Below are 55119 nucleotides of genomic sequence, written 5' to 3' on the forward strand. Positions count from 1 at the left end.
GAAGCCCGAAGCCCGAAGCCGCGGTTGCGCCGGCATCGCTCCGGCGCGTCAGGCCGCCAGCATCTCCTTCGCGTGCTTGCGGGTCGTTGCGGTGATTTCGAGGCCGCCCAGCATCCGCGCGACTTCCTCGATGCGGCTCGCCCTGTCGAGCGGAACGACCGTCGACACGGTGCCGCCGTCGCCATCCCCGCTCTTCGCGACCTGGAAGTGCTGGTCGCCGCGCGCGGCCACCTGCGGCAGGTGGGTCACGCACAGCACCTGCCGGTCGCGTCCCAGCTGGTGCAGCAGGCGGCCGACCACTTCGGCGACGCCGCCGCCGATGCCGGTGTCGACTTCGTCGAAGATCAGCGTCGGCGTCGGGCTCGCGGCGCTCGCGATTACCGCGAGCGCGAGGCTGATCCGCGCCAGCTCGCCGCCGGACGCGACCTTCGCGAGCGGCCGCAGCGGCACGCCGGCGTGCCCGGCGACGCGGAATTCGATCTGCTCGAGCCCGTGCGGGCCGCCGTCGGCGAGCGGCACCAGCGCGACCTCGAAGCGGCCGCCGGCCATCGACAGCTCCTGCATGCCCGTGGTGACGGCCGCGCCGAGCGCGTCGGCGGCCTGCGCGCGGGCCGCCGACAGCCGTTTCGCGTCGGCGACGTAGGCTTCCCGCGCGGTGGCCTGCGCGGCCTCGAGCGCGCCGAGATCGGCGGCCGCGTCGAGCGCGGCCAGCTGCGCGCGCCGCGCCGCATGCTCGTCGTGCAGCGTCTCGGGCGGCAGGCGGAACTTGCGGGCGGTCGAGTGCAGCGCGTCGAGGCGGGATTCGACCTGCGCGAGACGCTCCGGATCGAGGTCGAGGCGCTGCGCGTAATGCGACAGCGAGTAGACGGTTTCCTGAAGCTGGATTTCCGCCGGCTCCAGCGATGCGAGCGCGTCGTTCAGCGCGGGATCGTAGTCGGCGAGGCTGCGCAGCTTCGAGACAATCGCGCCGAGTTGCGCGAGCATCGCGTCGTCGGCCTCGGACAGCGCGTTGAGCGCGCCGCGCACACCGTCGATCAGGTTCGCCGAATGCGACAGGCGCTTGTGCTCGCCGCTGATCTCGTCCCATTCGCCGGGCTGCGGCGCGAGCTTGTCCAGCTCCGCGAGCTGCCACGCGAGCTTTTCCCGCTCGAGCTGCAGCTCGCGCTCGTGCGCGCGCGCGGCCTCGATCGCCTGCGTCGCGTCGCGCCAGACGCGCCATGCGCGCCCGACGTTCGCGGCGTCGGCCGACAGCCCGGCATGGGTGTCGAACAGCTCGCGCTGCGCGTCGGGCCGCATCAGCAGCTGGTGCGCGTGCTGGCCATGGATGTCGACGAGCATCTCGCCGAGTTCGCGCAACTGCGCGAGCGTCGCGCTGGTGCCGTTGATGAACGCGCGCGAGCGGCCGTTCGCGTCGATCACGCGACGCAGCATTACGGTGTCGTCGGCGTCGAACGCGTGTTCGTCGAGCCAGCGCGCGACCCGGTCGTGCGGCGTGAACTCGGCGGTGATGTCGGCGCGGCCGCAGCCGGCGCGCACGACGCTCGCGTCGGCGCGCTCGCCGAGCGCGAGCGCGAGCGCGTCGATCAGGATCGACTTGCCGGCGCCGGTTTCGCCGGAAAAGACGGTAAAGCCGCTGTCGAATTCGAGATCGAGCGCGGCGACAATGACGAAGTCGCGAATCGAGAGATGGCGGAGCATGATGTCGGGCGGAAAGGGCGTCAGGACTCCGTGTCGTCGTCTTCGTTCGACGGATGTTCGTTCCAGTGCAGCTTCTTGCGCAGCGTCGCGTAATAGCTGTAGCCGACCGGGTGCAGGAACGGGACCGTGTGCTTCGAGCGGCGCACCTCGATCGTGTCGTTCAGCTCGAGCGCGGTGAACGACTGCATGTCGAAGTTCACGTTGACGTCGCGCCCGGCGATGATCTGGATGGCGATCTTCGAGTCGTCCGGCAGCACGATCGGCCGGTTCGACAGCGCGTGCGGCGCGATCGGCACGAGCACGATGCCCTGCAGCTGCGGGTGCAGGATCGGCCCGGACGACGACAGCGCGTAGGCGGTCGAGCCGGTCGGCGTCGCGACGATCAGGCCGTCCGAACGCTGGTTGTACATGAACCGGCCGTCGACCGACGCGCGCAGCTCGACCATCCCGGAGAAGCCGCTGCGGTTCACCACCACGTCGTTGAACGCGAGCGCGTGATAGATCGGCTCGCCGTCGCGCACGATCCGGGCTTCCAGCAGCGAGCGTTCCTCGCGCTCGAACTTGCCCGTGAGGATCACCGGCACGAGCGTCTGCATGTCGGCCGCCGCGATGTCGGTGACGAAGCCGAGCCGCCCGTGGTTGATCCCGATGAGCGGGGTCTTGTACGGGGCGAGCTGGCGGCCGATGCCGAGCATCGTGCCGTCGCCGCCCAGCACGACCGCCACGTCGGCGCGCGCCCCGATTTCCGCCGGGGTGAGCGCCGGGTAGCCGGCAATGCCGATTTCGCGCGCGGTGTCGGCTTCGAATACCACGTCGAAGCCGCGCTTCGCGACGCACTCGGCCAGCGTGGCGAGCGGCTCGGCAATGCCGGGCGTATTGCTCCGGCCGACGAGCGCGACAGTATGGAACTGATTACCGGTTTTCATGCCGGCATTACACCATAGCTCGATGACGAAAAGAACCGCTCCCCGTCACCGGGGCGGCGGGCGGCGCGCACAGCCGCCGCCGGCGGGGCCACTCGCGGCGGTCGCGCGGTTGCGCTAAAATTTTCCTCCATGCTAGACCCGCGCGCACGAACCCTTCTGAAAACCCTGATCGAACGGTATATCGCCGACGGTCAGCCGGTCGGATCCCGCACGTTGTCTCGTTATTCCGGGCTGGAGCTGAGCCCGGCGACGATTCGCAACGTGATGTCCGACCTGGAGGAGCTCGGCCTCGTGTCGAGCCCGCATACGTCGGCCGGCCGCGTGCCGACGCCGCGCGGCTACCGGCTGTTCGTCGACACGATGCTGACCGTCGAGGCGCCGATCGACGCCGACGCGGTCGTCCGCCAGGTGCAGAGCACGCTGCAGGCGGGCGAGCCGCAGCAGAAAGTCGTCGCGGCCGCGGCGAGCGTGCTGTCGAACCTGTCGCAGTTCGCGGGCGTCGTGCAGACGCCGCGCCGCAGCCACGTGTTCAAGCAGATCGAGTTCATGCGCCTGTCGGACAAGCGCATCCTGCTCATCATCGTCACCCCCGAGGGCGACGTGCAGAACCGGATGATCGCGACCCAGCGCGACTACACCCCGTCGCAGCTGACCGAGGCGTCCAACTACATCAACGCGCATTTCGCCGGCCTGTCGTTCGACGAGGTGCGCCGCCGCCTGCGCGAGGAAATCGACGAGCTGCGCGGCGACATGACCGCGCTGATGCACGCGGCCGTGACCGCGAGCACCGAGGAGCCGGCCACCGAGGACACCGTGCTGATTTCCGGCGAGCGCAACCTGCTCGAAGTGGCGGACCTGTCGTCCGACATGGCGCGGCTGCGCAAGCTGTTCGACGTGTTCGACCAAAAGACCAGCCTCCTGCAATTGCTCGACGTGTCGAGCCACGCCCAGGGCGTGCAGATTTTCATTGGCGGCGAATCGACGCTCGTGCCGATCGAGGAGATGAGCGTCGTCACCGCGCCCTACGAGGTCAACGGCAAGATCGTCGGCACGCTCGGCGTGATCGGCCCGACCCGGATGGCGTACAACCGCGTGATCCCGATCGTCGACATCACCGCGCGGCTGCTGTCGCTCGCGCTCAGCCAGCAATAACCTGCGCCGACCCCGCCATCGTGCCGCCGCGCGGCGCGCGCCGCAATCGGCCGAACGGCCAGCGCAAGCCCGTTATCAGCGTGAACAGGCCCGGGTCCCGGCGCACAGGGCGGCCCGCTATAATTGAAAGCCGTCCGGTTTCGTGTCCGACACGTCTTGCCTATGCGCTACGATCCTGAGCCGCCTTCGAACGTCGCGGCCGCCCACCGCATCGCGGTGCTGCTGATCAACCTCGGCACGCCCGACGCGCCGACGCCGCGCGCGGTCCGGCGCTATCTTGCCGAATTCCTGTCCGACCCCCGGGTCGTCGAGATCCCGCGGGCGCTCTGGCAGATCCTGCTGCGCGCGGTGATCCTGCCGCTGCGCGGCCGCGCATCCGCGAAGAAATACGCCGCCGTCTGGACGCCCGAGGGCTCGCCGCTGCGCGTCCACACCGAGCGCCAGGTCGAAGGCGTCCGGCACCTGCTCGCATCGAACGGCTACCAGGTGCTGGTCGACTACGCGATGCGCTACGGCAGCCCGGGTATCGCGCAGGTGCTCGCGCAGCTCAAGCGCGTCGGCGTGGAGCGGGTGCTGCTGATGCCGATGTATCCGCAATACTCGGCATCGACCACGGCGACCGCGTTCGACGCCGCGTTCGCGGCGCTCGCGCGGATGCGCAACCAGCCGGAAATCCGCACCGTCCGCCACTACGCCGATCATCCCGCCTATATCCACGCGCTTGCCGAGCAGGTGCGTCAGCACTGGGCGGTGCATGGCAGGCCGGATTTCGCGGCGGGCGACAAGCTGGTGCTGAGCTTCCACGGCGTGCCGAGGCGCACGCTCGACCTCGGCGATCCGTATCACGAGCAGTGCCAGCAGACGGCCGCGCTGCTGATGGCGGCGCTCGGGCTGTCGACGATCGAATGCCGCGTCACGTTCCAGTCGCGTTTCGGCAAGGCGGAGTGGCTGCAGCCCTACACCGAGCCGACGCTGCGCGAACTGGGCGCGGCCGGCGTGCGGCGCGCGGATGTGTTCTGCCCCGGATTCACCGCCGACTGCCTCGAGACGATCGAGGAGATCGGCATGGAAGTGCGCGACGCTTTCCTCGCGGGCGGCGGCCAGGTGTTCCACCGCATTCCGTGCCTGAATGGCGCGCACGCGTGGATCGGCGCGCTCGGCGAGATCGCCGCGGAGAATTTGCAGGGCTGGCCGGTCAAGGCGGCGCAGTCCGAGACGGTATCCTGACACGATGAACTACAAGATTTCCACCGAGCCCGGCGCACGGCTGCGCATCGACAAGTGGCTATGGGCCGCGCGGTTCTTCAAGACGCGCTCGCTCGCGGCCGACGCGGTCGACAAGGGCCGGGTGCGGATCGGCGGCGCGCCGGTCAAGCCGGCCAAGGAAGTGCGGGTCGGCGACGAGGTCGAGATTGCGATCGAAAGCGTCGTCTGGCACATTGCCGTGCTGGGCGTGTGCGACGTGCGCGGGCCGGCGAGCGTCGCGCAGACGCTTTACGCCGAGACGGAAGAAGGGCGGGCGAAGCGGCTCGCCGAGCAGGACCGGCGGCGCGCGTTCCGCGAGCCGGCGGCCGAGCTGCACGGCCGGCCCACGAAGCGCGATCGCCGCGTCATCGACAGATTTTCTGGTGGGGACTGAACAGCTGGTCGAACGTCGCCCGTGCGCTTCCGTATTCGGTCGTGCGGTCGGTGACCGCTCCGGAAAGGCAGATGGTGGTGGTGCCCGCGATGAGTACCAGCGCGACCACCGATATGGCAAAGGTCAGTTTCACGGTACTCCCCTCGAGAAGACGGGTGAAAATGGTGCCAGGTGGATGTCGGACATCGGCGGGATCAGGGTATACGTGATTCGCCGATGCCTGCGTGCAGTGTAGTTCAGCCCTCGGGGGCGGGCTAGTGCCGGTCCCGTAAGGGTTGTTACAGGGCGTTTCGGCGGTCCGGCGATCCGGCGGCCTGGCGATCCGGTGGCTGCGCGCGGTGCGCCGCCGGATCGTGCGGTTGTTTCGCGATGCGGGCGAATGCGCGGAAAAACCCTCTTGAAGTCACACTTTTCGCCCTTATCTGCACCGACAATGTGCGGCACCGGCGGGCATTCGTCCGACGGTTGCCGATTTGGCTTTAACTTCTAAATCGACTTTCAGCGACATGGAAAACACGCAAGAGAACCCGGCTACCCAATCGGCCGACGAGACCGGCCGCGGCACGCAGGACGCCGCTCCGGCAGTCGACACCGCCGCGGCTGCGCTCGCCGAGGCTCAAGCCAAGGTCGCCGAGCTGCAGGAGAGCTTCCTGCGGGCGAAGGCCGAGACCGAGAACGTGCGCCGCCGTGCGCAGGACGATGTCGCGAAGGCGCACAAGTTCGCGATCGAGAGCTTCGCCGAGCACCTGCTGCCGGTGCTGGACAGCCTGGAAGCGGCCGTCGGCGACACGTCCGGCGATCTGGCGAAGGTCCGCGAGGGTGTCGAGCTGACGCTGCGCCAGCTGCACAGCGCGCTTGAGAAGGGCCGCGTGAACGCGCTCAACCCGGTCGGCGAGAAGTTCGATCCGCATCAGCATCAGGCGATCTCGATGGTGCCGGCCGATCAGGAGCCGAACACCGTCGTCGCGGTGCTGCAAAAGGGCTACACGATCGCCGACCGCGTGTTGCGTCCGGCGCTCGTCACGGTCGCCCAGCCGAAGTAAGCCAGCCGATCGCCACCGCAAGCGCCGATCCGGTCGTGTCCGGCGCCCCGAAGGGCGTCCCCGTTCCGCTGGACGTACCGTCCGGGCATCGGAGGGACTGTTCGGCATGGCGGCGCTTGCCGCCGGCGCGTCCGGCGCCGGCCCGGCGACCGGCCGGCATCGTCCACGGCGGTTCCGGGCTGCGGCGCCGGCCGGCCGCCGGGCGGTCGTGCCGGCAGCGGACGGCGATTGAAAAAATTTAATGGCCGCATTGCTTGTCGGGTCTTGAAAACGGTGCAGCCGGACCTATTTCGAGATCAGAGTTGAATTCGGCGCGCGAAACCGTCGCAAAAAGCCGGTTTTCGCGCAGCAATCAAGGATTTCTGGAGATTAGGAAAAATGGGAAAGATCATCGGTATTGACCTCGGCACCACGAACTCGTGCGTCGCCATCATGGAAGGCAATCAGGTCAAGGTCATCGAGAACTCGGAAGGCGCGCGCACCACGCCGTCGATCATTGCCTACATGGACGACAACGAGGTGCTCGTCGGCGCGCCGGCGAAGCGTCAATCGGTGACCAACCCGAAAAACACGCTCTTCGCGGTCAAGCGCCTGATCGGCCGCCGCTTCGAAGAGAAGGAAGTGCAGAAGGACATCGGCCTGATGCCGTACACGATCACCAAGGCGGACAACGGCGACGCATGGGTCGAAGCCCACGGCGAGAAGCTGGCGCCGCCGCAAGTGTCGGCTGAAGTGCTGCGCAAGATGAAGAAGACGGCCGAAGACTATCTCGGCGAGCCGGTCACGGAAGCCGTGATCACGGTGCCGGCGTACTTCAACGACAGCCAGCGCCAGGCGACCAAGGACGCGGGCCGCATCGCGGGCCTCGAAGTCAAGCGGATCATCAACGAGCCGACCGCGGCCGCGCTCGCGTTCGGCCTCGACAAGGCTGAAAAGGGCGACCGCAAGATCGCGGTGTACGACCTCGGCGGCGGCACGTTCGACGTGTCGATCATCGAGATCGCGGACGTCGACGGCGAAATGCAGTTCGAAGTGCTGTCGACCAACGGCGACACGTTCCTCGGCGGTGAGGACTTCGACCAGCGCATCATCGATTACATCATCGGCGAGTTCAAGAAGGAGCAGGGCGTCGACCTGGCGAAGGACGTGCTCGCGCTGCAGCGCCTGAAGGAAGCCGCTGAAAAGGCGAAGATCGAGCTGTCGTCGAGCCAGCAGACCGAAATCAACCTGCCGTACATCACGGCGGACGCGTCGGGCCCGAAGCACTTGAACCTGAAGATCACCCGCGCGAAGCTGGAAGCGCTGGTCGAGGATCTGGTCGAGCGTACGATCGAGCCGTGCCGCATCGCAATCAAGGATGCCGGCGTCAAGGTGTCGGACATCGACGACGTGATCCTGGTCGGCGGCCAGACCCGCATGCCGAAGGTCCTGGAGAAGGTGAAGGAGTTCTTCGGCAAGGACCCGCGTCGTGACGTGAACCCGGACGAAGCCGTCGCCGTCGGCGCGGCGATCCAGGGCCAGGTGCTGTCGGGCGACCGCAAGGACGTGCTGCTGCTCGACGTGACCCCGCTGTCGCTCGGCATCGAGACGCTCGGCGGCGTGATGACGAAGATGATCAACAAGAACACGACGATCCCGACGAAGCACGCGCAGGTGTATTCGACGGCGGACGACAACCAGGGCGCCGTGACGATCAAGGTGTTCCAGGGCGAACGCGAAATGGCGGCGGGCAACAAGCTGCTGGGCGAGTTCAACCTCGAAGGCATCCCGCCGGCACCGCGCGGCACGCCGCAGATCGAAGTGACCTTCGACATCGACGCGAACGGCATCCTGCACGTCGGCGCGAAGGACAAGGCGACCGGCAAGGAAAACAAGATCACGATCAAGGCGAACTCGGGCCTGTCCGAAGCCGAAATCGACCAGATGATCAAGGACGCGGAAGCGAACGCGGCGGAAGACCACAAGCTGCGTGAGCTGGCCGATTCGCGCAACCAGGGCGACGCGCTGGTCCACAGCACGAAGAAGGCGCTCGCCGAGTACGGCGACAAGCTGGACGCGGGCGAGAAGGAGAAGATCGAGGCTGCGCTGAAGTCGCTCGAGGACGTCCTGAAGGACACCTCGGCCGACAAGGCCGCGATCGACGCGAAGGTCGAGGAAGTCAGCACGGCGTCGCAGAAGCTCGGCGAGAAGATGTACGCCGACATGCAGGCGCAGGCTGGCGCGGCTGGCGCGGCAGGTGCGGCCGGCGCGGCGGGTGCAGCGGAAGGCGCGGCGCATGCCGGCGGCGCGCAACAGGCTGCCGACGACGTCGTCGACGCAGAGTTCAAGGAAGTCAAGAAGGACTGAGCCGGGTCGCAACCGCACCGCACGCCGCGCGCGACACGCGCGTGGCGCGGCTGACACGGTCCGTCATTCCTTCCGGATGGCCGGATCGATCCTACGCCTGGCGGGCCTCGCGGCCCTCCGGGCACATTTGTTTTTTGGCGGGTGCTGCATGCGCGTCGGCGGACGGGCGTCGCAGCGCCAGACGAGTCGCGAGACTTTACTGCAAGCGAAAGGAGCCGCCGCGTGCGTGATGCGCGGACGGTATGAATCGATATGGCGAAACGGGATTACTACGAGGTTCTGGGCGTCGCGAAGAATGCGAGCGACGACGAAATCAAAAAGGCATATCGCAAGCTTGCGATGAAGTATCACCCTGACCGCAATCCGGACAACAAGGATGCGGAAGAGCATTTCAAGGAAGTGAAGGAAGCCTACGAAATGCTGTCGGACACGCAGAAGCGGGCCGCGTACGACCAGTACGGCCATGCGGGCGTCGATCCGAACATGGGCGGTGCTGGCGCACAGGGCTTCGGCGGGTTTGCCGATGCGTTCGGCGACATTTTCGGCGACATCTTCGGCCAGGCGGCCGGCGGCCGTGGCGGCCGAGCGGGCCCGCAGGTGTATCGCGGTGCCGACCTGCGCTACAGCATGGAGATTACGCTCGAGCAGGCCGCGCACGGCTACGACACGCAGATCCGCGTGCCGAGCTGGGTGTCGTGCGAGATCTGCCACGGCTCCGGCGCGAAGCCGGGCACCAAGCCCGAGACCTGCCCGACCTGCCATGGCCAGGGCACGGTGCGCATGTCGCAGGGCTTTTTCAGCATCCAGCAGACCTGCCCGAAGTGTCACGGCAGCGGCACCCACATCCCGGAGCCGTGCGGGCACTGCCACGGCTCGGGCAAGGTGAAGGAAACCAAGACGCTCGAAGTGAAGATTCCCGCGGGGATCGACGACGGCATGCGGATCCGCTCTGCCGGCAACGGCGAGCCGGGCATCAACGGCGGGCCGTCGGGCGACCTGTACGTCGAGATCCACATCAAGCCGCATTCGGTGTTCGAGCGCGACGGCGACGATCTGCATTGCCAGATGCCGATTCCGTTCACGACGGCGGCGCTCGGCGGCGAGATCGAAGTGCCGACGCTCGCGGGCCGCGCGACCTTCCCGGTGCCCGAGGGCACGCAGTCGGGCAAGACGTTCCGTCTGCGCGGCAAGGGCATCAAGGGGCTGCGCGCGAGCATCGCGGGCGATCTGTACGTGCATGTCCAGGTCGAGACGCCCGTGAAGCTCACCGAGCAGCAGCGCGATCTGCTCAAGCAGTTCGAGAAGTCGCTGTCGGAAGGCGGCGGGCGCCACAGCCCGCAGAGCAAGGGCTGGTTCGACCGCGTGAAGAGCTTCTTCGAGTGAGTGGTCGAGTATGACTGAAGGCAGCGAGAGCGCGCCGTTCGCGCTCTTGGACGATTGCGACTCGACCGCGTCCGCGCGGTCGAGCCGCTTGTACAGCGGGTTCGTGCGGGAGCGGGGGTGCACCGATCCCGCGCAACTCGATGCGGTCGACGCGGCGCTCGCGCAGGATCTGCGCGACGGCCTGCATGCGGTCGTCGTCGGCGATTACGAATTCGGACGCAACCTGCAATGGGCGCAGCCGGGCGAAGCCCCGCTGCGCTTTTTGCTGTTCGAGCGTTGCGAGCGGCTGTCGCGCGACGAGGTCGACGCGTGGCTCGCGCGGCATGACGGCGGTGCGCCGGTGCCGTCGGTCGCAGGTGTGTCGCAAGTGCGCAAGAGCGTGACGCGCGACGCGTTCGACGCGGCGATCGCGGCGGTGCACGACGCGTTGCGCGCCGGCGATTCGTATCAGATCAACTACACCTACCGGCTCCATTTCGATACGTTCGGCACGCCGCTCGCGCTGTACAGGCGCCTGCGCGCGCGTCAGCCGGTGCGTTACGGCGCGCTGATCGCGCTGCCCGGCGGACGGTGGGTCGTGTCGTGCTCGCCGGAGCTGTTCGTCGAGAAGCAGGGCGACGTGCTGCGTGCGCGGCCGATGAAGGGCACCGCGCCGCGTTCGGCCGACCCGGTGCGCGATGCCGAGGCGGCGGCGTTCCTCGCCGGCGATGCGAAGAATCGCGCCGAGAACGTGATGATCGTGGACCTGCTGCGCAACGATCTGTCGCGGATCGCGCGCACCGGCACCGTCAAGGTTCCCGCGCTGTTCTCGGTCGAGCCGTATGCGTCGGTCTGGCAGATGACGTCGACCGTCGAGGCCGGATGGCGGGACGGGACGACGTTCGCGGGGATGCTGCGCGCGCTGTTCCCGTGCGGCTCGATCACGGGCGCGCCGAAGCACCGGACGATGCAGCTGATCGACGCGATCGAGACCACGCCGCGCGGCCTTTACACCGGCACGATCGGCTGGCTCGATGCGCCGAAGGAAGACTCCCGTCCCGCGGGAAGTCCTTTGGGCGCATCGGCAGACGTGCCGCGCGAGCCGGCGGCCGCGTGCGGCGATTTCTGCCTGTCGGTGGCGATCCGCACGCTGACGCTGGATGCGGCCGGCGCGAGCGTGCGCCGCACGGGCACGATGGGCGTCGGCGCGGGGATCGTGCTCGACAGCGTCGCCGCCGACGAATATGCGGAGTGCGAATTGAAGGCGCGTTTCCTGACCGGGGCCGACCCCGGCTTCCAGCTGTTCGAAACCACCTGCGCGTCGCGCGCGGGCGGCATCGCTCATTTCGATCGCCATCTCGCGCGCCTGCAGCGCAGCGCCGACACGTTCGGGTTCGCTTTCGATCCGGCGGCGTGTCGTGCGCAGGCCGCCGCGCGCTGTGCGGTGCTCGATGGCGACGGTCCGTACCGGATGAAGCTCGCGCTCGCGAAGGACGGCACGCTCGAGATCGTCGCGGCGCCGCTCGCGCCGTTGCCGGCGGGGCCGGTCGGCGTGCTGCTCGCGCCGGAGCACGGCTTTGCGCCGACGCATTCCGGCGACGCGCTGCTGCTGCACAAGACCACGCGCCGCGCCGACTACGATCGCGCGTGGCAGGCGGCCGAGGCGCTCGGCTGCTTCGACATGCTGTTCTTCAACGAGCGCGGCGAACTGACGGAGGGCGGCCGCTCGAACGTGTTCGTCAAGCTCGACGGCCAGTGGGTGACCCCGCCGCTGTCGTGCGGCGTGCTGCCGGGCGTGATGCGCGGCGTGCTGCTCGACGATCCGGCGTTCGGCGCGCAGGAGCGCGTCGTGACGCGCGACGCGCTTTCGCGCGCGCAGGCACTGGTGCTGACGAACGCATTGCGCGGCCGTCTCGATGCGGTGCTCAGCCACGCGCCGCACTGATCGCGTCCGGCCATGAAAAAAGCGCGGCGTCCCGGCAACGGGCGCCGCGCTTTTTTTCATCGCGCGAGGACGGCGCGCGGCTACGCGCGCACCGGATCAGAACGCGTGTTCAGGGCCGGGGAACGTACCGTCCTTGACCGCGCGTACATAGGCCTCGACGGCCGCCTGGATGTTCGGCTGACCGTGCATGAAATCCTTCACGAAGCGGGGCCGCTTGCCGGGGAAGATCCCGAGCATGTCGTGCAGCACCAGCACCTGGCCCGAGCAATCCGAGCCGGCGCCGATACCGATCGTCGGGATCTGCAGCATCTGCGTGACCTCGGACGCGACGAGCGTCGGCACGGCTTCGAGCACGACGAGCTGCGCGCCGGCCGCCTCGATCGCACGCGCGTCGCGCAACAGTTGCGCGGCGCCTGCTTCTGTCTTGCCCTGCACCTTGAAGCCGCCGAACGCATGCACCGACTGCGGCGTCAGGCCGACGTGCGCGCACACGGGCACCGAGCGCTCGACGAGGAAGCGCACCGTGTCGGCGAGCCATTCGCCGCCTTCGAGCTTGACCATCTGCGCGCCGGCGCGCATCAGCCTGACGGAGCTGGCGAATGCGTCGGCCGGGGTGCCGTACGTGCCGAACGGCAGGTCCGCGACGATCAGCGCGCGCGGCTGCGCGCGCGCAACGCAGGCGGTGTGATACGCGATGTCGTCGAGCGTGACGGGCAGCGTGGTCGTCTGGCCTTGCAGCACGTTGCCGAGCGAATCGCCGATCAACAGCGCGTCGACGCCCGCGCGGTCGAGCAGCGACGCGAAGCTCGCGTCGTAGCAGGTCAGCATCGCAATCTTCTCGCCGCTGTCGCGCATCGTCTGCAGCTTGGGCACCGTCACGGCAGGCCGACTCGATTCCTGGAGATAGGTCATGAGAAATCCGGTTCGATGTATGAGGACATGGGCGGGGTGCTCAGCGCACCGTCTCGCCCTTGGCGAAGAATTCCTTGCGGCCGCGCATCGTCTCGATGTGTTCGACGAGCAGCGCGAGGTCTTCGGGAGATTCCTGCGGATTCAGGTGTTCCGCGGCGACCGTCAGCACCGGCGTGCGGTCGTAGTGATAGAAGAATTCGTTGTACGCGTCGCACAGCGCACGCAGGTACGCGTCGCCGATCTGCTGCTCCATCGGCAGGCCGCGCTTCTGGATCCGCGCGAACAGCACTTCGGGGCTCGCCTGAAGATACACGACGAGATCGGGCGCTGGCGCACCGGGGGCGTCGACATGCGCGGCGAGCGTGCGATACAGCTGCCACTCGTCGTCCGGCAGGTTCAGCCGGGCGAAGATATCCGTCTTCTGCGGCATGAAGTCGGCGACGACCGGCCTGCCCGTCTCCAGCGCGCCGACCAGTTCGCGCGTCTGCTGCGCGCGCTGCAGTGCGAACGACAGCTGGGTGGGCAGCGCATAGCGTGCGCTGTCGCGATAGAAGCGTTCGAGAAACGGGTTGTCCTGCGGGCGCTCGAGCAGCGGCTGCATCGACCAGCGCTCGGCGAGCAGCCCGGCGAGCGTCGTCTTGCCGGCGCCGATCGGGCCTTCGATCACGAGATAACGGTGCGGCGCGCGCAGGTCCGGCGCGGTGACGGTCAAGGGTGTCTGGTTCATCGGCAACGGGTCTTGTCGGCGGCTGCGGTGTCGGCGAGCACCTTCTGCATCAGGCACTGGCAGCTCTGCACTTTTTCGATGCGCTGGCTCGCGACCGCGGCGAGAAACGCGTCGGCACGGCCGCGCGCCGGAATGTCGAGCGCCGGGTCGATCTCGACCAGCGGCACGAGCGCGAATGCGCGGTCGGTCAGGCGCGGATGCGGCACGATCAGGTCGGGCTCCTCGATCGAATCGCTGCCGAACAGCAGGATGTCGAGGTCGAGCGTGCGGGGCGCATTGCGGTACGGGCGCTCGCGCCCGAAGTGATGCTCGATCTGCTGGCAGAGCGCGAGCAGCTCGCGCGCGGCGAGTGTCGTGTCGACCTTGACGACGCAGTTGTAGTAGTCGTCGCCGTCCGCATCGACCGGCGCCGTGCGGTACAGGCTCGACTTGCCGAGTACCGAGATGGCGCGCTGCTGTGCGAGGCACACCACCGCGTCCTTCAAGGTCTGGCGTGCATCGCCGAGATTCGCCCCCAGCCCGAGATAAGCAACCGTCATGGCATCACTTCCTGCGTCGTTCGCCCGCGCGTCAGTCTTCCGCGCCGGACGGGCCGCCCGACGCATCCGTTGCGTCCGTCGCGCCGTCGTCCGACTTGCGATTGCGCGCGCCGCCGCGACGGCGGCGCTTGCGGGGCGACTTGTCCTTGCTGCCGCCCTGGTTGAGCAGCGTCTCGCGCGCGGCCGCGTCGCCGTCGATGAAATCCGTCCACCACTGCGCGACTTCCGCGTCCAGCTCGCCGGATTCGCAGCGCAACAGGAGGAAATCATACCCCGCCCTGAATCTCGGGTGTTCCAGCAGGCGCAGCGCGCTGCGGCCCGAGCGCTTATCGAGGCGCAGCTGCAGCCCCCAGATCTCGCGCATGTCGGCCGAGTAGCGCTTGTGGATCGCCAGCTTCTCGGTCTGCATGTCGAGCACGTCGTCCATCGCGCGATGTAGTGCCGGCACCGGGAATTCGCCGTCGGCCGAGTATTGCTCGAACCGCTGGCGCATGTCGTGCCACAGCAGCGTCGCGAACAGGAAGCCCGGCGACACCGGCTTGCCGGCGCGCACGCGCGCGTCGGTGTTGTTCAGCGCGAGGGTGATGAACTTCTCGCCCTGCGGCTGTTCCAGCACGACGTCGAGCAGCGGCAGCAGGCCGTGATGCAGGCCTTCCTTGCGCAGCTGCTTCAGGCACGCGAGCGCATGGCCCGACAGCAGCAGCTTCAGCATTTCGTCGAACAGGCGCGCGGCGGGCACGTTGTTGATCAGGTCGGCCAGATCCTGGATCGGCTCGCGGGTGTGCTGCTCGATCTCGAATTCGAGCTTCGCCGCGAAGCGCACGACCCGCAGCATCCGCACCGGGTCTTCGCGGTAGCGGGTGGCCGGGTCGCCGATCATCCGCAACAGGCGCGCGCGCATGTCGGCCATCCCGTCGTGATAGTCGAGCACCGTCTGCGTGGCCGGGTCGTAGTACATCGCGTTGATCGTGAAGTCGCGGCGCGCGGCGTCCTCGTGCTGTTCGCCCCACACGTTGTCGCGCAGCACGCGGCCGCTCGCGTCGACCGCATGGGTGCGGCGATCGAGCTCGTCGCGCTTCAGGCGCCGCGCGGGCATCGCGCCCTGGGCGTCCGCGCCTTGCGGACTCCCTGCGGGAGCGTCCTTCGGGGCGTCGACCAGCGCGCGGAACGTCGACACCTCGATCAGCTCCTGGCCGAACTGCACGTGGACGATCTGGAAGCGGCGGCCGATCAGGCGCGCACGGCGGAACAGGCGCTGCACTTCGGTCGGCGTCGCGTCGGTCGCGACGTCGAAGTCCTTCGGCGCGATCCCGAGCAGCAGGTCGCGCACGGCACCGCCGACGATGAACGCGCGATAGCCGGCCTGCTGCAGCGTGTCGGTCACGCGCACGGCGTTCCTCGAGATCAGCGCGGGATCGATGCGGTGCACGTTCGCGGGCACGACGGTCGGCTCGTGGTTGCGTGCTTTTTTCGCGGCGGCGCCACGCGCGCCCTTCGTGCGGGGCGCGGCGGGCCGTGCCTCCCCTGCGGGAGCGTCATGCGGGGCGCCGGCGGCTTCGGTGAGCGGCTGCGGGGCAGTTTCCTGGCCGAGCAGCTTGCGGATGAATTTTTTGATCACGACGTTCAGAAGAGATCGAGGATGCGCCAGCCGCGGTCGCTGGCATAGGCGCGCAGCGTATCGTCGGGATTGGTCGCAATCGGGTCGGAGACTTTATCGAGCAGCGGGATGTCGTTGTGCGAGTCGCTGTAGAAATAACTGCGGGGGAAATCCTCCCAGTGCTTGCCGAGCGATGCGAGCCACGCTTCGGTGCGCACGATCTTGCCTTCGCGGTAGCTCGGGGTGCCGGTTGGCCGGCCGGTATACGGCGAATCCGGGTGGCCGTCGGTCGTCTCGACCTGGCACGCGATCAGCGTATCGACGCCGAACGCGGTCGCGATCGGCCGCGTGATGAATTCGTTGGTCGCGGTGACGATGCAGCACACGTCGCCCGCGTCGAGATGCTGGCGTACCAGCTCGAGCGCGGCGGGCAGCATCGCTGGCCGGATCACCTCGTGCATGAACTGCGCGTGCCACTCGGCGAGCTGCGCGCGCGAATATTTCGCGAGCGGCGTGAGCATCGCCGTCAGGTACGCGTGGATGTCGAGCTTGCCCGCCTTGTAGTCGGCGAAGAACTGATCGTTCTGACGCGAGAAGCTGTCTGCGTCGACGATGCCGAGCTTCACCATGAAGCGGCCCCATTCGTGGTCGCTATCGGTCGGGATCAGCGTGTGATCGAGGTCAAAGAGTGCCAGATTAGTCATGGAGCGCATTTTACTCGAAGCGGTTCGAACCGGCGGCCGCCGGCCATCCGCTGGCCGCGAGGCGCGCGAGCAGCGCGCGCACGAGCGGCAGCGTGACGCCGCGCTTCTGCTCGAGCGAGAAGCGGTCGAGCGCGTCGAGCAGCGCCATCAGGCTCGGCATGTCGCGGCGGAAATGGGTGAGCAGGTAGGCGGGCACGTCGTCGGCCAGCGCGACGCCGCGCTCCTTCGCCGCCTGCCGCAGCACCGCGGCCTTGGCGTCGTCGGGCACCGGCGCGAGATGGAACACGAGGCCCCAGCCGAGGCGCGTGCGCAGATCCTCGCGCACGTCGAGCGCGCGCGGCGCGGCGGGGCCGGCGACGACCAGCGCGCTCGACGGATGCGCGCGCACCTCGTTGAACAGGTTGAACAGCGCGACCTGCTGGGTCGGGTTCAGGCGGTCGCAATCGTCGACCGCATAGATCGACAGGCGCGGGTCGAACGTGAACGCGCCAAGCCCGCTTTGCGGGCCCACGTAGCGCGCGCAGCCGGGCGGCGCTTCATGCACGAGCGCCTGCAGCAGATGGCTGCGGCCGCTGCCCGCTTCGCCCCACACGTAGAACGTGCGGTCGGCGACCGGACCTTCGGCGAGCGCGCCGTCCAGCGCGCGCAGGCGCGCGACGAGCTCCGTGTTCGCGCCGACGAAGAAGTTGTCGAACGTCGAGGGCGGCGGGGTGCCGAGATCGAGCGTCAGTTGACGGGAGGCAGTCACAATGCAGATCGGTTGGGGTGAGGCGTCCCGGGTACGATTCCCGCGCTGGGGGAGCGCGCCGCGACGGCCGTGCGCGCGGCGGCGCGCCGTGCCGGGCGCGGCTCGCGTTGCGAAGAAAACGACGACGTGTTGGACAAGATGCGATCCCTGACGATTCGATGCGGGGAATTCCGGCCACGCGGCCGGCTTCGGGTAAAATCGCATTTTACCGACCTTCTCGCATTCCCCCATGAATCCTCCGAAAACCGCTCCTGACGCCCAGGGTCTCTCCTACCGTGACGCGGGCGTCGACATCGACGCGGGCGACGCCCTCGTGGACAAGATCAAGCCCTTTGCGAAGAAAACCCTGCGCGACGGCGTGCTCGGCGGCATCGGCGGGTTCGGCGCGCTGTTCGAGGTGCCGAAGAAGTACCGCGAGCCGGTGCTCGTGTCGGGCACGGACGGCGTCGGCACCAAGCTGAAGCTCGCCTTTCATCTGAACAAACACGACACGGTCGGCCAGGATCTCGTCGCGATGAGCGTCAACGACATCCTCGTGCAGGGCGCCGAGCCGCTGTTCTTCCTCGACTATTTCGCGTGCGGCAAGCTCGACGTCGAGACGGCCGCGACCGTCGTCAAGGGCATCGCGACGGGCTGCGAGCTGGCGGGCTGCGCGCTGATCGGCGGCGAGACCGCCGAAATGCCGGGCATGTACCCGGACGGCGAGTACGATCTCGCGGGCTTCGCGGTCGGCGCGGTCGAGAAGAGCAAGATCATCGACGGCAGCACGATTGCCGAGGGCGACGTGGTGCTGGGCCTTGCGTCGAGCGGCATCCACTCGAACGGCTTCTCGCTCGTGCGCAAGATCATTGAGCGCGCGAATCCGGATCTGTCCGCCGATTTCCACGGCCGCTCGCTGGCTGACACGCTGATGGCGCCGACCCGCATCTACGTGAAGCCGCTGCTCGCGATGATGGAGAAGATCGCGGTGAAGGGCATGGCGCACATCACCGGCGGCGGCCTGGTCGAGAACATCCCGCGCGTGCTGCGCGAAGGCCTGACCGCCGAGCTGGACAAGAACGCATGGCCGCTGCCGCCGCTGTTCCAGTGGCTGCAGGAGCACGGCGGCGTCGCCGATGCGGAAATGCACCGCGTGTTCAACTGCGGGATCGGCATGGCCGTGATCGTCGCGGCGGCGGATGCCGACGAGGCGCTGCGCCAGCTGACCGACGCGGGCGAGCAGGTGTGGAAGATCGGCACCGTGCGCGCAAGCCGCGAAGGCGAAGCGCAGACCGTCGTGGTCTGAGCGGGCCTCCGGTCTCGCCGCGGCGCGTGACGCGCGCCGCATGCAAAAAAGCCTGGCAAGGGATTGCCGGGCTTTTTTTTTGCGCTGTGCCCCATCCTGAAACGGGTTGACACTTTTTCGACGAATCGAAGAGGTGCCAAGTGGAGCAAGGGATGCCCAGTCCCGAAGCCCGCGGACAGTTGCGGATCACCGAGGCGCCCGACGCACCGCATCAGGCTGACCATCGATTGGTATTGAAGGGCCGCGCGCGGGACTCAGCCAGCGGGCGCGTCGAGCACGCGCTCCAGAGCGGCCACCGCGCGCGGGGTCGAATCCGCCGCCACGCAGTCGACGACGATCCGCTCCGGCATTGCCCGCAGCCACGTCAGTTGCCGCTTGCACAGCTGGCGCGTCGCGAACACGCCCTTGTCGCGCATCGTCCGGTAGTCGGTCAGGCCGTCGAGATACTCCCACGCCTGCCGGTAGCCGACGCAGCGCATCGACGGCAGGCCGAGGTGCAGATCCTCGCGACGGCGCAGCCGCTCGACTTCGTCGATGAAGCCCGCTTCCAGCATCGCGTCGAAACGCTGCGCGATCCGTTCGTGCAGCACCGCGCGGTCGGACGGCTCGAGTGCGACCGGCACGAAGCGGTAGCGGGCCGCGGCGTCGTCGGCGCGAGGCGGCGCCGCGAGCAGCGCCGACATCGGCTGGCCGCTCAGCATGAAGATTTCGAGCGCGCGCTGGATGCGTTGCGCGTCGTTCGGTGCGAGCCGCGCGGCCGTCGCCGGATCGACCTGCGCGAGCCGCGCGTGGAGTGCCGGCCAGCCCTCGCGTGCGGCGTCGGCGTCGAGTTCGGCGCGCACCGCCGGGTCGGCGGCCGGGAGGTCGTTCAGGCCCTGCGTCAGCGCCTTGTAGTACAGCATCGTGCCGCCCGCGAGGAGCGGCGTGCGGCCGCGCGCGGCGATCTCGCCGATCAGGCGCAACGCGTCCGCCCGGAATTCGGCGGCCGAATACGAATCGGCCGGGTCGATGATGTCGATCAGGTGGTGTGGCACGCGCGCGCGCTCGTCGCGGGTCGGCTTCGCGGTGCCGATGTCCATGTCGCGGTACACGAGCGCCGAATCGACGCTGACGATCTCGATCGGCCGGCGTTCGGCCAGCGACAGCGCGGCGGCGGTCTTGCCCGACGCGGTGGGGCCGAGCAGGCACGGGATCGGGGTGGGGCGCAGATTGTCGGACACGCTCATTGCCCGCGCATGAACAGGCGGTCGAGATCGCCGAGGGTCAACTGGTACCACGTCGGCCGGCCGTGATTGCACTGGTCCGCGCGCTCGGTCGCTTCCATCTGGCGCAGCAGCGCGTTCATCTCGTCGAGCGTCAGGCGCCGGTTCGCGCGCACTGCGTGATGGCAGGCAAGCGTGCCGAGCAGCTCGTGCTGGCGCTCGGTCAGTACCCGCGAGCCGCTGAACGCGTGCAGGTCGGCGAGCACCGCGCGTGCGAGCGCCTGCAGGTCGGCATCCTTCAGCAGCGCGGGCACCGCGCGGATCGCGAGCGAGGTCGGCGACAGCACCGCGAGATCGAAGCCGAGCGATTCGAGCGTCTCGCGCTCCTCCTCGACGGTGCCGATCTCGACCGGCGTCGCGGTCATCGACACCGGTAGCAGGAGCGCCTGCACCGCGATCGTGTGGTCGGCGAGCGCGCGCTTGAACTGCTCGTACAGGATGCGTTCGTGCGCGGCGTGCATGTCGACGATCACGAGGCCCTGCGCGTTCTGCGCGAGCACGTAGATGCCGTGGATCTGGCCAAGCGCGAAGCCGAGCGGCTGCTCGTCGTGCGCGCCGTGCACGTCGAGCGCGCCCGGCCGGGCGGCGAAAGCCGGCGGCGGCGCATCGCTCGCGAAGGCCGGCGCGTCCGCGGCGTCGCGCGCTTCGTGCGAGCCAGGCGAGACCGACGTCGTGCCGGCCGGCGCGCCCGCGCCGCTGTCCTTGCGGCCGAACAGCGCGTCATAGAGCGCGAGCGGCTGCGCGACGGGCAGCGTGCCTTGCGTCATCCGTGCCTGGCGCAGCCAGGTGCTGCCCGGCGCCGGGGCCGGCATGGACGCCGCGCCGCTCGCGGCCTGGCCGAGCGGCGTGCCTTGGAACGACGCCGGGCCCGGCACGGGCGCGATGGCCGCCGCGTGCCCGCCGGCCGTGGTGCCGGGCGACGCGCCCGCGTGGCGGGCCAGCGCGCGCTGCACCGCATGGAACACGAACTGGTGGATCGAGCGCGAGTCGCGGAAGCGCACCTCGATCTTCGACGGATGGACGTTCACGTCGACCGCCTCGGGCGGCAGGTCGAGGAACAGCACGTACGACGGGTAGCGGTCGCCGTGCAGCACGTCCTCGTACGCGGCGCGCACCGCGTGCGTGAGCAGCTTGTCGCGCACGAAGCGCCCGTTGACGAAGAAATACTGCTGGTCGGCGCGGCCCCGGCTGGCGGTCGGCAGGCCGGCGCAGCCGTAGACGGCGAGCGGCCCGGCGCGCTCGTCGAGCGGCAGGTGCGCGGTCGAGAACGCGTCGCCGAGGATCTTCGTGACGCGCTGCACCGGCTCGGTCGCGTTCCAGTGCTCGACAGCACGGCCGTTGTGCAGCACCGAGATCGCGACGTCCGGCCGCGCGAGCGCCGCGCGGCGGACCATCTCCAGGCAATGGCCGAACTCGGTCTGCTCGCTCTTCAGGAACTTGCGGCGCGCCGGCGTATTGAAATACAGCTCGCGCACCTCGATCGTCGTGCCGGTCGCGCCGGCGGCGGGGGCGAGCACGCCCGTCTGCGCGTCGATGCGCGTTGCGTGCGCCGCGTCGGCCGTGCGGCTCGTGATGAACATCTCGGCGACCGACGCGATCGACGCGAGCGCCTCGCCGCGGAACCCGAGCGTCGCGACCGCTTCCAGTTCCTCGAGCGAGCGGATCTTGCTCGTCGCGTGGCGCATCAGCGCGAGCGGCAGCTCGCCGGGCGGGATGCCGCAGCCGTCGTCGGTGATCGCGATGCGCTTGACACCGCCTTCGTCCAGCACGACGCGCAGCGTGCGCGCGCCGGCGTCGAGCGCGTTTTCCAGCAGCTCCTTGACGACCGACGCCGGGCGTTCGACGACTTCGCCGGCGGCGATCTGGCTGATCAACTGGTCGGGCAGCGGCTGGATGGCGCGCAGCGGGCGCGGGGCGGGAGCGGACGCGGCGCCCTCGGCCGTTTCAGTGAATTCGGACATGGCGGAATTATAGCGAGGCGGGCGGATCGCCCGCGCGCGTCGCGCGACGCGATCCGGCCTCCATTTCACGGAGCCTTAAGGGACTTTCGGTATCATGACGCCGTGCACCGCCCGGCCCGGCGGCGCTTCCGGCCTCTCTCGCGAACAAGGAAATCATTTGGACACGCTGCTGCATTTCGTCAATCTCGTCCTTCACATCGACGCATTCCTGGGCACCTTCATTCGCCAGTACGGCGCGTGGGTCTATCTGGTGCTGTTCCTGATCGTGTTCTGCGAAACCGGGCTCGTCGTGTTTCCGTTCCTGCCGGGCGATTCGCTGCTGTTCATCGGCGGCGCGTTCGCGGCGAGCGGGGAAATGGCGCTGCCCGCACTGATCGCGCTGCTGCTCGTCGCGGCGGTCGGCGGCAACACGGTGAACTACCTGATCGGGCGCGCGATCGGTCCGAAGGTCTTCAATACGCACATCCCGGTCCTCGAACGTTTCCTCGATCGCGCCGCGCTGCAGAAGACCCATAACTTCTACGACAGGCACGGCGGCAAGACGATCGTGCTCGCGCGCTTCATCCCGGTCGTGCGGACCTTCGCGCCGTTCGTCGCGGGCGCGTCGTCGATGCGCGCGGCACGCTTCCAGTTCTTCAACGTGGTCGGCGCGCTGATCTGGGTGCTGCTGCTCGTGCTGGCCGGTTACTTCTTCGGCAACATTCCGTTCATCCGCAAGTATCTGAACGTGATCGTGCTGGTGGGGATCGGCGCGGCCGTGGTGCCGGTCGCGCTCGGCGCGCTGTGGAAGCTCGCGCGCGGCAAGCGCCACTCGGGCGACGCGCAGAAGACGGGCGGGCGCTGATCGGCGCGGCGCGCCGCCGAAGCGAACAAGCGTGGCCGGGTGCCACGCTTTTTTTGCGCCTGCCGCCGGCGTGGCGGGCGTTCAGGCGCTGCGGTGCGCGACCGGCGTCTCGGGCGTCGGGTATTGCGCGGCGCGGAACGTGTCGAGGATCACGCGGTTCGCGTCGCAGTACACCTGCCAGTAGTTCGCCGGCTGCGTGAACGGGCGCACGAACAGCAGCGGCCCTTCCGGCGTGAACGACAGCACGCCGACGTCCGGCGCCGGATTCGTCATCACGTTCGGGATCGCCTGCACCGCGTCCCGCAGGCGCTCGATCGCGTCGGCCGCGTCGACGCCGTTCGCGATCTTCGCGGTCAGGTCGATCCGGCGGTACGGGGTCGCGCTGTAGTTCGAGATGTTGTCGGAGAAGATCTTGTTGTTGCCGACGAGCGTGACGACGTTGTCCGGCGTGACGATCGTCGTGCCGAACAGGCCGAGCTCCTGCACCGTGCCGGTCACGCCGCCCGCGTTGATGAAGTCGCCGACCTTGAACGGCCGCAGCACCTGCATGAACACGCCGGCCGCGAAATGCGCGAGCAGTCCGCCCCAGGCGGTGCCGACCGCCAGGCCGAGGCCGGCGAGCAGGGCCGCGAACGACGTGGTCTGCACGCCGAACAGTTGCAGGATCGCGAGGATCAGCAGGATCGTCAGCAGCACGCTGACGACCGAGGTCAGGTAGTTGGCGAGCGTCGAGTCGACCTTGCCGGTGCGCTGCACGATCTTGCCGAGGAGCCGTGTGGCCACGCGGATCGCCCAGCGGCCGAGGACCCACAGCGCGATCGCGGCGAGCAGGTTCAGGCCGAAGTCGAGGCCGCGGGTCATCAGGAATTGCTGGGCGGTGGCGAGGTTCAGCATGGGTTCTCCGGGGCGACGTGAAGAAGGCCGGTGGCCGCGATTGATCCGACTTTTATAACCGACCTGCGGTGCTGAGGCAACCGGCTGTGCGGCGGTTCCGGACGCGCCGCACGCGGCGGCGGGCTACTTCGCGTGCCGCAGCGGCGAGAACGCGTACTGCGCGACGTCCGCGCCGCGCACGACGATCGCGGTGCTTTCGGGGATCTCCTCCCACTCGCCGGGCAGGTCGACGAGCGGCTCCGACACCACCATGAACGCGTCGTCGCCGACTTCGGCGATGCGCGGATCGTGCGGATACAGTTCGTGCAGGTGACGGAACGACGTGCTGTGGTAGAGCGAGCGCGATCGCCGTTCGCTCGAATAGCGCACCGCGACGATCTGCTCGCCGTCCGTGACGCACACGGTCATGTTGAGCGGCGCGTCGACGCCGTGCCGCGCGGCAAGATCCTCGACGAGGCCGGCCATGCGCTCGAGTGCGGGCAGCGGCGCATGCTCGAGACCGAACGTCAGCGCGACGCGGAACATCAGCTCCGAATCCGTGGAACCCTCGAGTGTTGCGAACAGCGCCGGATCGATCGCCATCGTCAGGTCGCGGCGCAGCTTGTGGTAGTCGCGGATCAGGCCGTTGTGCGCGAACAGCCAGCGCCCGTGGCGAAACGGGTGGCAGTTGGTTTCCTGCACCGGCGTCTCGGTCGATGCGCGGATGTGCGCGACGAACAGCGGCGAGCGGATCGCACTCGCGGCCTCGCGCAGATTGGGGTCGTTCCACGCCGGGTGCACCGAGCGGTAGCGAAACGGGATTTCGTCGGGGCGGCCGTACCAGCCGATGCCGAAGCCGTCGCCGTTGGTCGTGGTGGCGCCCATGCGCGAATGCAGACTCTGGTCGATCAGCGAATGCTTCGCGCGGAACAGGACGGTCTCGAGCTGGATGGGGTTGCCGGTATAGGCGAGCCAGCGGCACATGAGGCGCTCCTTCGCGATGAATCGTACGGGCATGGTAGCCGACCTGGCGCGCCGCGGGCGCCATACGCGTGCGCCGGGCGCCGGGCGTCGGACCCCGGGCGCGGGACGACTGCACTCCGGCCCGTCAGACGGGCCGGAGGCCGGGGCGCGATCGCGGGCGTGCCGCGGGTCAGTCGCCCAATGCGTCCATCACGCGCGCGGAATACACGAGCGCCGCGCCCGCATTCAGCGCGATCGCCACGCCGAGCGCCTCCGCCACTTCGTCCTTCGTCGCGCCATGCCGGACGGCTTCGGCCGTGTGCACCGCGATGCAGCCATCGCAGCGCGTCGTCACGGCCACGGCGAGCGCGATCAGCTCGCGCGTCTTGGCGTCGAGGTGGCCGGTCTTCTTGCCGGCGGCGGACAGCGTCTGATAGCCGGCCAGCGTGTCCGGCGAGCGCTTGCCCAGCTCGCCCACGCGCGTCATCAGTTCCTTCCGGTATTCGTCCCAGTTCAGCATGGCAGATCCTTTCTGAAGGTTGGGAGATCGGGCCAATGCCGCGATCTCGGGGAGATGCACGGCTATTCTGCGCGTTCTTGCCGAGGGTTTCGATGCGCGAGGATGCCGGTGTTCGGCGCGAGCGTCTGCTGGATGCGCCGGGTCGACGGCTGTTGCGCGGCCGCTGGCGGCGCGCGCGGCAGGCGGCCCGGGCCTGCGCGCCGGTGGCGCAGCCGCGCGCAGCGGCGGTGCGCGGTGCACCGGCTTGGTGTGCGCGGCCCGCGCAAACCGGCGTGTTGGTGCCGGAATGCCCCGCATTTTCCACTTTGTGAAACCGGCCCGATGTTTGCTCACACTTCTGATGAATGCCTGATTCATCTTTCAAAGTAGGAGACTTACCGCATGTCCAATCCGCAAGCCATCGTCGACTTGACCCATGAAGTAAAGAAACTGGCCACCGGCAAGATCGGCGACATCAACGACATCAATCGCGAGACGACCTTTCTCGCGTTGAACGCGCTGATCGAGGCGGCCCGCGCGGGCGACGCCGGCAAGGGCTTCGCGGTCGTCGCCAATCAGGTGAAGCACGTGTCGAAGCGCATCGCCGACATCACGCACGTGCTCAACAAGGAGCTCGCCGGTTCGCTCGCGCGCCTCACCGAGCTCGGCGACAGCATGATCGACCGGATGCGCGCGCACGAAGGGCAGCGCTGCTGCGACCTCGCGCTGAACATGATCGACATCATCGACCGCAACCTGTACGAGCGCTCGTGCGACGTGCGCTGGTGGGCGACCGATTCCGCAGTGGTCGACTGCGTCGCGAGCGAGTCCCCGGAGGCGAGCGCGCACGCGTCCGGCCGGCTGTCGGTGATTCTCGACAGCTACACCGTGTACAAGGATCTGTGGGTCGTGAACGCCGACGGTGTCGTCGTCGCGAGCGGACGCGAGGCGACCTATCCGGTGCAGGGCCGGCAGGTCGGCGACGCGAGCTGGTTCAAGGCCGCGATGAAGACCGCTTCCGGCGCGGAGTACGTGGCGTCGGACATCGAGATGCTGCCGTGGCTCAAGCACGAGCACGTCGCGACCTATTCGACGGCGATCCGCGAGGGCGGCCGCGCGAACGGCCGCGTGCTCGGTGCGCTGGTGATCTTTTTCGACTGGGCGCCGCAGGCCGAAACGGTCGTCAGGGGCGTGCGCCTGAGCGAAGCGGAGTGGGCGCGCACGCGCTGCATGATCGTCGATTCGTCGTTCCGCGTGATCGCGAGTTCGGACGGCAAGGGCGTGCTGCAGGAGCAGTTTCGCCTGCACACCGACGGCAAGTCCGCGGGGTTCTATCGCGCGAGCGACGGCACGACGGTGTCGTTCGCGGCGACGCCGGGCTATGAAACCTACCAGGGGCTCGGCTGGTACGGCGTGATCTGCCAGCGGCCGGCGAAGGGCTGACCGCCGCGGCCGGCGCGTGTCGCGGCGCGCGCTGCCGCGCCCGGCGCGAGATAGCGCCGTCAGTCGACGGCGAGTGCGACGCCGCCGGCGCGATGTGCGCGGCGGGCGGGCGTGCCCCGGCCGGGAATGCCCGCCGCCCGACCCGATCGGCGCTTGTCAGGATTTGTTCATTCTGACGTTGAACGACCACGCGGAATTGACCGTGTACGTGACGAGCAGCACGATCGCGCTCGACGCCACCTGGGCCAACAGGTAGTTGAGCTGCACTGCGTCGACCATGAACGTCATCGCCAGCCAGTTGGCCGCGACGCCCATGATCGCGACCGTGAAGAACTTGGGCGCGACGCTCGCATGGCGGCCGTCGCTGTTGAACGTGAACCGGTAATTCAGCACGTAATTGACGAGCGCCCCGGCAATGGCGCCGGCCGTCGACGCGCTCACCGTGCCGACGCCCCCCAGCCGGACGAGGCACAGCAGCACCGCGTATTGAACCGCGGTGCCGGATGCGCCGACTGCGGCGTACAGCGCGAATCTACGCAGCTTCATGTGGGCCGCGCTTGTGCTCGTAGACGCTTCGGACGATATAGACCGGCCGGCGCTTGGACTCCAGATAGATCCGGCCGATGTATTCGCCGACCACGCCGATGCCGACGAGCTGCATGCCGCCGAGAAACAGGATCGCCGTCAGGATCGACGCATAGCCGGGAACGTCCCGGCCGTGGATGATCGTCTTGGCGACCAGGAACGAGCCATACAGGAACGCGAAAAACGCGGTAGCGCCGCCGATGTAGGTCCACACGCGCAGCGGCCACGTGCTGAAGCTCGTGATGCCCTCGATCGCGAAATTCCACAGTTTCCATCCGGAGAACTTGGTTTTGCCGGCCGCGCGCGGCTGCCGGGTGTATTCGACGACCGCCGTGCGTCCGCCGACCCACGAGAACAGCCCTTTCATGAAACGGCGATTCTCGGGCAGCTGCTTGAGCGCATCGACGGTGGCGCGGGACATCAGCCGGAAGTCGCCTGCGTTGTCGGGAATCCGGACGTCCGCGATCGCGTTGTGAAAGCGGTAGAACAGCGACGCGGTGCTGCGCTTCGCATAACTGTCGGAGGTTCTTTCGGCGCGCTTCGCGATCACGACGTCGAAACCCTCGCGCCATTTCTCGACGAGCTTCGCGATCGTTTCCGGCGGGTCCTGCAGATCCGCGTCGAACGGAACGACGGCGTCGCCCGTCGCGTAATCGAGGCCCGCGGTCAGCGCGGCTTCCTTGCCGAAGTTTCTCGACAGGTCGACGACCCTGACCCGCGCGTCGTCGGTCGAGTGCTTCAGCAACTTGTCGAGCGTGAGGTCCTGGCTGCCGTCGTTGACGCACACGATCTCGAAGTCGCAACCGGGGATGGTTGCGAGGGTCGAGCGGATCTCGGTGAAGAATCGGTCGATCACTTCCTCTTCGTTGTAAAACGGCACGACGAGCGATATGACGTCGACTCTTTTCGGGGCGTCAGGCTTCATTTCAGTTTTCTGGCCTAAGGCGGGATGCGGAAGGTTCCGCGATCCGTGAATTGGCGAACGGCGTATCGTAGCATCGCGCGGCCGGCGCGAACGTGCGCGCCCTGCTGCTGCGCGGCGAGGAACGGGACCCGGATGGCCCGCGCATCTCGATGCCTGTCGGATCGCATCGGATTTCGGCGGCCGGACGCAAAAAAGCCTCCGCTTGGGAGGCTTTAATGGCAACTATCAAAAGATAGATGGTAGGGTGGGAGGGACTCGAACCCTCGACTCTCTGATTAAAAGTCAGATACTCTAACCAACTGAGTTACCACCCCACGTCCTCAAAAACTGCTCGAGAACCGGGAAACGACGGCTTCAAACTGTAGCCTGTGTGTATCCCAGTGAACTTTTTTAAAAGTCCGCTGCTCTACAACTGAGCTGACGACCCGAAGAGGCAAAATTATATAAGCGGGTTACGAACCTGTCAACAAGCCGCCGCAAATATTTACTTGATCGTTTCCAGCTTGCCCTGCGCCGCCTGCGCCGCGCTCGATCCGGCGAACTGCGAAACGACCTGTTCGAAGGTTCTCTTCGCCGCCGCCTTCTGGCCTTGCTCGAGCTGGTTCGTGCCGATCGCGACCATCGCGTCGCCCGCGCGCGGATGCTGCGGGTAGCTCTTCGCCAGGCCCTGCCAGGTCGCCGTGGAGCCCTTGTAATCGCGCAGCGCGTACTGCGCGTTGCCGAGCCAGTATTGCGCGCTCGGCTGGTAAGGACTCTGCGGGTACTTCCCGATGAAGCTGCGGAACGACGCGGCAGCCGCCTTGAAGTTGCCGTCACGGAATTGCTGCTGCGCTGTATTGAACGCATCCGTCTCGCCCGGCTGCACGGTGCCTTCCACGCCGTCGACCGTCTTCTGCTGCGGCTCGAACTTCTTGAGCCGCGTGTCGAGATCGGAGTAGTACTCCTTCTGCTGGCGTTCGAGCGTCGTGAGCCGGTTCGTCAGATCCTCGTTCTCGCCGCGCAGCGTCGCGACCTGCTGGTTCAGCTGATCGAGGCGGGCGGATTGATCGAGAATCGTGCGCTGCGCCGCCGCGAGCTGGCCCGACAGGTTGTCGGACTTGCTGCGCAGGTCGAGCACGGCGCGACGGGCTTCGTTGTCGTCGAACATGCCCGCGTGCGCGGGCACGGCCGACAGCGCCACGCCCGCCATGCAGAGGGCTGCGGCCACGCGCAGCCAGGAAACACGGTGCGTCATACAGCGGCTCTTCCGTTACGTTGCTTTACTGTTGGTACACGAGGTCGCCGCGGCGGTTCTGCGCCCACGATGCCTCGTCGTGACCCGTCGCCACCGGCTTTTCCTTGCCGAGGCTCACGCTTTCCATCTGCGAATCGCCGACGCCGAGCAGCGACATCGCGCGGCGGACCGCTTCCGCACGCTTCTGGCCGAGTGCCAGGTTGTATTCGCTCGTGCCGCGTTCGTCGGTGTTGCCCTGGATCAGCACGTGGCGTTGCGGATGGCTCTTCAGGTACTGCGCGTGTTGCTGCAGCAGCGGCTGGTAGTCATCCTTCACCGAGTAGCTGTCGAAATCGAAGTACACGCTGCGCTTCGCGAGCGGGCTGTTCGGGTCGTTCAGCGGGTCGACATTCACTTGCGCAACGTTGTCGGCGCTCGGCTGCGTGCTGATCGCGCCCGCGTTGGCCTTCTCGTCGAGTTTCACGCCCGACTTACATGCGGCCAGCGCGCCGACCATCATCACGGCCAGGGCCAGGCGGACTTTCTTCGACATCATGGTAACTCTCCTTGTGGTCATTGCATGAACGGTCCCCACGACGGCTCACGGACGGAGCCGCCCTGGACGGACAGAATCTGCGGCGGCGCGCTGCCGTCCGACGGAACGGCAGCCAGGACGTTGCGTCCGTTCGCCTGCGTAGCGTACAGAACGTACTGGCCGTTTGCAGCGAAGCTCGGCGATTCGTCGCGGTTCGTGTTCGTGATCGCGTTCGCCGCGCCGGTCTGCAGGTCCTGGACGTACAGCTTGAATCCCCCGCCGGTGCGGGAGATGTACGCGAGCAGCTTGCCGTCCGGGCTTACGCGCGGGCTCGTGTTGTAGCTGCCGGTGAACGTCACGCGCTGCGCCGTGCCGGCGCTCTCGCCTTGCGCGGGCATCCGGTAGATCTGCGGCGCGCCGCCGCGGTCGCTCGTGAAGTAGATCCAGCGTCCGTCGGGTGAGTAGAACGGCTCGGTGTCGATCGTGCTGCTTTGCGTCAGCCGGTGCAGGCCGCCGCCGTTCGCGTTGACCGAGAAAATCTGCGTGTTGCCCGTCAGCGACAGCGCGACCGCGAGCGTCTGGCTGTCGGGCGACCATGCCGGCGCGCTGTTGTTGCCCTTCTGGTCGGAGACGATGTAGCGGCGGCCCGTCGGCAGATCGTGGATATAGACGATCGGCTTCTTGCGCTCGAACGACACGTACGCGACCTTCGTGCCGCTCGGCGACCACGCCGGCGAGATGATCGGCTCGGTGCTCGACAGCGCGATGCGCGCGTTCTGGCCGTCCGAGTCGGAAACCTGCAGCTGGTAGCGGTTGCCGGTCTTGATCACGTACGACAGGCGCGTCGCGAACACGCCGCGCGTGCCGAGCAGCTTCTGGTAGATGTAGTCGGCGATCTTGTGGCCGGCGGTGCGCAGCGTGCCGTCGTTCGCGGTCAGCGTCAGGCCGCCGAGGCTCTGCTGCTTGACGGTGTCGTACAGGATGAAGTTGACCTTGTACTGGCCGTTGCCCTCGCGGTTCACGCTGCCGGCGACGAAGGCGTTCGCGCCCTTGGCCTTCCACGCGCCGAGGTCGACCGACGCGGTTTCGGGCACCGGCGTGCTGCCGGCGTCGATATTGGTGAATTTGCCGCTGCGGGCGAGGTCGGCGCGGACGATCGACGTGACCTGCTGCGGCAGGCTCGCCTCGTTCGCGAAATTGGCGGTGGCGATCGGGAACTGGGTCGACCCGACGCCGGTGATCAGCACATCCACCTGCGCGTGCGCGGCGCCGCCCGCCGCAATCAGACACGAGGCCACGAGTGCCCTGAAACCTAGCTTCGTCATCAAACTCATGCTTCTCGCTTCCCGTATGACTGTGTAACGTTGCGCAACCGCAGAGACACGACAATACCCGATTCGTTCCCGTCGCGCCGTGACGCCGAGGAGTGTAAGCGCATTTGCGCCTATTCCTCGGCCTTAAAGGTAATCGTAATGTCGGAAGGGGTGCGACCGTTAGAATCGGGCGGCAGCGGAACCGATGCCTCGACCGCATTGACCACCGCCTGATCCCAGCCCGGATTTCCGCTCGGGCGGGCGACCGTCACCTTCATCACGTCACCCGATGGCGTGCAGCGGATCGCGAGCTTGGTCACGAGGCCCGCGCGCTCGCCGCCCCAGACAATGTTCGGCTTGACCCGGCGGCGCACCTTGTCGGCGTAGCCCGGCGATGCGGCGTTGCCGCCGGAGCCCGTGCCGGTGCCGCTCTTCGCGAGGCCTTCGCCGCCGCCTTCACCGCCACCGGCCATGCCCTGCAACTGCGCGAGACGCGTGCGCCGTTCCTGGTCGAGCTTCGCCTGCGACGCGGCGTCGGCCCGGGCCTTCGCCGCCGCCTCGGCCTTCGCCGCCTTGGCGGCCGCGTCGGCCTTTGCCCTGGCCTCGGCCTTCGTCCTGGCCGCAGCTTCGGCCTTGGCGCGGGCGGCCTGCTGCGCGTCGAGCTGCGCCTGTTTCTGCTGCTCGAGCTTCTGCTGTTCGAGCTTCTGCTGTTCGAGTTTCTGCTGTTCGGCGAGCTGCTTCTGGCGGAGCTTGTCCGCCTGCTTCTGCTTTTCGCGCTCGGCGGCCCGTTCGGCGGCCTTTTGCGCCGCCGCCTGCGCGGCAAGCTGCGCGCGCCGGGCTTCCGCTTCCCGCTCGGCCTTCAGCTGCTGCGCGCGGCGCTCGGCTTCGAGTTGTGCCTCGCGTGCGGCGGCTTTCTGCTGGCGCTTCTTCTGTTGCAGCGCGATATCCGCTTCCTCGTTCCGGACCGGGGGAGGGGGCGGCGCGACCTTGATCGGCGGCGGCGTCACGACGGGCTGAGGCGGCGCGGCGACCTCGGGCGCAGCCGTCCACAGCTCGGCCTCGGCGCCGGCCGGCGTGCTGTTTTGCCAGTGCACGCCGTGATAGAGAAACAGCGCGAGCAGCACGTGCATCAGCGCTGCGAGCGCGAACGCGCGCCACGTCCCGCGCTCGCGCGGCGGCTGCAGCGGGGCGGTGCGCGTGGCGGCGTGCCGTTTCGGTTTCATTGCGATTTGACGAGGAGACCGACGCGCTTGACGCCGCGCGCCTTCAGATCGGACATCACGGTCATGACCGCATCGTACTGCACCGTCTTGTCGGCTGCGATCACGACCGGCTGGTCAGGGTGATCGGCCTGCCGGGACGCGATGAAGCCGTCGAGCTCGGCCTTGGTCATCGTGTCTTCCTGGGTCGCGCCCGCGTCGCTCTTGTATTTGACGCTCATCGTGCCGTCGGCCTTGATGTTGATGACGACGGGCGGCGCCTGCTCTTGCGGCGCGGCGTTGCCGACCGTCGGAAGATTGATGATCGACGGGGCGACGAGCGGCGCCGTGACCATGAAGATCACGAGCAGCACGAGCATCACGTCGATGTAGGGCACGACGTTGATGTCGGCCATCGCGCGGCGCGAGCGGCCGCCGCGCATGCTGGATCGAATGGGAGTGCCGGCCATTGCGCGCTCCTCCTTACTGGGCTTGACGCTGCAGGATGTTCGAGAATTCCTCGATGAAGGTCTCGAAGCGGATGGCGAGGCGATCGATGTCGTGCGCGTAGCGGTTGTACGCGACCACGGCCGGAATCGCCGCGAACAGGCCGATCGCCGTTGCGACGAGCGCCTCGGCGATGCCCGGCGCGACGTTCGCGAGCGTCGCCTGCTGGACGTTCGCGAGACCGCGGAACGAATTCATGATCCCCCATACGGTGCCGAACAGGCCGATGTACGGGCTGACCGAGCCGACCGATGCGAGGAACGCGAGGTTCGCTTCGAGCACGTCCATCTCGCGCTGGAACGACGCGCGCATCGCGCGGCGGGCTCCGTCGAGCACGAGGCCCGGATCGCTGATGCGCTTCTCCTTCGCCTTCAGGAACTCGCGCATCCCCGATTCGAAGATCCGCTCGAGCGCGCCGATCGTATGGCGGTTGTTCGCCGCGCTCTGATACAGCGCCTGCAGGTCGCCGCCCGACCAGAAATCCCGCTCGAAGCGCTCGGTCTGCGCGCGTGCGCGGCGGATCGCGAACCACTTGCGGAAGATGAACGTCCAGGACATCAGCGACAGCGCGAGAAGCAGCCCCATCACTGCCTGGGCGAGCACGCTCGCGTGGAGGACGAGGGTAATGATCGACAGGTCTTGAGATGTGTTCATAGAGGTTTGAGTAACGTCCCTTCGGAGGGCTCCCGGCTACGGGGCGCCCGGCACGCGTGTCGCGCGGCGCGCCGGCAGGCCGCGATGCCGCCGCCGCGCCTGGCGCCGAACCTTGCTTAGTATCGATTCAGGAAAGCGAGTTCATCGGCTTCGTCTAAACGGGGCTCAAGCGAGTGTCGTTGACACGGCCTGCCCGGCGGTGTCGATGACCGGCCCGTGGTGCAGCGCTTCGAGCACGTCCGGCGGGATCGCCGCCGGACGGATCGCGGTGCGCTCGACGCAGCCGATGCGGACGTTGCCGGCCACGAGCAGCGTGCCGCCGCGCCACGCCTCTTGCGTGAATTCCACCGATGCGCGGCCGATCCGGTCGATCCGGCACGCGATCGTCAGCATGTCGTCGAGCTTCGCGGGCGCGCGATAGTCGAGTGCCGCGCTCCGGACGATGAAGATCGCGCCGGTCTCGTCGGCCAGCCGTTGCTGGTCGATGCCGCACGCGCGCAGCCACTCGGTGCGCGCGCGCTCGAAGAACTTCAGGTAGTTCGCGTAGAACACGATGCCGCCGGCATCGGTGTCCTCGTAATAGACGCGAACCGGCCAGGCGAAGCCGGGCGCCGCTTCGGCGGGGCGGGTAGGCAGTGTCATGGCGCGCATTCTACCGGAAGCGGGTGGCCCGATTCGTAACGGAATGTTGTGGCCGGCGCGCCCGCCTCGCCGGGGCGTCAGCCGCGGTGGACGGCGAGGCCGGCGGGCGCCTGGGCGACCGGCATCATCTCGATCGTGTTGATGTTGACGTGCGCCGGGCGGGTGGCGACCCAGTAGATCGTGTCGGCGATGTCCTCGGCCGTCAGCGGCTGGACGTTCGCGTAGACGTTGGCCGCTTTCTGGTCGTCGCCGCGGAAGCGGACGTTCGAGAACTCGGTGCCGCCGCACAGGCCCGGCTCGATGTCGGTGACGCGCAGCGGCGTGCCGATCAGGTCGGTGCGCAGGTTCAGGCTGAATTGCCGGACGAACGCCTTGGTCGCGCCGTAGACGTTGCCGCCCGGATACGGGTAGGTGCCCGCGACCGAGCCCAGGTTGAACACGTGGCCGCGGCCGCGCGCGATCATGCCGGGCAGCAGCGCGTGCGTGACCGTCACGAGGCCCGAGCAGTTCGTGTCGATCATCGTCTGCCATTCGTCGAGGCTCGCCTTCTGGGCCGGCTCGACACCCAGCGCGAGCCCGGCGTTGTTGACGAGCACGTCGATCGCGGCGAACTCGGGCGGCAGCGCGGCTTCGACGGCCTCGACAGCCGCGCGGTCGCGCACGTCGAGCGCGATCGGCAACAGCGCGTCGCCCAGCTCGGCCGCGAGCGCGTCGAGGCGCTCCTTGCGGCGTGCGGCCGCGATCACGCGATGGCCGCCGTTGACGAAGGCGCGGGCGATGGCGGCGCCGAAGCCGGCGGACGCCCCTGTGACGAACACGATCATTGCAACTCCTGGTCGGTGGTGAAGCGAATGGAGAGCCTGTTAGGGCCAGTTCACGCTGATTGATAACGGGCCCTAGCCTACTGAGATTGCCGCGCAGCGGCAAGGCGCACGGGGCCGCTTCCGCGTGCGCGCAGGGGCTCGGACCCCAATCGATTCGGGCGTCGCGCGCGCGGTTGCCTATTCAACACGCATCCAATAAACTTATGCGCTCATCACCCCTGCGTGACTGGCGATAGAACCCTCGGGTTCAAGGTGGAGCATCCCACCGTGAAGCGCAGGGCACCGTTTTTGCCGTTCGCCTGGGCAGCCGTCGCACGCCGCGTCTACATCGCCGGTGGCTGTCCTGCCTCGCGTCATACGGATTCTTCCGCCACGTCGAGCTGGTTCCGCCAGCAGCGCACTGTACTCGGCCGTCCCGGTCAACCTGTACACACTTAACGGAAACCGTATGTTTGACAGAGCCCAAAGCACCATTGCGAATGTCGATCCCGAAGTCTGGGCAGCCATCCAGCAGGAGAACGGCCGACAGGAAGATCACATCGAGCTGATCGCCTCCGAAAACTACACGAGCCCGGCCGTGATGGCCGCACAGGGCTCGCAGCTCACCAACAAGTACGCGGAAGGTTATCCGGGCAAGCGCTATTACGGCGGCTGCGAGTACGTCGACATCGTCGAGCAGCTCGCGATCGACCGCGTGAAGCAGCTGTTCGGCGCGGAAGCCGCGAACGTCCAGCCGAACTCGGGTTCGCAGGCGAACCAGGGCGTCTTCTTCGCGATGCTGAAGCCGGGCGACACGATCATGGGCATGAGCCTCGCGCACGGCGGCCACCTGACGCACGGCTCGCCCGTCAACATGTCGGGCAAGTGGTTCAACGTCGTCAGCTACGGCCTGAACGAGCAGGAAGACATCGACTACGAAGCCGCCGAGAAGCTCGCGCAGGAACACAAGCCGAAGCTGATCGTCGCGGGCGCGTCGGCGTTCGCGCTGAAGATCGATTTCGAGCGCATGGCGAAGATCGCGAAGTCGGTCGGCGCTTACTTGATGGTCGACATGGCGCACTACGCCGGCCTGATCGCCGCGGGCGTCTACCCGAACCCGGTGCCGCACGCCGATTTCGTCACCACGACCACGCACAAGAGCCTGCGCGGCCCGCGCGGCGGCGTGATCCTGATGAAGGCCGAGTACGAGAAGCAGATCAACTCGGCGATCTTCCCGGGCATCCAGGGCGGCCCGCTGATGCACGTGATCGCCGGCAAGGCCGTCGCGTTCAAGGAAGCGCTGGCACCGGAATTCAAGGAATACCAGCAGAAGGTGGTCGAGAACGCGCGCGTGCTGGCCGAGACGCTCGTCAAGCGCGGCCTGCGCATCGTGTCGGGCCGTACCGAAAGCCACGTGATGCTCGTCGACCTGCGTGCGAAGAACATCACCGGCAAGGCGGCCGAAGCCGCGCTCGGCGCTGCGCACATCACGGTCAACAAGAACGCGATCCCGAACGATCCGGAAAAGCCGTTCGTGACGAGCGGCGTCCGTCTCGGCTCGCCGGCGATGACGACGCGCGGCTTCGGCACGGCCGAAGCCGAGCTGGTCGGCAACCTGATCGCCGACGTGCTCGAGCAGCCGGAAGACGCGGCGACGCTCGAGCGCGTGCGCGCGCAGGTCGCCGAGCTGACCAAGCGCTTCCCGGTCTATCGCTGATCGGCCATGCGCTGCCCGTTCTGCCGGCATGACGACACGCAGGTGATCGATTCCCGCGTGTCGGAAGACGGCGCCGCGATTCGCCGGCGCCGCCGCTGCTCGGCCTGCGACAAGCGTTTCACGACGTATGAGCGGGTCGAGCTGGCGTTGCCGGCCGTCGTGAAGAAGGACGGCAGCCGAACGGAGTTCGACCGTCGCAAGATCGTCGCCAGCATGCAACTCGCGCTGCGCAAGCGGCCGGTTGCGGCTGACGCGATCGACGCGGCGGTCGCCCGCATCGAATATCAATTGCTCGCAACCGGCGAGCGCGAAGTGCGTAGCGAGAAGCTCGGCGAACTCGTGATGAACGAGCTGCGCGGCCTCGATACGATTGCCTATGTCCGTTTCGCGTCGGTGTATCGCCGGTTCGAGGACGTCTCCGAATTTGCCGACGTGATCGAAGAGTTCCGTCGCGCGTCGCCTGCCAAGCCGCCGCGCAAGCGCTGAAGCGCTGCGCCGGTTCATCGCATTCCCCTTTTGTCTGATCCGTGTCGTGCCGATTGTGCGCGGCGCGGCCGCGTCACTTCAGCTGGCCGTTCGGCAGATGGCGCGGTGTCGTGCGCGCCGTTAGAGTCGGTCCATCGCATTGGCGGAGGAAGGCGATGGCCGGGATCGGATGTGTCGAATGCGCGGGGCGGGTGGCGCGCGGGTTCACGCTTGTCGAGCTGATGGTCGTGATCGCGCTGCTGGCCGGACTCGCGCTGTTCACGGCGCCGGCGTTCGACCAGTGGCGCATGCGCGAACGTGTCGACGCGCGCTCGCGCACGTTGCTCGGCGCGATGGCGTTCGCGCGTGCGGAAGCCATGCGCCTCGGCACGCGGGTCACGCTGTGCCGGGCCGCGCGGGACGGCACATGCCTGCGGCCCGACGCGGGCTGTGGCGCGGCCGGCTGGTCGTGCGACTGGGCGGTGCATGCGGATGTCGGCGGGCGCGCGCGCGTGTTGCGGCATTTTCCGCACGATCCGGAAGTCGTGGTCGCCGGCGCGTTGCATGAGCTCGCGTTCACGCCGCCGGCGGGGCAGGTCATCGGCGGCTTCCGGCGTTTCGAAGTGCGTTCCCGGCGCAGCGTGTCCATCGTGGAGCAGGCGCGCGCGTCGCGCTGCGTACGGATCGCGGCGGGCGGTCGGGCGCGCGTCGTCGCGGGGCGGTGCGAGGGCGTGGCGTGAGGCCCGCTCGCCTTGCGAACGGCACGTCGCTGATCGAGGTGATGGTGGCTGTCGCGCTTCTCGCAGCGCTGATGCTCGCGGTGACGGGCAGCCAGCTCGCGATGCTGCGCGCGCAGCGCACGACGATCTGGCGCGAGCGTGCGTTGTGGCTGGCCGATGCGCGCATCGAAGGCGCGCGCGCCGCGGCCAGTGCCGATCCATGGCTGGTGGCATTGGCTGCGGCGTCGCTGCCCGATGGCACGGTGACGGTCGTCGCCGGGCAGGGCGACGCGCGGGTCGCCGTCGTCGTATGGCGCGACGGCGATGCCGGCGCTGCCGCGCCGTGCGATGCGTGGCGCGCGTCGTCGCGCTTGCCGTCGTGCGCGCGCGTGCCGTTTGCGGAGGCGCGCCGCGATGCGCGCTGACCGGTCCGCCCGCGCGCATACGCTGCTCGAGGTGCTGATCGCGCTGTCCGTCGGCCTGCTGGTGCTTGCGGCGGCGGGCACGCTGTACCACACGCAGCGCGTGGCGCAGCGTCGCGCCGACGACGCCTTTCTCATGCGCGATGCTGCCAGCACGACACTGATGCTGGTTGGCCAGCACATTCAGATGGCGGGATTCCGCCCGCTCGACGCCACGTTCGGCTCGCCGTTCCGGCCGCTGTTCGGGTGCGCGTCGGGCAGGGTGCGTGGCCCGGACGCGCAGCCGTGGTGCGAATCCGCGCGCACCCAGTCCGATTCGCTGATGGTGCGCTATGTCGGCGATGCGGTGTCGACCTGGCCGACCGCCGGCGGAGACGCGTCGGATTGTCTGGGGCAGGGCGTCGGCGCGGCGGGTGCGCGCCCGTTCGTGTCGAATCGCTTCGACGCGCACGCCAGCCCGTCCACCGGCGAGCCCGAGCTGTATTGCGAGGGAAGCGGCCGTCCCGGCGTCGCGCAACCCGTCGTCGCTGGAATCGAGCAGTTGCGCTTCCGTTTTCTGCCGCGCGGCGCGACGCGGTTCGTCGACGCGGGCGCGATGCGTGCGGACGACTGGGCGCGGGTCGAGGCGGTGCATGTTTGCGTGCGCGCCCGGGGCGAGTTCAGACAGGCCGGCGCGCGCTATCGTGATTGCGACGGCAATGACGCGGCGGCGCGCGACGGCCGCGGGCGGCTGACGCTTCATCGCGTCATTGCGTTGAGAAATGCGAGTGACGGCAACGGCAACGAGGGCGAGGGCGGTGCGCGCGCCGGCGCGCATCAAGGGGAGGCGCTGCCATGATCCGACCTGAGCGCCGCGGGCGGCCTCCTGCCTCCGGCAAGCGAATTCGCCGCATGACGGGGATGGCGCTTCCCGCGGTCGTTACGGTTGCCGCCGCAATCGTGGCACTGACGGGCGCATGGTTCGAGGCCGCGTTGACCGAGGCGCGGAGGACGCGCGCGCTGTCCGATCGACTGATCGCGTTTCATGCCGCCGATGCCGCGCTTGCTGCCTGTGTGGCGCGCTTGAGGCGCGGGGAGGCGGCCTATCTGGATGCGGGCATATCGCACGCCGAGCCCGACGCGTGGCGGCGCGCGTCGGCGCTCGCGAGGCCCGAAGCGATCGAGCCGTTCGCCGCATGGCCGATGGCCGCGCGTCCGCCACGTTGCCTGATCGAAGCGTGGGGCATCGGGCATCCCGCGCCCGGCCGCGCGTATCTCGTGACCGCGCACGGCGTCGGCTCGCATGCGTCGAGCGCCGCATGGCTGCAGATGCAGATCCTGATCCGTGGCGGCCGGATCGTCGCGCAACGCTGGCGCCGCGTCGCGGCGTCGCCTTGATACGCCACGGAGGCATGCATGCGTCAGTCGGCCGGATTCACGTTGATCGAACTGGTGGTTGCGCTGGCAATCGTCGCGTTGCTGGCGGGCTTTGCGATCCCGTCGTATCGGCAGCACGTCGCGCAAGGGCATCGCGCGTCGGCAGTCGCCGCGCTGTACCGCGCGGCGCAGCATCTCGAGACGCTCGACGGCGCGCTGCCGTCGAGCCTGCCGGACGGGCTCGCCCGTGCGCCGGCGGAGGGGCGCGCCGTGTATCGGCTGCGGATGCGGCGCCCGGACGGCGACAGCTTCATCGCGTATGCGCTGGAAGCGCAGCCGCTCGCCCCGGGGCCGATGCGTGATGACCGGTGCGGGGTCTTCTCGTTGCGTTCCGACGGCACGAAGGGCAACGTGCTCGCGGGCGGCGTGGACGAGTGGGAGCCGGCGTGCTGGGGATTGCGTTGACGGGGAGCGGGTTCGCGGCCGCGCGTCAGTCGTCGCCGGCGGTTTCGGTGGCGGGCGCGCTTCCGGCTTCGCTCGCGGTTTCGTTCCCGGCTTCACCCGCGCCCGTTCGACGGGCGTGCTTCCAGATCTGGTAGATCTCCCACGCGGCAAAGCCGAGCGAGCCCCACTTCAACGTCGGGCCGGCGCTCGTGCGCAGCAGCGAACGCACCGGCTTGGCGATGACGAGCGACGCAAGCGAGCTGAGGATCGGATACTGGCTCACCAACTGGCTGAGGCTCGCGTTGAGGTTCTTCGCGGACTGGCCGATCGAGCCGCTGGCCAGCCCGGGGACGAGCAGCTTGATCCAGCGGAAGCGGGCGATGGCCTCGCGCAGTTCGGTGCCAGCTTCCGCCAGCTCCAGCCGCTCGACGTCCGAGCGCAGGATCAGCAGTTCCTTGCGGATCGCGCGATGCTGCGCGGCGCTCAAATGCGCGCGCGGCGAAAAGGTGCGGTATTTGTTGGCCGTGACATTCTGGCTCATGGCGCGTCGGCGAAGTGAGTGATGAGGACGAACGCCTGCGCGTTCATGACTTGGCGCGGAACAGCTCGCGGTCTTTCTCGAGTTCGGTCAGCGTGGCTTCGAACATGGTCGGCGCCTCCCGCACGTCCGCACGCGCCTTCAGCGCGCATCCGGCGGCGGCCAGCGCATACAGCGCGGTAATGGCCGCGAGCGACTGCCAGCGATAGCTGTCCCAGAAAGCGATCGCGACGAGCACGGTCAGGCTGACGAGTGCCATCATCGCCAGCATCATCGCGGCGAGCCCGAAGAACAGCACGCCGAGGAGTCGCTCCTTTTCCTCGGCAAGCTCGATGCCCACCAGCTCGAGGCGCGTCTGCAAAAGCCCGATCGCGGAACCGACGAGGCGGCGCAGCGGCCCGTGCCCCGACGGCTGCGATTTGGTGTCTGTCGTCATGTATGGTGTGCTTGCGCGTGCGAAAAACGGCTGAGACAAAGCCGACCGGCGTGCTTGTGCCAGTCAGCTTCGGTGCCGCCGGGCCGTGCAACGACAGCCCGCGGCGGCGGGCGGCGCGGTTCGCGCGTTACTTGCGATTGATCAGCAGGCCGATCAGCACGCCGACGCCGGCCGCGATGCCGATCGACGTCCACGGATGCTCGTGCACGTAATCGTCGGTTGCGCGCGCGGCCTTCTTGCCCTTCTCGACCACCACGACCTGGACGTCGGCCGCCTTTTCCTTCGCCTGCTTCAGACGCGACAGCGCCTTCTCGCGCAGCTCGGACGCACGGTCGCCCGTGCTGCTCGCAGCTTGCTTGAGCAGGTCTTCTGCGTCCGCGAGAACGGTCTTGATATCCGACATCAGTTTCTCCTTGTTGATTTCCGACATTGCAACTCCCTTCGTGCTGATCATGCGTCAGGTTCATATCGTAACGAAACGCGTGCCTGCTGGCGAGTCGGGATCGCGCAGGGTTGCGCGCCACATGTGTCGGAATGGTAAACGATTTGTAATGTATAGAGAGAGGTGATCGTGCGGAAAAGTTTCCGGCCGTTGCCGGAACGCGGTCAAAAATGACAAAAATGTATGAATATCGAACGGAATATTCGTTCGCGTGACCGCCCGCTTCCCGTAAGCTTCCCGACGGGCCGCGCGTATGGCGCGGCGACTTTCACCCCCTTCGTTCAAGGAGAGAACACCATGAGTCTGCGTCTTGGCGACATCGCGCCGGATTTCGAACAGGATTCGAGCCTCGGCCGCATCAAGTTTCATGAATGGCTCGGCGGCAGCTGGGGCGTGTTGTTCTCCCATCCGGCCGACTACACGCCGGTGTGCACGACGGAGCTCGGGCTGACCGCGAAGCTGAAGGGCGAGTTCGAGAAGCGCAACGTGAAGGTGATCGCGCTGTCGGTCGACAGCGTCGAATCGCACAAAGGCTGGATCGACGACATCAACGACACGCAGGCCACGCACGTCGGCTTCCCGATCATCGCCGACGCCGACCGCAAGGTATCGCAGCTTTACGACATGATCCACCCGAACGCGAACGAGACGCTCACCGTGCGCTCGCTGTTCGTGATCGATCCGAACAAGAAGGTGCGGCTCATCATCACGTATCCGGCCAGCACCGGGCGCAACTTCGACGAGGTGCTGCGCGTGATCGACTCGCTGCAGCTGACGGACAACTACAAGGTCGCGACGCCGGGCAACTGGAAGGACGGCGACGACGTGGTGATCGTCCCGTCGCTGAAGGACCCGGAAGAACTGAAGCAGCGTTTCCCGAAGGGCTTCAACGCGGTGCGTCCGTACCTGCGCGTCACCCCGCAGCCGAACAAGTGAAGCACGGCGCGGCGCGCTCGCGCCGGCGGCACGTCCGTCGCGCGGTCCAGAGCCCGCGCGCGTCGATTCGAACGCAAACGGCCCGCCCGGCATTTATGCCGGGCGGGCCGTCCCTTTCGTGCATGCGGAGCGTGCGCGTACGCGGACGCGCGGCGATCAGAAGAACGCCTGGATGCCCGTCTGCGCGCGGCCGAGGATCAGCGCGTGGATGTCGTGCGTGCCCTCGTAGGTGTTGACCACTTCGAGGTTGACGAGGTGGCGGGCGACGCCGAACTCGTCGGAGATGCCGTTGCCGCCCAGCATGTCGCGCGCGAGCCGCGCGACGTCGAGCGCCTTGCCGCACGAGTTGCGCTTCATGATCGACGTGATCTCGACGGCCGCCGTGCCTTCGTCCTTCATCCGGCCGAGGCGCAGCACGCCTTGCAGGCCGAGCGTGATTTCCGTCTGCATGTCGGCGAGCTTTTTCTGGATCAGCTGGTTCGCGGCGAGCGGCCGGCCGAACTGCTTGCGGTCGAGCACATACTGGCGCGCGGTGTGCCAGCACGATTCGGCGGCGCCGAGCGCGCCCCACGCGATCCCGTAGCGCGCCGAGTTCAGGCACGTGAACGGGCCGCGCAGGCCGGAGACGTTCGGCAGCATGTTCTCCTCGGGCACGAACACTTCATCGAGCACGATCTCGCCGGTGATCGACGCGCGCAGGCCGACCTTGCCGTGAATCGCCGGTGCGGACAGACCCTTCCAGCCCTTCTCGAGAATGAAGCCGCGGATCGTGTCGCGGCCGTCTTCCTTGAGCTTCGCCCAGACGACGAACACGTCGGCGATCGGCGAGTTCGTGATCCACATCTTCGAGCCGGACAGCGAAAAACCGCCGGACACTTTCTTCGCGCGGGTCACCATGCTGCCCGGATCGGAGCCGTGGTTCGGCTCGGTCAGGCCGAAGCAGCCGATCCATTCCCCGGTGGCGAGCTTCGGCAGGTATTTCTCCTTCTGCGCGTCGGAGCCGAATTCGAAGATCGGCACCATCACGAGCGACGACTGCACCGACATCATCGACCGGTAACCGGAGTCGACGCGCTCGACTTCGCGCGCGATGAGGCCGTAGCTCACGTAATTGAGACCGGGGCCGCCGTATTGCTCGGGGATCGTCGGGCCGAGCAGGCCGAGTTCGCCCATTTCGCGGAAGATCTCTGCATCGGTGCGTTCGTGGCGGAACGCTTCGATGACGCGCGGCGCGAGCTTGTCCTGCGAATAGGCCCGCGCGGCCTCGCGCACCATGCGCTCTTCTTCGGTGAGCTGCTGGTCGAGCAGCAGCGGATCGTCCCAATGAAAAGTTGCAGCACTCATCGTCTCATCTCCTGTCGACCCGAGTTGGCGCTTCAGCGCTTACTCGGGTCCCATGCTATGCGGTCGACCCGAGTTGGTGCTTCGGCGGTTACTCGGGTCCCATGCTTCGCGGTCGACCCGAGTTGGCGCCTTGGCGCTTGATCGGATTCCATGCCTACGGTTTACTTGACTGTAGTTCCGCTGTGCGGAACAATGTTTTGCAATTGCATCCCAGTGTAGCACCAGATGACGCTTGCAACCATCAACGATCGAGAAGTGGACGAACGCAAGTTCGTCGTTGCGCTCGCGCGCGGGCTGGACCTGCTGCGCGCGTTCCGTCCCGGCGAGCCGATGCTCGGCAATCGCGACTTCGCGGAGCGCACCGGCCTGCCGAAGGCGACGGTGAACCGGCTCGCGTATACGCTGACGGTGCTCGGCTATCTGCGTTATGACGAGACGCTCGGCAAGTACGCGCTCGACGCGGGGGTGCTGTCGCTCGGCTATGCGCTGCTGTCCGGCGCGAGCACGCTGGACCTGGCCCGGCCGCACATGCAGTCGCTCGCGCGCGAGATCGGCGCGGCGGTCTCGCTCGGCTGCCGCGACGGGCTCGACATGATCTATCTGGAGACGATCCGCAGCGAGACCGCGCTCACGCTCGGGCTGGCGCCGGGCTCGCGGCTGTCGATGCTGACGAGTTCGATGGGGCGCGCGTATCTGGCCGTGCAGCCGGAAGACGTGCGGCGCGCGCTGTTCGCCGAGCTGCACAAGGCGGCGGGCGGCGGCGCGGACGCCGATGCGCTCGTCGACGCGGCGCAGCGCGCGGTCGCGGAGTTCGCGGCAGCCGGATGCTGCTATTCGTTCCGTGCGTGGCACGCGGACGTGAACGCCGCCGCCGTGCCGTTTCGCGAGGCGCGGGAGGGGCGCTGGCTGATCCTGAGCTGCAGCGGTCCGGCGTCGTCGATGGGCGAGGACGTGTTCAGGACCCAGGTCGGCCCGCGCCTGAAGGCGCTCGCACGGCGGCTCGGCGAGCCGGCCTGACCGAGGCGGATAGCGTGCAGTGGGTAGCGTGACGGCGGGCTCTTTCGCGCTCGGCTGCGGGGCCGCGGCGCGCGGTCACGCGGATCCGGTTAGGTGCTTCGGTTCTGAGGAACGCCGGCCCCTGCGTCAGGCCGACTCGGTCCTGGCGAACACCGGCCCCTGCATCAGCCGCACGTCGTGCTGACGCAGCAGTTCGCACTGGGTCTCGTCGGCGACCTGATCGAAGATCAGCGGAATCCTCATGCGCTGCGCATAGCCGACCAGCGCCTTCACCATGCCGTCGCGCAACGCGACGGTCGCATCCATCTTGATGTAGTCCGGCCGCGCCATGTCCGAATCCACCGCGAGGATGCGCCCCGGATCGGGCAGCTTGTCGGCGACCTTGAATCCGTGGTGCTGGTAGCTGCGGGTCAGGTAGCCGAGAAAGGTCTTGTGCGCGACCGCGGCCGCCGGCAGCTCGATCACGATCCGCTCGGGCGGCAGCCCGAAGCGCGTCAGCACCGACGAGAAATGCTTGCCGTGGTCGTACTTCACGCTCTTGAGCAGCCGCTCGTGCACCCGCACGAACAATAGCCCGTGGCGCTGCGCGCCGAAGAAGTTGATCGCATGCAGCGTGCGCGCGAGCCGGTCGAGCGCGACGAGCGCCTGGTCGTCGGCCGCCACGTTGAACGGGTCGCACGGCGCCCCCGCCATCTGCGTCACCGCCTGGAAACCGAGTTCATCGCCATAGCGTTCGATCGCGTCGGAAAACGACGCGGACGGCGGCGCGCCCGGCATCGTCACGTCGTAGATCGGTTCGTAGGCGCTGCCGAGCGTCAGGCCGGGCAGATGCGCGCACGCGGCACCGGCGGAGTCGAGCGCGAGGTGATCCCGCAAATAAGGCAGTTGCCCGGCACGGGCGACCAGCTCTGGAATGGTAGGCGGAATCATGGGGTCGGCAATGAGTCAGGGCGGCCGGACCGGCCGCCGCACGCATCGATAGTAGCAGCGCGCAATCGGCTCGGCTCGTCGATTTGCTCATAACGTTATCCCGCGCCCGGCCGTGCTTCAGGGTTTACGTTGATTTCACTATGCGTAATTCGTTTTACTATTCGTAAATCAAGAATTTGTCGAAGATCAAGAAAGCGGAAATCGGGCGCGGCAGCGCGATGCCGTTCCCCGTTCAACAGGAAGCAAGGAGCGAGACATGGCGGGTGAGAAGGAACGGGCTTGGCAGGCGGATCTGACGGAACGGCGGGTCACGGCCGAGCGGCGTCCGGAGCACGCATGCGCATGCATGGCGCTGCGCGACCGGAACACGTGGCGGACCCTCGCGGGCTGAGCGGACGGATGGCGATCATGAACATCGACTACCAGAACCTGAAATTTGCATACCGGCCGCGCGCGGAGCGCGCGGCAGACAGTGATGCGGCGATCCATCCGGTGGTGGTCGTCGGCGCGGGGCCGGTCGGCCTGTCCGCCGCGATCGACCTCGCGCAGCAGGGCGTGCCCGTCGTGGTGCTCGACGACGACGACACGCTGTCCACCGGCTCGCGTGCGATCTGCTTCGCGAAACGCACGCTCGAGGTCTTCGACCGCCTCGGCTGCGGCGAGCGTTTCGTCGAGAAGGGCGTGAGCTGGCACGTCGGCAAGGTGTTCCTGCAGGACGAGCTGCTGTATACGTTCGACCTGCTGCCGGAGGCCGGCCATGCGCGGCCGGCGTTCATCAATCTCCAGCAGTACTACGTGGAAGGCTATCTGGCCGAGCGCGCGTTCGCGCTGCCGAACCTCGAGATCCGCTGGAAGAGCAAGGTGACGGGCCTCGTGCAGTCGGCGGAGCATGCCGAGCTGACGGTCGAGACGCCGGAAGGCGTGGAGACGCTGCGCGCGCGCTACGTGATCGCGGCGGACGGCTCGCGCAGCCCGGTGCGCACGATGATGGGGCTCGAAAGCCACGGCCGCACGTTCAAGGACCACTTCCTGATCGCGGACGTGAAGATGAAGGCGGAATTCCCGACCGAGCGCTGGTTCTGGTTCGATCCGCCGTTCCACCGCAACCAGTCGGTGCTGCTGCACCGTCAGCCGGACAACGTCTGGCGCATCGACTTCCAGCTCGGCTGGGATGCCGATCCGGTCGCCGAGAAGCAGCCCGAGCGCGTGATCCCGCGCGTGCGCGCGCTGCTCGGCCCGGACGCCGAGTTCGAGCTGGAGTGGGTCAGCGTCTACACGTTCCGCTGCCAGCGGATGGATTCGTTCCGCCACGGCCGCGTGCTGTTCGCGGGGGACTCGGCACATGGCGTGTCGCCGTTCGGCGCGCGCGGCGCGAACAGCGGCGTGCAGGATGCCGACAATCTCGCGTGGAAGCTCAAGCTGGTGCTCGACGGCCGCGCGCCCGAGCGCCTGCTCGACACCTACGCGTGCGAACGCGAGTTCGCCGCCGACGAGAACATTCGCAACTCGACCCGCTCGACCGATTTCATCACGCCGAAGAGCCCGATTTCGCGGGTGTTCCGCGACGCGACGCTCAAGCTCGCGCGCGACTGTGAATTCGCGCGCAAGCTCGTCAACAGCGGCCGCCTGTCGGTGCCGGCGGTGCTCGCCGATTCGCCGCTCAACACGCCGGATCGCGCCGGCGATGCGTTCGCGTGCGCGATGCGGCCGGGCGCGGCGGCGGTCGATGCGCCGGTGCGCGTGAACGGCGCGGCGGACTGGCTGCTGCAGCATTTGCGCGACGGCTTCACCGGCATGCTGTTCGGCCTGCCGGGCGACGCCGCGGCGCTCGCGCAGGCGGTGGCCGGCCACGCGCTGCCGGTGCGCCCGGTGCTGGTCGTGCCGAACGGGCACGCGCAGCCGGTGCCCGGCGTCGACGTGCTGGAGGACGTCGACGGGGTGGTCGCGCAGCGCTACGACGCGCGGCCCGGCACGTTCTACCTGCTGCGACCCGACCAGCACGTGTGCGCGCGGACGCGCGCGCTCGATCCGCAGGCGGTCGGCCAGGCCGTCGCGCGTGCGATCTGCGCGGCCTGACCACATCAAAACGATATCGGAGACACCTGTCATGACCCTCGACACCCGTTTGCGTCTGGCCGATCCGGACGCGTTCTATGAGGCCCTGATCGACATGCACCGCGATCTGCCCGACAGCGAGAGCCAGCTCGTCAACGCGAAGCTGATCCTGCTGCTCGCGAACCAGATCGGCGACATCGACGTATTGCGCGAAGCGATGACGATCGCGCGTCAGGGCGCGGCGCCGCTCGTGCATCCCATCTCGGGGAGCGTGCAATGAGCGCCGCTTCGCCCGCCGGCCGCGCGCTCGAAGTCGAGCGCGTGATCGAGGAGACCCATCGCCCCGGCTTTCACTGGATGCTGCTCGCGCTGTGCGGGATGTGCCTGATGATCGACGGCTTCGACGCGCAGGCGATGGGCTATGTCGCGCCGAGCGTGATCGCCGAATGGGGTGTGCCGAAGCAGGCGCTCGGGCCGGTGTTCAGCGCGAGCCTGTTCGGCATGCTGCTCGGTGCGCTCGGGCTTTCCGTGCTGGCCGACCGGATCGGGCGGCGTCCGGTGCTGATCGGCGCGACGCTGTTCTTCGCGCTGACGATGCTCGCGACGCCGTTCGCCGCGTCGATTCCCGCGCTGATGGCGCTGCGCTTCGTCACCGGCCTCGGGCTCGGCTGCATCATGCCGAACGCGATGGCGCTCGTCGGCGAGTTCAGCCCGGCCGCGCACCGCGTGAAGCGGATGATGTACGTGTCGTGCGGCTTCACGCTCGGCGCGGCGCTCGGCGGCTTCCTCAGCGCCGCGCTGATCCCGCTGCTCGGCTGGCGCGCGGTGTTCTTCGTCGGCGGCGCGGTGCCGCTCGCGCTCGCGGCCGTGATGGCGGCGCGCCTGCCCGAGTCGCTGCAGTTCCTGGTGCTGAAGGGGCGCGACGCGCAGGCGCGCGACTGGCTCGCGCGCTTCGCGCCGGCGGCGGGCATCGACGCGCGCACGACGCTCGTCGTGCGCGAGCGGGCGGCCGATGGCGCGCCGGTCGCCGAGCTGTTCCGCCACGGCCGCCTGCCGGTCACGCTGCTGCTGTGGTCGATCAGCTTCATGAACCTGATCGACCTGTATTTCCTGTCGAACTGGCTGCCGACCGTGATGCGCGACGCCGGCTATTCGCAGGCGACGGCGGTGATCGTCGGCACGGTGCTGCAGACGGGCGGCGTGATCGGCACGCTGTCGCTCGGCGCCTTCATCGAGCGGCACGGCTTCGTGCGCGTGCTGTTCGTCTGCTTCGCGTGCGCCGCGCTGTCGGTCGGGCTGATCGGCTCGGTCGCGCATGCGCTGCCGTGGCTGCTGATCGTCGTGTTCGCCGGCGGGTTCTGCGTGGTCGGCGGCCAGCCGGCCGTCAACGCGCTCGCCGGCCAGTATTACCCGACTTCCCTGCGCTCGACGGGCATCGGCTGGAGTCTCGGCATCGGCCGCATCGGCTCGGTGCTCGGGCCGCTCGTCGGCGGGCAACTGATTGCGCTCAACTGGTCGAACGGCGCGCTGTTTCACGCGGCGGCGGTGCCCGTCCTGTGTTCGGCATTGCTCGTGCTCGGCCTCGCGGGCGTGACGCGGCGTCGCGGCGCGGAAGCGCCGGGCGCCGCCTGAATGGAGAAATGAAACGATGACGCTTGATCTGTCGAAACCGGCGACCGCCGGCTACCTGAGCGGGTTCGCGAACGAATTCGCGACGGAGGCACTGCCCGGCGCGCTGCCGCACGGCCGCAATTCGCCGCAACGCGCGCCGTACGGCCTCTATGCGGAGCAGCTGTCCGGCACCGCATTCACCGCGCCGCGCGGCTACAACCGCCGCTCGTGGCTCTACCGCATCCGCCCGGGCGCGGTGCACCGGCCGTTCGAGCCGTTTTCCGGCGCGCAGCGCGTCGTCGCGGATTTCGGCGATTCGGCCGACGTGCCGCCGACGCCGCCGAACCAGCTTCGCTGGGATCCGCTGCCGATGCCCGTCGAGCCGACCGACTTCGTCGAAGGGTGGGTGACGATGGCCGGCAACGGCTCGGCCGCCGCGATGCGCGGCTGCGCGATCCACCTGTACGCGGCGAATCGCTCGATGCAGGACCGCTTCTTCTACAACTCGGACGGCGAATTGCTGATCGTCCCGCAGGCAGGCCGCCTCGCGATTGCGACGGAATTCGGCCGGCTCGACGTGGAGCCGTTCGAGATCGCGGTGATTCCGCGCGGCGTGCGCTTCACGGTCGCGCTGCCGGACGGCACCGCGCGCGGCTACATCTGCGAGAACTTCGGCGCGCTGCTGCGTCTGCCGGATCTGGGCCCGATCGGCTCGAACGGCCTCGCGAACCCGCGCGACTTCCTGACGCCGCAGGCGGCCTACGAGGATCGCGAAGGCGCATTCGAGCTCGTCACCAAGCTGAACGGCCGCCTGTGGCGTGCCGACATCGGCCACTCGCCGCTCGACGTGGTCGCCTGGCACGGCAACTACGCGCCGTACAAGTACGACCTGCGCCTGTTCAACACGATCGGCTCGATCAGCTACGACCATCCGGACCCGTCGATCTTCCTCGTGCTGCAGTCGCAAAGCGATACGCCGGGCGTCGACGCGATCGACTTCGTGATCTTCCCGCCGCGCTGGCTCGCCGCCGAAAACACGTTCCGTCCGCCCTGGTTCCACCGCAACGTCGCGAGCGAATTCATGGGCCTCGTGCACGGCGCGTACGACGCGAAGGCCGAAGGCTTCGTGCCGGGCGGCGCGAGCCTGCACAACTGCATGTCGGGCCACGGGCCGGATGCGGACACGTTCGAGAAGGCGTCCGCGATCGACACGACGAAGCCGAACAAGGTCGGCGACACGATGGCGTTCATGTTCGAAACCCCTGCGCTGATCCGCCCGACGCGCTTTGCGCTCGACACCGCGCAGCTGCAGGCGAACTACTTCGAATGCTGGCAAGGCCTCAAGAAACACTTCAATCCGGAGCAACGATGAGCGCAACCCCCGACTGGCGCGTTACCCTCGATCCGGCTCGCAAGAGCTGGCTCGACACGGCGAACGATCCCGCCTGCGATTTCCCGATCCAGAACCTGCCGTCCGGCATCTTCAGCGATGCGAAGCAACCGGCGCGCCGCGCCGGTGTTGCGCTCGGCGACCAGATCGTCGACCTCGCGGCGCTCGCGCGCGCGGGCCTCGTGACGTTGCCGGCCGGCGCCGGCAACGTGTTCGACGCGCCGTCGCTGAACGCGTTCATCGCGCTCGGCCGCGACGCGTGGCGCAGCGTGCGCGTGCAGTTGAGCGCGCTGTTCGCGCGCGACACCGCGCGCCTGCGCGACGACGCGGCGCTGCGCGCGCAGGCGCTCGTGCCGCAGCGCGGCGCGACGCTGCATCTGCCCGTCGAGATTCCGGGCTATACCGATTTCTATTCGTCGAAGGAACACGCGACCAACGTCGGCTCGATGTTCCGCGATCCGAAGAACGCGCTGTTGCCGAACTGGTCGGAAATGCCGATCGGCTACAACGGCCGCGCGTCGTCGGTGGTGGTGAGCGGCACGCCGGTGCGGCGCCCGAACGGGCAACTGAAGGCACCCGACCAGGAGCGCCCGGTGTTCGGCGCGTGCCGCAAGCTCGACATCGAACTGGAGACCGGCTTCGTCGTCGGGCAGGGCAACGCGCTCGGCGAGCCGATCGCGTGCGGGGATGCGGAGGCGCACATCTTCGGCATGGTGCTGCTGAACGACTGGAGCGCGCGCGACATCCAGCAATGGGAATACGTGCCGCTCGGGCCGTTCAACGCGAAGACGTTCGCGACGACGATCTCGCCGTGGATCGTCACGCTCGACGCGCTGGAGCCGTTCCGTACCGCGCAGCCGGCGCAGACGCCCGAGCCGCTCGCGTACCTGCGGCATGCGGGCGAGCACGGCTTCGACATCGCGCTCGAGGTCACGCTGCGTCCCGACGGCGCGGCCGACGCAACGACGATCTGCCGGACCAACTTCAGGCATATGTACTGGTCGATGGCGCAGCAGCTCGCGCATCACACGGTCGCGGGCTGCAACACGCGGGTCGGCGACTTGATGGGGTCGGGCACGATCAGCGGGCCGACGAAGGATTCGTTCGGCAGCCTGCTCGAACTGACATGGAACGGCAAGGAGCCGGTGGCGCTGAAGGGCGGCGGCAGCCGCGCGTTCCTCGAGGACGGCGACGAGCTGACGCTGGCCGGCTGGTGCCAGGGCGACGGCTATCGGGTCGGCTTCGGCACCTGCGTCGGCAAGATCCTGCCGGCGCCGGGCGCGTAAGCGACCGGAGTGTCGGCGATGCGCGGCCTTCGGAGCGCGGGCTGCCGTGCGCGACGGGGTGGCGCGCTGGGCCGTGTCGATTCGAACGGTGTTGATCCGATCTGAGCCGAGTTCGAGTTCGAGTCCAAGTCCCAGTCCAAGTCGAGCTGACTCGTGCCGTGCCGCGCGAGGCGCCGGCGCGCCCTGTCCGGGTCAGACCGCGCGCTGCGGTGCGGCCCGGCGTTCCCACAGCGCGGCGGCGACGAACGCCGCCGCGCTGCCGATCAGCACGCCGATCAGCGCGTTGCTTCCCATTTGCTCCATCAATGCGCCGGCCACGAGCGGGCCGCCGAAGCTCGCCGCGCTCCACGACGCGGACACGAGCGAGCTGGCGGTGACGAGCGCCGTGCCGCGAAAGCGTTCGCCGCACGCGACGAGCGACAGCGTATAGATGCTGCCCGCCGCCGCGCCGAGCACGAACAGGAGCGGCCAGCACAGCCACGGATTCGTCACGACGAGCGGCACGAACGGCAGCAGTGCGAGCACGATGCAGCCGGCGCCGAGATGCACGCGCTCGCGGCCGAGCTTGTCGGCGAGCCAGCCGATCGGGAACTGCATCGCGGTGTCGCCGAACAGCAGGATCGACGCGAACAGCACTGCCGCCTCGCTCGCGACGCCGTGATCCATCGCGAAGATCGGCAGCAGCGACAGCGCGAGCGTGTCGAACAGCGCGAAGAATCCCGTGCCGATGATCAGCGCGGGCATGCGCGGCATCACGCTGCGCCAGTGGCCGTGCGTGTCGTGATGGGCGCCGTCGGTGAGCGGTGCGCGCCGGATCGATCCGAGCGACGGCAGCGCGAGCAGGAACAGCGCGCCGGACAGCGCAAAGCGGATGCCGGTGAAGCCGGCGATCTGGCTGACGAGCACCGGGCCCGCCATCTGGAACAGCGTGAAGTTGGTCGCGTAGAGCGCGACCACGCGGCCGCGCGTCGCGTCGTCGGCGAGCTGGTTGACCCACGCTTCGCCGATCGTGAAGAGCAGCATCAGCGCCGCGCCGCACAGCAGCCGCAGCATGCCCCACACCCACAGATTCGACGTGACCTGCATCAGCGCGGTCGCGGCGGCGAGCAGCAGCACCGACGCGACGATCGCTCGGCGCGCGCCGAAACGGCGCGCGAGCGCGGTGACGAACGGCACGATCGCGAGGCCGCCGCCGGCCTGCGCGGCGGTCATCATGCCGACGACGTTGGTGCCGTGGCCGGCTTCCGTCAGCGCGAGTGCAGTGAGGGGGAGGGTGGCGCCGGTGCCAAGACCGACGACGGCGACGCTCAGGATCAGCGCCAGGAAATCGCGAGAGAGAACGGTTTTCATCGGCCGCAATGCTACACCGGCCTGCCGTATCGCTCCATGAACGCGGTCATTGCACGCGCGATCCGGCGCGATGGCGGCCGGGCCGTGCGGCCCGGCCGGCGGCGCTTACGCGCATTCGGTCGGCGCGGCGGCGGGACGCCGTTCGAGCGACGCGGACCACAGCGTGAGCGCGAGCGCCGCGACGGCCATCGCGGCGCCGACCCACGGCAGTTCCGCAAGCGGCACGCCCGTGCCGATCGCCATCCCGCCGAGCCATGCGCCCGTCGCGTTGCCGAGGTTGAACGCGCCCTGATTGAGCGTCGACGCGAGATTCGGCGCGTCGCTCGCACGGTCGACGATCAGGATCTGCAGCGGCGGCACGATCGCGAACGCGAGCACGCCCCACACGAAGATCGTCACGAGCGCGGCGTGCGGCAGATGCATCGTGCCGGCGAACAGCGCGAGCACGAAGCCGATCGAGCCGAGCGACGCGAGCAGCGACGGCATCCGGCGCCAGTCCGCGAGCTTGCCGCCAAGCGTGCCGCCGACCGTCAGGCCGACGCCGAACAGCAGCAGCACGTAGGTGACCTGATGCGGCGTGTAGCCGGTGACGTCCTCGAGGATCGGCGTGATGTAGGTAAACACGCTGAACAGGCTCGCGGACGCGAGCACGCTGATGCCGAGCACCATCAGCACTTGCGGATGCTTCAGCACGTTGAATTCGCGGGTGATGCTCGTTTTCGGCATCTCCAGATGCTTCGGCAGGCACACCGCGAGCGCGGCCGCGGCGGCGATGCCGATGCCGGTCACGGCCCAGAAGGTCGCGCGCCAGCCGTACGCCTGGCCGAGCGCCGTGCCGAGCGGCACGCCGAGCACGTTCGCGAGCGTGAGGCCGGTAAACATCAGCGCGATCGCCTGCGCGCGGCGGTTCGGCGCGACGAGGCCGCTCGCGACCACCGAGCCGATGCCGAAGAACGCACCGTGGCAGAACGCGGTGACGACGCGCGCGACCATCAGCAGGGTGTAGCCGGGCGCGATCGCGCAGAATAGGTTGCCCGCGATGAACAGCCCGATCAGCCCCATCAGCGCGCGCTTGCGCGGCATCTTCGCGGTGACGATCGCGAGGATCGGCGCGCCGATCGTGACGCCGAGCGCATAGCCGGACACGAGCATCCCGGCGGCAGGGATCGACACGCCCAGATCGCGGGCGACGTTGGGCAGCAGCCTCATGATCACGAACTCGGTGGTACCGATTCCAAAAGCGGCGACGGCAAGGGCAAAGAGGGGCAGGGGCATCGCGGGTGGTGGCGGAGGAGTGGTTGCCTGGCGCGCGCGGGATGCGCGGCGCGGACGGGGGAGCGCGTCAGGCGGCGATTCTACGCTAGTAGAAACCCTTATGCTCGGGGCCGGATCGGGTGCGGGCGCGAAGCGGTATGGACCGCTGCGCGCCGCGGCTGGCGCGTCGGCGACGGTGAGGCGAGCGGCGGGCGGCGGGATCGCGAGAGTCGCGGTGCCGAAGTGTGCCGTTACGCGCCCGGCGCTTTCACCGAATGTTCAAGCGGCGCTTCCGCAGGCGTGTCGGTCGAAGGTTCACCCTGAGTTTCAGTCGGGGATTCGGCCGACGCTTCTGCCGAGGCCGGCGGGTTGCTCCAGCCATTCTCGAACAGGCACGCCTCGAGCGGCATCCGCGCGGCCCAGCGTTCCTCTTCGAGCATCGGCTTCGCATAGAACGCGTCGACGTGCCCGAGGCAGAGGATCGCGATCGGCTTTGCGCCGTCGGGGATGCCGAGCAGCGCGCGCAGCGCGTCGACGTCGAACAGCGACACCCAGCCCATGCC

Annotated in this window: 56 protein-coding genes, 1 tRNA gene and 1 riboswitch (1 of these 58 only partly in view); of the genes, 24 read left to right on the top strand and 33 right to left on the bottom strand. The window is 68.3% G+C overall.

The genetic code is table 11. From position 1 onward, the window contains the following. Nucleotides 1-48: 48 nt before the first annotated feature. Together recN and LIG30_RS07725 are read right to left on the bottom strand one after the other, a co-directional pair. Complete coding sequence (gene recN, locus LIG30_RS07720; protein ID WP_038711021.1) at nucleotides 49-1698, bottom strand: DNA repair protein RecN; 1650 nt, start codon at nucleotides 1696-1698, stop codon at nucleotides 49-51. A 20-nt stretch (nucleotides 1699-1718) separates the two neighbouring features. Next, nucleotides 1719-2624 carry an NAD kinase gene (locus tag LIG30_RS07725; protein ID WP_038711022.1) on the bottom strand — a complete coding sequence of 302 codons (906 nt, stop codon included), beginning with the start codon at nucleotides 2622-2624 and terminating at the stop codon, nucleotides 1719-1721. A 129-nt stretch (nucleotides 2625-2753) separates the two neighbouring features. Between LIG30_RS07725 and hrcA the strand changes: the two genes are divergently transcribed. From hrcA to LIG30_RS07740, 3 genes are all read left to right on the top strand, one after another. Continuing rightward, nucleotides 2754-3776 (top strand): heat-inducible transcriptional repressor HrcA, encoded by a 1023-nt coding sequence (gene hrcA / locus LIG30_RS07730; RefSeq protein ID WP_038711023.1) that lies wholly within the window; start codon nucleotides 2754-2756, stop codon nucleotides 3774-3776. A 162-nt stretch (nucleotides 3777-3938) separates the two neighbouring features. Beyond that, a complete protein-coding gene (gene hemH / locus LIG30_RS07735; protein ID WP_038711024.1) occupies nucleotides 3939-5003 on the top strand; it encodes a ferrochelatase in 1065 nt (354 codons plus the stop codon). A 4-nt stretch (nucleotides 5004-5007) separates the two neighbouring features. After that, nucleotides 5008-5415: an RNA-binding S4 domain-containing protein gene (locus LIG30_RS07740; RefSeq protein ID WP_038711026.1), complete on the top strand. Its 408-nt coding sequence runs from the start codon at nucleotides 5008-5010 to the stop codon at nucleotides 5413-5415. Here the strand turns inward: LIG30_RS07740 and LIG30_RS26975 are convergent. Continuing rightward, complete coding sequence (locus LIG30_RS26975; RefSeq protein ID WP_200929649.1) at nucleotides 5387-5548, bottom strand: hypothetical protein; 162 nt, start codon at nucleotides 5546-5548, stop codon at nucleotides 5387-5389. The two genes, LIG30_RS07740 and LIG30_RS26975, sit on opposite strands and share 29 nt — an antisense overlap. Nucleotides 5549-5921: 373 nt before the next feature. On the opposite strand from LIG30_RS26975, the gene grpE reads away from it, so the two are divergent. The 4 genes from grpE to pabB all read left to right on the top strand — a co-directional run bounded on the left by grpE (nucleotide 5922) and on the right by pabB (nucleotide 12111). Further along, nucleotides 5922-6458 carry a nucleotide exchange factor GrpE gene (grpE, locus tag LIG30_RS07745; protein ID WP_038711027.1) on the top strand — a complete coding sequence of 179 codons (537 nt, stop codon included), beginning with the start codon at nucleotides 5922-5924 and terminating at the stop codon, nucleotides 6456-6458. 378 nt (nucleotides 6459-6836) lie between these two features. Next, a complete protein-coding gene (gene dnaK, locus LIG30_RS07750; RefSeq protein WP_038711029.1) occupies nucleotides 6837-8804 on the top strand; it encodes a molecular chaperone DnaK in 1968 nt (655 codons plus the stop codon). A gap of 252 nt (nucleotides 8805-9056) precedes the next feature. After that, entirely contained in the window at nucleotides 9057-10187 is a 1131-nt protein-coding gene (gene dnaJ, locus LIG30_RS07755; protein WP_038711030.1) for a molecular chaperone DnaJ, read from the top strand. A 10-nt stretch (nucleotides 10188-10197) separates the two neighbouring features. Further along, on the top strand, nucleotides 10198-12111 hold the full coding sequence (gene pabB, locus LIG30_RS07760; RefSeq protein ID WP_038711031.1) for an aminodeoxychorismate synthase component I: 1914 nt from the start codon (nucleotides 10198-10200) through the stop codon (nucleotides 12109-12111). A gap of 96 nt (nucleotides 12112-12207) precedes the next feature. Here the strand turns inward: pabB and panB are convergent, their stop codons facing one another. From panB to hda, 6 genes are read right to left on the bottom strand one after another with little or no spacing between them, the layout of a single operon-like run. Next, nucleotides 12208-13023, bottom strand: a complete 816-nt coding sequence (gene panB, locus LIG30_RS07765) for a 3-methyl-2-oxobutanoate hydroxymethyltransferase (protein WP_038711033.1) — start codon at nucleotides 13021-13023, stop codon at nucleotides 12208-12210. Between the two features lie 40 nt (nucleotides 13024-13063). After that, complete coding sequence (locus LIG30_RS07770; RefSeq protein WP_038711034.1) at nucleotides 13064-13750, bottom strand: deoxynucleoside kinase; 687 nt, start codon at nucleotides 13748-13750, stop codon at nucleotides 13064-13066. Further along, nucleotides 13747-14289, bottom strand: coding sequence for a 2-amino-4-hydroxy-6-hydroxymethyldihydropteridine diphosphokinase (folK, locus tag LIG30_RS07775; RefSeq protein WP_038711037.1), 543 nt, complete (start codon nucleotides 14287-14289; stop codon nucleotides 13747-13749). The genes LIG30_RS07770 and folK overlap by 4 nt, the downstream gene beginning before the upstream one ends. Before the next feature lie 31 nt (nucleotides 14290-14320). Beyond that, a complete protein-coding gene (gene pcnB, locus LIG30_RS07780; protein WP_038711038.1) occupies nucleotides 14321-15907 on the bottom strand; it encodes a polynucleotide adenylyltransferase PcnB in 1587 nt (528 codons plus the stop codon). A gap of 5 nt (nucleotides 15908-15912) precedes the next feature. After that, nucleotides 15913-16590, bottom strand: coding sequence for an HAD family hydrolase (locus tag LIG30_RS07785; protein ID WP_038711137.1), 678 nt, complete (start codon nucleotides 16588-16590; stop codon nucleotides 15913-15915). Between the two features lie 10 nt (nucleotides 16591-16600). Then, the gene (gene hda / locus LIG30_RS07790; protein ID WP_038711040.1) at nucleotides 16601-17338 is read right to left on the bottom strand and encodes a DnaA regulatory inactivator Hda; all 738 of its coding nucleotides are present in this window, start codon (nucleotides 17336-17338) and stop codon (nucleotides 16601-16603) included. A 229-nt stretch (nucleotides 17339-17567) separates the two neighbouring features. Here hda and purM point away from each other — a divergent pair, with 229 nt between their 5' ends. Next, the gene (gene purM, locus LIG30_RS07795; protein WP_038711041.1) at nucleotides 17568-18623 is read left to right on the top strand and encodes a phosphoribosylformylglycinamidine cyclo-ligase; all 1056 of its coding nucleotides are present in this window, start codon (nucleotides 17568-17570) and stop codon (nucleotides 18621-18623) included. Nucleotides 18624-18877: 254 nt separating this feature from the next. Here purM and miaA read toward each other — a convergent pair whose 3' ends face one another. Next, on the bottom strand, nucleotides 18878-19849 hold the full coding sequence (miaA, locus tag LIG30_RS07800) for a tRNA (adenosine(37)-N6)-dimethylallyltransferase MiaA (RefSeq protein ID WP_038711043.1): 972 nt from the start codon (nucleotides 19847-19849) through the stop codon (nucleotides 18878-18880). After that, the gene (mutL, locus tag LIG30_RS07805; protein ID WP_038711044.1) at nucleotides 19846-21846 is read right to left on the bottom strand and encodes a DNA mismatch repair endonuclease MutL; all 2001 of its coding nucleotides are present in this window, start codon (nucleotides 21844-21846) and stop codon (nucleotides 19846-19848) included. Before mutL ends, miaA begins: the two co-directional genes overlap by 4 nt. Before the next feature lie 157 nt (nucleotides 21847-22003). Between mutL and LIG30_RS07810 the strand changes: the two genes are divergently transcribed. Next, nucleotides 22004-22690 carry a VTT domain-containing protein gene (locus LIG30_RS07810; RefSeq protein ID WP_038711046.1) on the top strand — a complete coding sequence of 229 codons (687 nt, stop codon included), beginning with the start codon at nucleotides 22004-22006 and terminating at the stop codon, nucleotides 22688-22690. A gap of 81 nt (nucleotides 22691-22771) precedes the next feature. Here the strand turns inward: LIG30_RS07810 and LIG30_RS07815 are convergent, their stop codons facing one another. The 3 genes from LIG30_RS07815 to LIG30_RS07825 form a co-directional block, all read right to left on the bottom strand. Continuing rightward, nucleotides 22772-23584: a mechanosensitive ion channel family protein gene (locus tag LIG30_RS07815; protein ID WP_038711048.1), complete on the bottom strand. Its 813-nt coding sequence runs from the start codon at nucleotides 23582-23584 to the stop codon at nucleotides 22772-22774. Between the two features lie 123 nt (nucleotides 23585-23707). Next, nucleotides 23708-24547: a class II glutamine amidotransferase gene (locus tag LIG30_RS07820; protein WP_038711049.1), complete on the bottom strand. Its 840-nt coding sequence runs from the start codon at nucleotides 24545-24547 to the stop codon at nucleotides 23708-23710. Nucleotides 24548-24716: 169 nt separating this feature from the next. Then, nucleotides 24717-25046, bottom strand: coding sequence for a carboxymuconolactone decarboxylase family protein (locus tag LIG30_RS07825; RefSeq protein WP_038711051.1), 330 nt, complete (start codon nucleotides 25044-25046; stop codon nucleotides 24717-24719). A gap of 381 nt (nucleotides 25047-25427) precedes the next feature. Here LIG30_RS07825 and LIG30_RS07830 point away from each other — a divergent pair, with 381 nt between their 5' ends. Next, nucleotides 25428-26468 carry a methyl-accepting chemotaxis protein gene (locus LIG30_RS07830; RefSeq protein WP_038711053.1) on the top strand — a complete coding sequence of 347 codons (1041 nt, stop codon included), beginning with the start codon at nucleotides 25428-25430 and terminating at the stop codon, nucleotides 26466-26468. Between the two features lie 156 nt (nucleotides 26469-26624). Here the strand turns inward: LIG30_RS07830 and LIG30_RS07835 are convergent, their stop codons facing one another. From LIG30_RS07835 to LIG30_RS07885, 11 genes are all read right to left on the bottom strand, one after another. After that, nucleotides 26625-27014, bottom strand: coding sequence for a GtrA family protein (locus LIG30_RS07835; RefSeq protein WP_038711054.1), 390 nt, complete (start codon nucleotides 27012-27014; stop codon nucleotides 26625-26627). Next, complete coding sequence (locus LIG30_RS07840) at nucleotides 27001-27978, bottom strand: glycosyltransferase family 2 protein (RefSeq protein WP_038711056.1); 978 nt, start codon at nucleotides 27976-27978, stop codon at nucleotides 27001-27003. The genes LIG30_RS07835 and LIG30_RS07840 overlap by 14 nt, the downstream gene beginning before the upstream one ends. A gap of 237 nt (nucleotides 27979-28215) precedes the next feature. Further along, nucleotides 28216-28292: transfer RNA gene (locus LIG30_RS07845), tRNA-Lys, on the bottom strand. Nucleotides 28293-28462: 170 nt separating this feature from the next. Beyond that, the gene (ybgF, locus tag LIG30_RS07850) at nucleotides 28463-29212 is read right to left on the bottom strand and encodes a tol-pal system protein YbgF (protein ID WP_038711058.1); all 750 of its coding nucleotides are present in this window, start codon (nucleotides 29210-29212) and stop codon (nucleotides 28463-28465) included. Between the two features lie 25 nt (nucleotides 29213-29237). Continuing rightward, complete coding sequence (gene pal / locus LIG30_RS07855) at nucleotides 29238-29747, bottom strand: peptidoglycan-associated lipoprotein Pal (protein WP_038711059.1); 510 nt, start codon at nucleotides 29745-29747, stop codon at nucleotides 29238-29240. A gap of 17 nt (nucleotides 29748-29764) precedes the next feature. After that, the gene (tolB, locus tag LIG30_RS07860) at nucleotides 29765-31060 is read right to left on the bottom strand and encodes a Tol-Pal system beta propeller repeat protein TolB (RefSeq protein WP_038711060.1); all 1296 of its coding nucleotides are present in this window, start codon (nucleotides 31058-31060) and stop codon (nucleotides 29765-29767) included. Between the two features lie 110 nt (nucleotides 31061-31170). Beyond that, entirely contained in the window at nucleotides 31171-32262 is a 1092-nt protein-coding gene (gene tolA / locus LIG30_RS07865) for a cell envelope integrity protein TolA (protein ID WP_038711062.1), read from the bottom strand. After that, complete coding sequence (tolR, locus tag LIG30_RS07870; protein ID WP_038711063.1) at nucleotides 32259-32708, bottom strand: protein TolR; 450 nt, start codon at nucleotides 32706-32708, stop codon at nucleotides 32259-32261. The genes tolA and tolR overlap by 4 nt, the downstream gene beginning before the upstream one ends. A gap of 13 nt (nucleotides 32709-32721) precedes the next feature. Then, nucleotides 32722-33399 carry a protein TolQ gene (tolQ, locus tag LIG30_RS07875; protein WP_038711065.1) on the bottom strand — a complete coding sequence of 226 codons (678 nt, stop codon included), beginning with the start codon at nucleotides 33397-33399 and terminating at the stop codon, nucleotides 32722-32724. A gap of 165 nt (nucleotides 33400-33564) precedes the next feature. Further along, nucleotides 33565-34050, bottom strand: coding sequence for a tol-pal system-associated acyl-CoA thioesterase (gene ybgC, locus LIG30_RS07880; RefSeq protein WP_038711066.1), 486 nt, complete (start codon nucleotides 34048-34050; stop codon nucleotides 33565-33567). 68 nt (nucleotides 34051-34118) lie between these two features. Further along, complete coding sequence (locus tag LIG30_RS07885) at nucleotides 34119-34865, bottom strand: SDR family oxidoreductase (RefSeq protein WP_038711068.1); 747 nt, start codon at nucleotides 34863-34865, stop codon at nucleotides 34119-34121. Between the two features lie 212 nt (nucleotides 34866-35077). Next, a riboswitch (ZMP/ZTP riboswitch) is annotated at nucleotides 35078-35177 on the top strand. A gap of 136 nt (nucleotides 35178-35313) precedes the next feature. On the opposite strand from LIG30_RS07885, the gene glyA reads away from it, so the two are divergent. The 7 genes from glyA to LIG30_RS07920 all read left to right on the top strand — a co-directional run bounded on the left by glyA (nucleotide 35314) and on the right by LIG30_RS07920 (nucleotide 39988). Then, nucleotides 35314-36561, top strand: a complete 1248-nt coding sequence (glyA, locus tag LIG30_RS07890) for a serine hydroxymethyltransferase (protein ID WP_038711069.1) — start codon at nucleotides 35314-35316, stop codon at nucleotides 36559-36561. A 6-nt stretch (nucleotides 36562-36567) separates the two neighbouring features. Then, the gene (gene nrdR, locus LIG30_RS07895) at nucleotides 36568-37047 is read left to right on the top strand and encodes a transcriptional regulator NrdR (protein ID WP_038711071.1); all 480 of its coding nucleotides are present in this window, start codon (nucleotides 36568-36570) and stop codon (nucleotides 37045-37047) included. Between the two features lie 155 nt (nucleotides 37048-37202). Continuing rightward, nucleotides 37203-37766 (top strand): GspH/FimT family pseudopilin, encoded by a 564-nt coding sequence (locus tag LIG30_RS07900; RefSeq protein ID WP_038711072.1) that lies wholly within the window; start codon nucleotides 37203-37205, stop codon nucleotides 37764-37766. 41 nt (nucleotides 37767-37807) lie between these two features. Continuing rightward, complete coding sequence (locus tag LIG30_RS07905) at nucleotides 37808-38170, top strand: hypothetical protein (protein ID WP_051994915.1); 363 nt, start codon at nucleotides 37808-37810, stop codon at nucleotides 38168-38170. Beyond that, the gene (locus LIG30_RS07910) at nucleotides 38160-39005 is read left to right on the top strand and encodes a PilW family protein (RefSeq protein ID WP_038711074.1); all 846 of its coding nucleotides are present in this window, start codon (nucleotides 38160-38162) and stop codon (nucleotides 39003-39005) included. The genes LIG30_RS07905 and LIG30_RS07910 overlap by 11 nt, the downstream gene beginning before the upstream one ends. 62 nt (nucleotides 39006-39067) lie before the next feature. Then, complete coding sequence (locus LIG30_RS07915; protein ID WP_038711075.1) at nucleotides 39068-39544, top strand: hypothetical protein; 477 nt, start codon at nucleotides 39068-39070, stop codon at nucleotides 39542-39544. Nucleotides 39545-39562: 18 nt separating this feature from the next. After that, a complete protein-coding gene (locus LIG30_RS07920; RefSeq protein WP_038711076.1) occupies nucleotides 39563-39988 on the top strand; it encodes a type IV pilin protein in 426 nt (141 codons plus the stop codon). 25 nt (nucleotides 39989-40013) lie between these two features. Here the strand turns inward: LIG30_RS07920 and LIG30_RS07925 are convergent, their stop codons facing one another. From LIG30_RS07925 to LIG30_RS07935, 3 genes are all read right to left on the bottom strand, one after another. Next, nucleotides 40014-40508: a DUF3318 domain-containing protein gene (locus LIG30_RS07925; RefSeq protein ID WP_051994917.1), complete on the bottom strand. Its 495-nt coding sequence runs from the start codon at nucleotides 40506-40508 to the stop codon at nucleotides 40014-40016. Between the two features lie 43 nt (nucleotides 40509-40551). Then, on the bottom strand, nucleotides 40552-40941 hold the full coding sequence (locus LIG30_RS07930; RefSeq protein WP_038711077.1) for a phage holin family protein: 390 nt from the start codon (nucleotides 40939-40941) through the stop codon (nucleotides 40552-40554). Nucleotides 40942-41068: 127 nt separating this feature from the next. After that, nucleotides 41069-41371 (bottom strand): DUF883 family protein, encoded by a 303-nt coding sequence (locus LIG30_RS07935; protein ID WP_038711140.1) that lies wholly within the window; start codon nucleotides 41369-41371, stop codon nucleotides 41069-41071. 309 nt (nucleotides 41372-41680) lie between these two features. Between LIG30_RS07935 and LIG30_RS07940 the strand changes: the two genes are divergently transcribed. Further along, entirely contained in the window at nucleotides 41681-42319 is a 639-nt protein-coding gene (locus tag LIG30_RS07940) for a peroxiredoxin (protein WP_038711078.1), read from the top strand. A 156-nt stretch (nucleotides 42320-42475) separates the two neighbouring features. Here LIG30_RS07940 and LIG30_RS07945 read toward each other — a convergent pair whose 3' ends face one another. Next, on the bottom strand, nucleotides 42476-43663 hold the full coding sequence (locus tag LIG30_RS07945) for an acyl-CoA dehydrogenase (RefSeq protein ID WP_038711080.1): 1188 nt from the start codon (nucleotides 43661-43663) through the stop codon (nucleotides 42476-42478). A 225-nt stretch (nucleotides 43664-43888) separates the two neighbouring features. Here LIG30_RS07945 and LIG30_RS07950 point away from each other — a divergent pair, with 225 nt between their 5' ends. Continuing rightward, on the top strand, nucleotides 43889-44680 hold the full coding sequence (locus LIG30_RS07950; protein ID WP_038711082.1) for an IclR family transcriptional regulator: 792 nt from the start codon (nucleotides 43889-43891) through the stop codon (nucleotides 44678-44680). Nucleotides 44681-44806: 126 nt separating this feature from the next. On the opposite strand, the gene LIG30_RS07955 is transcribed toward LIG30_RS07950, so the two are convergent. Beyond that, on the bottom strand, nucleotides 44807-45610 hold the full coding sequence (locus LIG30_RS07955; protein ID WP_038711083.1) for an EAL domain-containing protein: 804 nt from the start codon (nucleotides 45608-45610) through the stop codon (nucleotides 44807-44809). Nucleotides 45611-46018: 408 nt separating this feature from the next. On the opposite strand from LIG30_RS07955, the gene LIG30_RS07960 reads away from it, so the two are divergent. The 5 genes from LIG30_RS07960 to fahA are packed head-to-tail and all read left to right on the top strand — an operon-like array spanning nucleotide 46019 to nucleotide 51952. Beyond that, the gene (locus LIG30_RS07960; RefSeq protein ID WP_038711141.1) at nucleotides 46019-47686 is read left to right on the top strand and encodes an FAD-dependent oxidoreductase; all 1668 of its coding nucleotides are present in this window, start codon (nucleotides 46019-46021) and stop codon (nucleotides 47684-47686) included. Nucleotides 47687-47717: 31 nt separating this feature from the next. After that, the gene (locus tag LIG30_RS07965) at nucleotides 47718-47945 is read left to right on the top strand and encodes a DUF2783 domain-containing protein (protein WP_038711085.1); all 228 of its coding nucleotides are present in this window, start codon (nucleotides 47718-47720) and stop codon (nucleotides 47943-47945) included. Next, nucleotides 47942-49297: an MFS transporter gene (locus LIG30_RS07970; RefSeq protein WP_038711087.1), complete on the top strand. Its 1356-nt coding sequence runs from the start codon at nucleotides 47942-47944 to the stop codon at nucleotides 49295-49297. Before LIG30_RS07965 ends, LIG30_RS07970 begins: the two co-directional genes overlap by 4 nt. Before the next feature lie 16 nt (nucleotides 49298-49313). After that, the gene (gene hmgA / locus LIG30_RS07975; protein WP_038711090.1) at nucleotides 49314-50648 is read left to right on the top strand and encodes a homogentisate 1,2-dioxygenase; all 1335 of its coding nucleotides are present in this window, start codon (nucleotides 49314-49316) and stop codon (nucleotides 50646-50648) included. Then, entirely contained in the window at nucleotides 50645-51952 is a 1308-nt protein-coding gene (gene fahA / locus LIG30_RS07980) for a fumarylacetoacetase (protein ID WP_038711091.1), read from the top strand. The genes hmgA and fahA overlap by 4 nt, the downstream gene beginning before the upstream one ends. Before the next feature lie 192 nt (nucleotides 51953-52144). Here fahA and LIG30_RS07985 read toward each other — a convergent pair whose 3' ends face one another. The 3 genes from LIG30_RS07985 to bluB all read right to left on the bottom strand — a co-directional run. After that, entirely contained in the window at nucleotides 52145-53302 is a 1158-nt protein-coding gene (locus tag LIG30_RS07985; protein WP_038711093.1) for an MFS transporter, read from the bottom strand. Nucleotides 53303-53407: 105 nt separating this feature from the next. After that, complete coding sequence (locus tag LIG30_RS07990) at nucleotides 53408-54577, bottom strand: MFS transporter (RefSeq protein WP_038711095.1); 1170 nt, start codon at nucleotides 54575-54577, stop codon at nucleotides 53408-53410. Between the two features lie 230 nt (nucleotides 54578-54807). After that, nucleotides 54808-55119, bottom strand: partial view of a 5,6-dimethylbenzimidazole synthase gene (gene bluB / locus LIG30_RS07995; RefSeq protein ID WP_038711096.1) — the 3' portion only. Its footprint extends 438 nt past the window's final position; 312 of the gene's 750 nt are visible here — the last part of the coding sequence; its start codon lies beyond the right edge, outside the window; the stop codon is at nucleotides 54808-54810.

This window comes from Burkholderia sp. lig30 (assembly GCF_000687455.2).
In the GTDB taxonomy this organism is placed as follows: domain Bacteria; phylum Pseudomonadota; class Gammaproteobacteria; order Burkholderiales; family Burkholderiaceae; genus Burkholderia.

Coding starts and splice junctions, on each gene's coding strand:
- recN (WP_038711021.1), bottom strand. CDS start 1,698: ATGCTCCGCCATCTCTCGATTCGCGACTTCGTCATTGTCGCCGCGCTC.
- LIG30_RS07935 (WP_038711140.1), bottom strand. CDS start 41,371: ATGTCGGAAATCAACAAGGAGAAACTGATGTCGGATATCAAGACCGTT.
- grpE (WP_038711027.1), top strand. CDS start 5,922: ATGGAAAACACGCAAGAGAACCCGGCTACCCAATCGGCCGACGAGACC.
- tolB (WP_038711060.1), bottom strand. CDS start 31,060: ATGAGTTTGATGACGAAGCTAGGTTTCAGGGCACTCGTGGCCTCGTGT.
- LIG30_RS07950 (WP_038711082.1), top strand. CDS start 43,889: ATGACGCTTGCAACCATCAACGATCGAGAAGTGGACGAACGCAAGTTC.
- LIG30_RS07835 (WP_038711054.1), bottom strand. CDS start 27,014: ATGAAGCTGCGTAGATTCGCGCTGTACGCCGCAGTCGGCGCATCCGGC.
- LIG30_RS07885 (WP_038711068.1), bottom strand. CDS start 34,865: ATGATCGTGTTCGTCACAGGGGCGTCCGCCGGCTTCGGCGCCGCCATC.
- hrcA (WP_038711023.1), top strand. CDS start 2,754: ATGCTAGACCCGCGCGCACGAACCCTTCTGAAAACCCTGATCGAACGG.
- LIG30_RS07955 (WP_038711083.1), bottom strand. CDS start 45,610: ATGATTCCGCCTACCATTCCAGAGCTGGTCGCCCGTGCCGGGCAACTG.
- LIG30_RS07990 (WP_038711095.1), bottom strand. CDS start 54,577: ATGCCCCTGCCCCTCTTTGCCCTTGCCGTCGCCGCTTTTGGAATCGGT.
- LIG30_RS07900 (WP_038711072.1), top strand. CDS start 37,203: ATGGCCGGGATCGGATGTGTCGAATGCGCGGGGCGGGTGGCGCGCGGG.
- LIG30_RS07940 (WP_038711078.1), top strand. CDS start 41,681: ATGAGTCTGCGTCTTGGCGACATCGCGCCGGATTTCGAACAGGATTCG.
- LIG30_RS07920 (WP_038711076.1), top strand. CDS start 39,563: ATGCGTCAGTCGGCCGGATTCACGTTGATCGAACTGGTGGTTGCGCTG.
- LIG30_RS07815 (WP_038711048.1), bottom strand. CDS start 23,584: ATGCTGAACCTCGCCACCGCCCAGCAATTCCTGATGACCCGCGGCCTC.
- miaA (WP_038711043.1), bottom strand. CDS start 19,849: ATGAGCGTGTCCGACAATCTGCGCCCCACCCCGATCCCGTGCCTGCTC.
- hemH (WP_038711024.1), top strand. CDS start 3,939: ATGCGCTACGATCCTGAGCCGCCTTCGAACGTCGCGGCCGCCCACCGC.
- pal (WP_038711059.1), bottom strand. CDS start 29,747: ATGATGTCGAAGAAAGTCCGCCTGGCCCTGGCCGTGATGATGGTCGGC.
- purM (WP_038711041.1), top strand. CDS start 17,568: ATGAATCCTCCGAAAACCGCTCCTGACGCCCAGGGTCTCTCCTACCGT.
- LIG30_RS07785 (WP_038711137.1), bottom strand. CDS start 16,590: ATGACTAATCTGGCACTCTTTGACCTCGATCACACGCTGATCCCGACC.
- ybgF (WP_038711058.1), bottom strand. CDS start 29,212: ATGACGCACCGTGTTTCCTGGCTGCGCGTGGCCGCAGCCCTCTGCATG.
- hmgA (WP_038711090.1), top strand. CDS start 49,314: ATGACGCTTGATCTGTCGAAACCGGCGACCGCCGGCTACCTGAGCGGG.
- tolA (WP_038711062.1), bottom strand. CDS start 32,262: ATGAAACCGAAACGGCACGCCGCCACGCGCACCGCCCCGCTGCAGCCG.
- LIG30_RS07820 (WP_038711049.1), bottom strand. CDS start 24,547: ATGTGCCGCTGGCTCGCCTATACCGGCAACCCCATCCAGCTCGAGACC.
- LIG30_RS07770 (WP_038711034.1), bottom strand. CDS start 13,750: ATGAACCAGACACCCTTGACCGTCACCGCGCCGGACCTGCGCGCGCCG.
- LIG30_RS07830 (WP_038711053.1), top strand. CDS start 25,428: ATGTCCAATCCGCAAGCCATCGTCGACTTGACCCATGAAGTAAAGAAA.
- ybgC (WP_038711066.1), bottom strand. CDS start 34,050: ATGCGCGCCATGACACTGCCTACCCGCCCCGCCGAAGCGGCGCCCGGC.
- fahA (WP_038711091.1), top strand. CDS start 50,645: ATGAGCGCAACCCCCGACTGGCGCGTTACCCTCGATCCGGCTCGCAAG.
- panB (WP_038711033.1), bottom strand. CDS start 13,023: ATGACCTATCTCCAGGAATCGAGTCGGCCTGCCGTGACGGTGCCCAAG.
- LIG30_RS07915 (WP_038711075.1), top strand. CDS start 39,068: ATGGCGCTTCCCGCGGTCGTTACGGTTGCCGCCGCAATCGTGGCACTG.
- LIG30_RS07825 (WP_038711051.1), bottom strand. CDS start 25,046: ATGCTGAACTGGGACGAATACCGGAAGGAACTGATGACGCGCGTGGGC.
- LIG30_RS07840 (WP_038711056.1), bottom strand. CDS start 27,978: ATGAAGCCTGACGCCCCGAAAAGAGTCGACGTCATATCGCTCGTCGTG.
- folK (WP_038711037.1), bottom strand. CDS start 14,289: ATGACGGTTGCTTATCTCGGGCTGGGGGCGAATCTCGGCGATGCACGC.
- LIG30_RS07960 (WP_038711141.1), top strand. CDS start 46,019: ATGAACATCGACTACCAGAACCTGAAATTTGCATACCGGCCGCGCGCG.
- LIG30_RS07965 (WP_038711085.1), top strand. CDS start 47,718: ATGACCCTCGACACCCGTTTGCGTCTGGCCGATCCGGACGCGTTCTAT.
- LIG30_RS07740 (WP_038711026.1), top strand. CDS start 5,008: ATGAACTACAAGATTTCCACCGAGCCCGGCGCACGGCTGCGCATCGAC.
- LIG30_RS07925 (WP_051994917.1), bottom strand. CDS start 40,508: ATGAGCCAGAATGTCACGGCCAACAAATACCGCACCTTTTCGCCGCGC.
- tolR (WP_038711063.1), bottom strand. CDS start 32,708: ATGGCCGGCACTCCCATTCGATCCAGCATGCGCGGCGGCCGCTCGCGC.
- LIG30_RS07945 (WP_038711080.1), bottom strand. CDS start 43,663: ATGAGTGCTGCAACTTTTCATTGGGACGATCCGCTGCTGCTCGACCAG.
- tolQ (WP_038711065.1), bottom strand. CDS start 33,399: ATGAACACATCTCAAGACCTGTCGATCATTACCCTCGTCCTCCACGCG.
- LIG30_RS07910 (WP_038711074.1), top strand. CDS start 38,160: ATGCGCGCTGACCGGTCCGCCCGCGCGCATACGCTGCTCGAGGTGCTG.
- glyA (WP_038711069.1), top strand. CDS start 35,314: ATGTTTGACAGAGCCCAAAGCACCATTGCGAATGTCGATCCCGAAGTC.
- dnaJ (WP_038711030.1), top strand. CDS start 9,057: ATGGCGAAACGGGATTACTACGAGGTTCTGGGCGTCGCGAAGAATGCG.
- pabB (WP_038711031.1), top strand. CDS start 10,198: ATGACTGAAGGCAGCGAGAGCGCGCCGTTCGCGCTCTTGGACGATTGC.
- LIG30_RS07905 (WP_051994915.1), top strand. CDS start 37,808: ATGGTGGCTGTCGCGCTTCTCGCAGCGCTGATGCTCGCGGTGACGGGC.
- LIG30_RS07725 (WP_038711022.1), bottom strand. CDS start 2,624: ATGAAAACCGGTAATCAGTTCCATACTGTCGCGCTCGTCGGCCGGAGC.
- LIG30_RS07930 (WP_038711077.1), bottom strand. CDS start 40,941: ATGACGACAGACACCAAATCGCAGCCGTCGGGGCACGGGCCGCTGCGC.
- LIG30_RS07970 (WP_038711087.1), top strand. CDS start 47,942: ATGAGCGCCGCTTCGCCCGCCGGCCGCGCGCTCGAAGTCGAGCGCGTG.
- LIG30_RS07985 (WP_038711093.1), bottom strand. CDS start 53,302: ATGAAAACCGTTCTCTCTCGCGATTTCCTGGCGCTGATCCTGAGCGTC.
- dnaK (WP_038711029.1), top strand. CDS start 6,837: ATGGGAAAGATCATCGGTATTGACCTCGGCACCACGAACTCGTGCGTC.
- nrdR (WP_038711071.1), top strand. CDS start 36,568: ATGCGCTGCCCGTTCTGCCGGCATGACGACACGCAGGTGATCGATTCC.
- mutL (WP_038711044.1), bottom strand. CDS start 21,846: ATGTCCGAATTCACTGAAACGGCCGAGGGCGCCGCGTCCGCTCCCGCC.